The sequence below is a fragment of the Micromonospora sp. NPDC005324 genome (assembly GCF_040607155.1).
GTDB lineage: Bacteria > Actinomycetota > Actinomycetes > Mycobacteriales > Micromonosporaceae > Micromonospora > Micromonospora trifolii.
Genome location: NZ_JBEXGE010000015.1, coordinates 1 through 47,364, shown reverse-complemented (window position 1 = coordinate 47,364; position 47,364 = coordinate 1). Strand labels below are relative to the sequence as shown.

The 47,364-nt window shown below is 71.5% G+C and carries 32 protein-coding genes and 1 pseudogene; 8 read left to right on the top strand and 25 right to left on the bottom strand.

Annotation, left to right across the window (positions count from 1 at the left end; genetic code table 11):
- Positions 1-152: 152 nt before the first annotated feature.
- The 3 genes and pseudogenes from egtA to ABZS40_RS17370 form a co-directional block, all read right to left on the bottom strand.
- Positions 153-1,388: an ergothioneine biosynthesis glutamate--cysteine ligase EgtA gene (gene egtA / locus ABZS40_RS17380; protein ID WP_354944260.1), complete on the bottom strand. Its 1,236-nt coding sequence runs from the start codon at positions 1,386-1,388 to the stop codon at positions 153-155.
- Between the two features lie 158 nt (positions 1,389-1,546).
- Entirely contained in the window at positions 1,547-2,389 is an 843-nt protein-coding gene (locus ABZS40_RS17375) for a hypothetical protein (protein ID WP_354944259.1), read from the bottom strand.
- A gap of 16 nt (positions 2,390-2,405) precedes the next feature.
- Positions 2,406-3,039 (bottom strand): annotated as a pseudogene (locus ABZS40_RS17370) (RNA polymerase sigma factor).
- Positions 3,040-3,576: 537 nt separating this feature from the next.
- Here ABZS40_RS17370 and ABZS40_RS17365 point away from each other — a divergent pair.
- Together ABZS40_RS17365 and ABZS40_RS17360 are read left to right on the top strand one after the other, a co-directional pair.
- Positions 3,577-4,944: a protein kinase gene (locus ABZS40_RS17365; protein ID WP_354944258.1), complete on the top strand. Its 1,368-nt coding sequence runs from the start codon at positions 3,577-3,579 to the stop codon at positions 4,942-4,944.
- A gap of 125 nt (positions 4,945-5,069) precedes the next feature.
- Positions 5,070-6,332: a nucleotide sugar dehydrogenase gene (locus ABZS40_RS17360; protein WP_354944257.1), complete on the top strand. Its 1,263-nt coding sequence runs from the start codon at positions 5,070-5,072 to the stop codon at positions 6,330-6,332.
- A 91-nt stretch (positions 6,333-6,423) separates the two neighbouring features.
- Here ABZS40_RS17360 and ABZS40_RS17355 read toward each other — a convergent pair whose 3' ends face one another.
- The 4 genes from ABZS40_RS17355 to ABZS40_RS17340 all read right to left on the bottom strand — a co-directional run bounded on the left by ABZS40_RS17355 (position 6,424) and on the right by ABZS40_RS17340 (position 11,683).
- Positions 6,424-8,898: an ABC transporter permease gene (locus ABZS40_RS17355; protein ID WP_354944256.1), complete on the bottom strand. Its 2,475-nt coding sequence runs from the start codon at positions 8,896-8,898 to the stop codon at positions 6,424-6,426.
- A 147-nt stretch (positions 8,899-9,045) separates the two neighbouring features.
- A complete protein-coding gene (locus ABZS40_RS17350; RefSeq protein WP_354944255.1) occupies positions 9,046-9,711 on the bottom strand; it encodes a response regulator transcription factor in 666 nt (221 codons plus the stop codon).
- Positions 9,708-10,928, bottom strand: coding sequence for a histidine kinase (locus ABZS40_RS17345; protein ID WP_354944254.1), 1,221 nt, complete (start codon positions 10,926-10,928; stop codon positions 9,708-9,710). Before ABZS40_RS17345 ends, ABZS40_RS17350 begins: the two co-directional genes overlap by 4 nt.
- 47 nt (positions 10,929-10,975) lie before the next feature.
- Entirely contained in the window at positions 10,976-11,683 is a 708-nt protein-coding gene (locus ABZS40_RS17340) for a DUF305 domain-containing protein (RefSeq protein ID WP_354944253.1), read from the bottom strand.
- 138 nt (positions 11,684-11,821) lie between these two features.
- On the opposite strand from ABZS40_RS17340, the gene ABZS40_RS17335 reads away from it, so the two are divergent.
- Positions 11,822-13,267 carry a hypothetical protein gene (locus tag ABZS40_RS17335; RefSeq protein ID WP_354944252.1) on the top strand — a complete coding sequence of 482 codons (1,446 nt, stop codon included), beginning with the start codon at positions 11,822-11,824 and terminating at the stop codon, positions 13,265-13,267.
- Between the two features lie 75 nt (positions 13,268-13,342).
- On the opposite strand, the gene ABZS40_RS17330 is transcribed toward ABZS40_RS17335, so the two are convergent.
- Positions 13,343-14,344: a linear amide C-N hydrolase gene (locus ABZS40_RS17330; RefSeq protein WP_354944251.1), complete on the bottom strand. Its 1,002-nt coding sequence runs from the start codon at positions 14,342-14,344 to the stop codon at positions 13,343-13,345.
- Between the two features lie 158 nt (positions 14,345-14,502).
- On the opposite strand from ABZS40_RS17330, the gene ABZS40_RS17325 reads away from it, so the two are divergent.
- Positions 14,503-15,714: an SLC13 family permease gene (locus ABZS40_RS17325; RefSeq protein WP_354944250.1), complete on the top strand. Its 1,212-nt coding sequence runs from the start codon at positions 14,503-14,505 to the stop codon at positions 15,712-15,714.
- 9 nt (positions 15,715-15,723) lie between these two features.
- Here the strand turns inward: ABZS40_RS17325 and ABZS40_RS17320 are convergent, their stop codons facing one another.
- The 11 genes from ABZS40_RS17320 to ABZS40_RS17270 form a co-directional block, all read right to left on the bottom strand.
- Entirely contained in the window at positions 15,724-17,313 is a 1,590-nt protein-coding gene (locus tag ABZS40_RS17320) for an asparagine synthase-related protein (protein ID WP_354944249.1), read from the bottom strand.
- A gap of 4 nt (positions 17,314-17,317) precedes the next feature.
- Positions 17,318-18,286: a DUF5715 family protein gene (locus ABZS40_RS17315; RefSeq protein ID WP_354944248.1), complete on the bottom strand. Its 969-nt coding sequence runs from the start codon at positions 18,284-18,286 to the stop codon at positions 17,318-17,320.
- A gap of 427 nt (positions 18,287-18,713) precedes the next feature.
- Complete coding sequence (locus ABZS40_RS17310; protein WP_354944247.1) at positions 18,714-19,511, bottom strand: isocitrate lyase/phosphoenolpyruvate mutase family protein; 798 nt, start codon at positions 19,509-19,511, stop codon at positions 18,714-18,716.
- A complete protein-coding gene (locus ABZS40_RS17305) occupies positions 19,508-20,473 on the bottom strand; it encodes a cytochrome P450 (protein ID WP_354944246.1) in 966 nt (321 codons plus the stop codon). The genes ABZS40_RS17310 and ABZS40_RS17305 overlap by 4 nt, the downstream gene beginning before the upstream one ends.
- A gap of 71 nt (positions 20,474-20,544) precedes the next feature.
- Positions 20,545-21,288: a winged helix-turn-helix domain-containing protein gene (locus ABZS40_RS17300; protein WP_354944245.1), complete on the bottom strand. Its 744-nt coding sequence runs from the start codon at positions 21,286-21,288 to the stop codon at positions 20,545-20,547.
- Positions 21,289-21,372: 84 nt separating this feature from the next.
- Positions 21,373-23,715, bottom strand: coding sequence for a hypothetical protein (locus tag ABZS40_RS17295; RefSeq protein WP_354944244.1), 2,343 nt, complete (start codon positions 23,713-23,715; stop codon positions 21,373-21,375).
- Between the two features lie 87 nt (positions 23,716-23,802).
- Positions 23,803-24,177, bottom strand: coding sequence for a hypothetical protein (locus ABZS40_RS17290; protein WP_354944243.1), 375 nt, complete (start codon positions 24,175-24,177; stop codon positions 23,803-23,805).
- 46 nt (positions 24,178-24,223) lie between these two features.
- Positions 24,224-34,108, bottom strand: a complete 9,885-nt coding sequence (locus tag ABZS40_RS17285) for a LamG-like jellyroll fold domain-containing protein (protein ID WP_354944242.1) — start codon at positions 34,106-34,108, stop codon at positions 24,224-24,226.
- 909 nt (positions 34,109-35,017) lie between these two features.
- A complete protein-coding gene (locus ABZS40_RS17280) occupies positions 35,018-35,536 on the bottom strand; it encodes a 2'-5' RNA ligase family protein (RefSeq protein ID WP_354944241.1) in 519 nt (172 codons plus the stop codon).
- A gap of 38 nt (positions 35,537-35,574) precedes the next feature.
- Positions 35,575-36,180, bottom strand: coding sequence for a response regulator transcription factor (locus ABZS40_RS17275; protein WP_354944240.1), 606 nt, complete (start codon positions 36,178-36,180; stop codon positions 35,575-35,577).
- A complete protein-coding gene (locus ABZS40_RS17270; protein ID WP_354944239.1) occupies positions 36,177-37,331 on the bottom strand; it encodes a histidine kinase in 1,155 nt (384 codons plus the stop codon). The genes ABZS40_RS17275 and ABZS40_RS17270 overlap by 4 nt, the downstream gene beginning before the upstream one ends.
- 132 nt (positions 37,332-37,463) lie before the next feature.
- On the opposite strand from ABZS40_RS17270, the gene ABZS40_RS17265 reads away from it, so the two are divergent.
- On the top strand, positions 37,464-38,378 hold the full coding sequence (locus tag ABZS40_RS17265) for a hypothetical protein (RefSeq protein WP_354944238.1): 915 nt from the start codon (positions 37,464-37,466) through the stop codon (positions 38,376-38,378).
- A 105-nt stretch (positions 38,379-38,483) separates the two neighbouring features.
- The gene (locus ABZS40_RS17260; protein ID WP_354944237.1) at positions 38,484-40,217 is read left to right on the top strand and encodes a DEAD/DEAH box helicase; all 1,734 of its coding nucleotides are present in this window, start codon (positions 38,484-38,486) and stop codon (positions 40,215-40,217) included.
- Positions 40,218-40,311: 94 nt separating this feature from the next.
- Here the strand turns inward: ABZS40_RS17260 and ABZS40_RS17255 are convergent, their stop codons facing one another.
- The 6 genes from ABZS40_RS17255 to ABZS40_RS17230 all read right to left on the bottom strand — a co-directional run bounded on the left by ABZS40_RS17255 (position 40,312) and on the right by ABZS40_RS17230 (position 46,183).
- Positions 40,312-40,806, bottom strand: coding sequence for a right-handed parallel beta-helix repeat-containing protein (locus ABZS40_RS17255; RefSeq protein ID WP_354944340.1), 495 nt, complete (start codon positions 40,804-40,806; stop codon positions 40,312-40,314).
- A gap of 221 nt (positions 40,807-41,027) precedes the next feature.
- Complete coding sequence (locus tag ABZS40_RS17250; RefSeq protein WP_354944236.1) at positions 41,028-41,339, bottom strand: hypothetical protein; 312 nt, start codon at positions 41,337-41,339, stop codon at positions 41,028-41,030.
- Positions 41,340-41,481: 142 nt separating this feature from the next.
- A complete protein-coding gene (locus ABZS40_RS17245) occupies positions 41,482-41,880 on the bottom strand; it encodes a DoxX family protein (RefSeq protein WP_354944339.1) in 399 nt (132 codons plus the stop codon).
- A 146-nt stretch (positions 41,881-42,026) separates the two neighbouring features.
- A complete protein-coding gene (gene lon / locus ABZS40_RS17240) occupies positions 42,027-44,357 on the bottom strand; it encodes an endopeptidase La (RefSeq protein ID WP_354944235.1) in 2,331 nt (776 codons plus the stop codon).
- A gap of 141 nt (positions 44,358-44,498) precedes the next feature.
- Entirely contained in the window at positions 44,499-45,368 is an 870-nt protein-coding gene (locus ABZS40_RS17235; RefSeq protein ID WP_210784870.1) for a manganese catalase family protein, read from the bottom strand.
- An 83-nt stretch (positions 45,369-45,451) separates the two neighbouring features.
- Positions 45,452-46,183: a HAMP domain-containing sensor histidine kinase gene (locus tag ABZS40_RS17230; protein WP_354944234.1), complete on the bottom strand. Its 732-nt coding sequence runs from the start codon at positions 46,181-46,183 to the stop codon at positions 45,452-45,454.
- 98 nt (positions 46,184-46,281) lie between these two features.
- Between ABZS40_RS17230 and ABZS40_RS17225 the strand changes: the two genes are divergently transcribed.
- Together ABZS40_RS17225 and ABZS40_RS17220 are read left to right on the top strand one after the other, a co-directional pair.
- Positions 46,282-46,890 carry a response regulator transcription factor gene (locus tag ABZS40_RS17225; RefSeq protein ID WP_354944233.1) on the top strand — a complete coding sequence of 203 codons (609 nt, stop codon included), beginning with the start codon at positions 46,282-46,284 and terminating at the stop codon, positions 46,888-46,890.
- 145 nt (positions 46,891-47,035) lie between these two features.
- Positions 47,036-47,364: Lsr2 family protein (locus ABZS40_RS17220; protein ID WP_354944232.1), on the top strand; the 329-nt coding region annotated here is incomplete at its 3' end.

Below are 47,364 nucleotides of genomic sequence, written 5' to 3'. Positions count from 1 at the left end.
AGAGGCTCGCAACCCCGGCTCACTCCTCGCGCTCACCGAGCCGCCTTCCGTTCGCGACTGCGAGGCTCGCAACCCCGGCTCACTCCTCGCGCTCACCGAGCCGCCTTCCGTTCGCGACTGCGAGGCTCGCAACCCCGGCTCACTCCTCGCGCTCACTGGTCTCTCCTCTCTGCGGCGGCCAGCCGCTGGCGTACCCCTCGCTGGATCTCGTCGTGGGTGCTGGCCGGCAGCTCCAGTCGGGGCAGCGTGGTCAGGGCCAGGTCGAGCAGGGCCGCCGCGGCGGCGGCCAGGGGCGGGTCGGCCAGGCCGCGCCGGGCGGCGGCCGACCAGCGGTGCGCCACCGGCGTGGCGATCCTGTACGCCTCGCGCACGGTGCCCGGATCGTCGAACAGAGCGGTCAGCACGGCCAGTGGCAGCCGCCAGTCGCGATCGGGTTGGGCGTCCAGGTAGCGCAGCTCCAGGTAGCCGCGCGGCCGCACCGGCGGAAAGAGGGTGCTGACGTGGTAGTCGAGGTCATCGGTGGTGGGCGGTTGTGGCAGCGCGCCGTCGAGCCAGTCGGCGAAGGTCACCCCGGGCGGCGCGGCCCAGTCGGCGCCGTGCCGGCGCAGACAGAGCAGCGGCGCGGCGAGAACGTAGCTGATCCAGGCGTCGGTCGGATCATCCCCGGCCTGGGCGGGCGACCAGACCGGGCGGGTCCGGGCCGGGTCGATGGCCAGCCAGGCGGCCATCCGGGCGGAGGCCCAACCGGTGCGCCGCCCGGCGTGTCGAGCGGCGGAGGCGAACGCCGCGAGCAGTGGGGGCCCGACCGCGTGGGCCGCGGCCCAGCGGTCGGCGATCTGGTCCGACTCACCGGCGTCGAGGCAGATCTGCAGGCCGGCGGTGCTGTACATCATCGTGCGGCCGGCCGGGCCGTGGCGGTCGAAGGCTCCGCGCATCGCGCGGTAGCGGGGGGTTTCCACCACCGGGCGGGGCCGTCGGTGGGGGTCGATGCCGCTGCGGCCGAGGATCAGCCCGGCGGCGGCCAGCAGGTCGGTGACCTGGGCGATGTCGGCTTCGGTGGCGCGGATCAACGCGGCGACCGAGGGGCGGGGCGGGGTGGAGATCTCCAACTGGCCACCCGGCTCCAGGGTGACCATGCCGCCGTGTCGCAGCGGCTCGGCTGGGCTGGTGGCATCCAGCGTGGCGGGGCTGTGCCGCCCCAGCGCCTCCCGCAGCCGCGTCGCGTCGACGGGGCGAACGGGATCGGCGGCGTCGTGCACGGTCCATTCCAGTTCGACGCCGGTGTGGGTGGGTGGGCCGGTCTTGAAGCAGATCCGGGCGAGGTGTCGAACTGCGGCTGCGGACTCGCGCAGGATGGCGCTGCGGTCCAGGTCGGATGACGTTACCAAGGGTCGGGCCCCCTCTCCCGTGTGCCGGGGCCGGCACACTGTGCCACCGTAAACCCGCCCACCGACACCGTCGGGGGGCGTGCACGGCGCCACCAATCTCTGTCTAACAGAGGAATTTCCGGAGCAGGGCGGAACCAAACCGCTCAACCGCGGACCGGTCAGCCGCCGGCGGGGTGGCCCGGTCGCGAGGATGACGGTGACGCCTTCGCCGATTTGGACGGCTTGCCCTTCGCCGGCTCGGAGGGCGTGACCTTCGTCGGCTCGGACGGCTTCTTCTCGGGCACCAGCCGCTGGCAGTACGCCTCGACCTCGGCGGGGCCGCCGGCGGCTGTCACCAGCTTCTGGAAGGCCGGCGTACGGAGCGCCTTCTCCCGCTGCTCGGGCTTCTTGGCCAGCCACGCGCGGCACAGGCCGTGCACCTGACCGACGGTGGCAGGGCTGGCCGGCGGCGTGGCGGTGACGGGCGGCGGCGCGCCGGGCGACGGCGCGCCCGGCGACGGGGTGCCCGGGCCCACCGACCGACCGGGCTCGGCCGACCGGGGTGTGCCGTGGTGCGGCGAGGGTGACGGACGCGACGGTGCCGGTGCGACGGGGTCCGGCGCCCGGTCCCGGGTGACCGCGGCGAAGGCGGCACCCGCGGTGGCGGTAGCTGCCACAGCGCCGATCCAGGCAACCGCGCCGGTGGTCACCCGGCGACGGCGTGGCCGCTGCGGCACGGCCGCCGCCGGGTTGGCGCGGGCGGCCCGGAACGCGGCCACCGCGGCGTCCTCGCCGGCCAACTCGCCCGGGCGGGCGGGGGCGGCGGCGGCGGCGAGCACCGCGGCCACCGGCTCGACCGGGGGCACGTTCGGAGCGCTCAGGTGCACCTCAGGTGAGGTCGCGTCCGCCTCCGTGGGCGGCGTGGCGGACTGGCCGTGGTCCAGCGTGGCGTCCACGAGGGTGTGGGCCGAGTCGAGCAGCCGCTCGGTGTCGGCGTGGTCGGCCCGGCGGAACGGGTTCATCGGGAGTCCCCTCACGTCAGCCGTCCACCGGTTCGACGTGTGATGCCCGCAGGGCGGGGCCGCTCCCCGCACGCGGCGGTGGCACCCCCTCGACCCCGACCGACTCGGTCGGGGTCTGTCGCTCCAGCAGGACCGCGAGCCGCCGTAGGCCGCGGTGAGCGGCGGTCCGCACAGCGCCGGCCCGGCGGCCCAGCACCCGGCCGGCGGATCCCGCGTCCAGCCCGATCACGGCCCGCAGCAGGACGGCTTCGGCCTCTCGGGGCGGGAGGGTGGCGATCAGCGCGAGGGCGGTCTCGGTACCGATCGTCTCGCTGGCTCGCTCGGCGGTGTCCGCGTCGCCGGCGAGCTCGACGAGCGCCTGCACCGGGACCGGGAGCGAGGGGCGGCGGCGCATCCGACGCAGGTGGTCCATCGCGCGGTTACGGGCGATGGTGACCGCCCAGGCGCGGAACTCGCCCCCGGTGAAGCCGGGCAGGTCCCGGGAGATCTGGAGCCAGGTCTCGGAGGCGACGTCCTCGGCGTCGGCCCCGACGAGCGCGGTCAGATACCGCAGCCTCCAGCCCGGGCTGGAGGCTGCGGTAGAGGAAGCGGAACGCCTCCTCGTCTCCGGCCTGCGCGGCGCTCACCACCTTCGACAGGTCGGCGGTCATGCGCGGCCCACGCGTCGTTCGGGGCGTGTCGGCCCGACCAACCGGGCTGGCGCACGCCACGCGGCACGAGTCGTCCGCCCGATCAGCACCCGCACCGCACCGCCCTCCACCGCTTGAGATTGTGCCCGCGACCATGATTGTCGGGGCGGCGGGTCCGGGGCCAACGCCGGGGTGGTCGATCGGCGCGGTGCCCGCCGAGGTAGTCGAAGGGCGCGAGCCGCCCTAACGCTAGGAGGGGGCTCACGATGCGACAAGTCGGCGTCGTGTCACGGAAGAGTGACAATTATCAACCCGGCCCGGCGGCGCGTCGTGGTAACAGCCAGTGCGCGGCATACGCCAACCACGTCTGAAGGCGGTTTCTTGCCACCATCGGCGACCCGTACGACGGAAATATTCGCTTTTTGTGACACCATACATTCGCAGCGTCACAGAGGTTGAGCGTCCACACAGGTCAGGCCGGATCAGCCAGTCTTTACGGGCCGCCCGGCGGCCCTGCCAGGGCGCGCCGCCCCTCGCCAGCCTAGGTACGGTAATGCCGTGTTGTCATCGGAGGTCGTACTCAGCGGTCGCTACCGCCTGGACGAACGTGTCGCCACGGGCGGCATGGGCGACGTTTGGCGTGCCTCCGACCTGATCCTCGGCCGGCAGGTCGCGGTCAAGGTTCTGCTGCCGGCGCTGGTCTCCGATCCCGATTTCATCGCCCGGTTCCGCGCCGAGGCTCGGATCATGGCGGCGCTGCGGCATCCCGGCATCGTGCAGGTCTTCGACTGCGGCGCGGACGACCTCCCCACCGGCGGGCGGGCGGACTACCTCGTCATGGAGTTCGTCGCCGGCGAGCCGTTGTCCAAGCGGATCGAGGCGGCCGGGCGGCTCGACGTGGCCGAGACGATGTCGATCGTGGCCCAGGCGGCCGCGGCGCTCAACGCGGCCCATCGCGGCGGCATCGTGCACCGCGACGTGAAGCCCAGCAACCTGCTGGTGCAGGAGGACGGCACTGTCGTCCTGGTGGACTTCGGCGTGGCCCGCTCCACGGACATCACCAGCATCACCAGCACCAACGCGGTGCCGGGCACCGCCCTCTACATGGCTCCCGAGCAGGCCGCCGGTCGCCCGGTCAGCGGTGCCACCGACATCTACGCGCTGGGCGCTGTCACCTACTGCTGCCTCACCGGCAGTCCGCCGTTCACCGGCGACAATCCCCTCCAGGTCGCCGTGCGGCACCTGGACGACGAGCCGCCGGAGCTGTCGCACGACATTCCGGAGGCGGTCCGCGCCCTGGTGTCGCGGGCCCTGGCCAAGGATCCGCTGGAGCGGTTCACCAGCGGAGCGGCGATGGCCGAGGCCGCTCGGACGGCGGTCACGGGCGGAGAGCCGCCGACGGCGATGGCCGGGCCGGTAGCGCTGCGTGACGCCGGGCCGGGCACCCGCACGGACGTGCCGGCCGGCGCCGCGGTGGCGAACAGGCGTCAGCGACGGCGGGGTCCGCTGGTCGGCGCGGCGGCGGCCATGCTGGTCGCGCTGGTCGGGCTCGGCGCGGCACTGGCCGCGACGCGCCACGCCAGCGAGGATCCGGCGGTCAATCTGCCGACCACCTCGCCGACGGTCGCGCCGAGCGGCCCCGTCAACCCGCCCGCGGCGAACGACCAGATCACCAGCGTCGAGCCGGGCCGGCCGAACCGGCCGAACGCCCCCGGCAACTCCCCGTCGGCCTCGGTCTCCGCCACGCCGAGCCTGGAACCCAGCCAGACGGTCGGCCCGCCGACACCAACCGTGGACGTCACCACGGCCCCGCCGACCAGCGCGGCGCCCACGACGGGTGCGCCGCCGACGACCGGCCCGCCGCCGTCTGATCCACCTCCCACCTCCACCGCGCCGGTCGATCCGGAGGTGCCGGCGGGCGGTTGAGCCGACCGCTGTCGCCGACCTCCGGCAGTCCCACCAGCACCGATATCCCCAAAACGGACTTACAGCGCCGAAGACGCCTCTAGGCTCTCAGCAGGCCATTTCCACCATCTGCTGCGGGAGCCTGGGTGAGCGCTGAAAAGCTGGTCGTGATAGGTCAGGGGTACGTCGGACTGCCGCTGGCCATGCGGGCCGTCGAGGCGGGGCTTGACGTGGTCGGTCTCGACGTCGACGCCGACCGGGTGAAGCGTCTCGCCTCCGGCGAGTCGTTCGTCGAGGACATCCCGGCCGACCGGCTCGGCCGAGCGTTGGGCAGCGGCCGCTATCACCCCAGCACGGAGTACACCGACGCTGACGGGTTCGACATCTGCGTCATCACGGTGCCGACCCCGCTGCGCGACGGGACCCCGGACCTGAGCTTCGTCGAGCAGGCCGGCATCGGTATCGGCCCGTACGTGCGTCCGGGCTGCACGGTGATCCTGGAATCGACCACGTACCCGGGAACCACCGAGGAACTGCTGCGCCCACTGTTGGAGTCGGCCAGCGGGCTGACCAGCCCCGGCGACTTCCACCTCGGCTACAGCCCGGAGCGGATCGACCCGGGCAACCCGACCTGGCGACTGGAGAACACCCCGAAGGTGGTCTCCGGTGTGGACCCGGCGTCGCTGGTCCGGGTGGACGAGTTCTACCAGCGCCTCGTGGAACGCACCGTGCCGGTGGACTCCACCCGCGTCGCCGAGCTGACCAAGCTGATCGAGAACACCTTCCGCCAGGTCAACATCGCGCTGATCAACGAGCTGACCATGCTCTCGCACCACCTCGACATCGACGTCTGGCAGGCGATCGACGCCGCCTCGACCAAGCCGTTCGGCTTCCTGCCGTTCCGGCCCGGCCCCGGCGTCGGCGGGCACTGCCTGCCGATCGACCCGTGCTACCTGTCCTGGCAGGTCAAGCGCCGTCTCGGTCGCCAGTTCCGCTTCATCGAGCTGGCCAACGACGTCAACCACGAGATGCCCGAACACGTCACGCAGCGGATCATGGGGGGCCTGAACCGGGACGGCCGGGCCGTCAGCGGCGCCCGACTGCTGCTACTCGGTCTGGCGTACAAGAAGAACACCGGCGACATGCGCGACTCCCCCGCCGTGGACGTGGCCCGCCGGTTGCAGGCCCTCGGTGCCGAGGTGCACGCCGTCGAGCCGTACGCCGAGGCGCACCAGATCCCCGCCGGGGTCACAGTGGTCGGGCTCACCGAGCGGGAGGTGCGCGCGGCCGACGCGGTGGTGGTGGTCACCGACCACGACACCTTCGACTACGACCTCGTGGTCAAGCACGCCCGCTACGTCTTCGACACCCGCAACCGGTGCGTCGGCCCGATGGTCGAGCGCCTCTAGACCCGGCACCGCTGGCCGGTCCCGCCGCCGGGGAAGATGGCGGGACCGGCCGGCGGATGTCCGTCTACCAGCAGGGAGTGACCCGGCAGGGTCACTGGTCGGCGAGCGCCTCCACGACCGGGCGGGACAGCGCCCGGCGGGCCGGCAGCACCGAGGCGAGCAGGGCGGCCAGCACCGCGACGCCGAGGATCAGCCCGAGCTGACCGAGTGGCAGCACCACGTGGAAGTCACCGCCGAGGCGGTCCAGCAGGGCCATCGTGGACGCGCTGACTCCGGTGCCGAGCCCGACCCCGAGCACCGCGCCGACCAGCGCCATCAGCACCGCCTCGACGGCGAGCACCGCCCGCATCCGCCCTCGGGTGAGCCCGACCGCCCGCAGCACCGCGTTCTCCCTGGTCCTTTCGACCACCGACAGGCTCAGGGTGTTCGCCACGCCGACCAGGGCGATCACCACGGCCAGGCCGAGCAGCGCGGTGACGAAGGCGAGCAGCATGTCCACAGTGCCGGTGAGCATCTTCTTGTACGCGCCCTGGTCCATCAGGTTCACCGTCGGGTAGCGGCCCAGCACCGTGGTGATCGCGTCGCGGGCGCGCTCGGGGCCCACCCCGGCGGCGGGGTCGATCTCGGCCAGGTAGCCGCGGCGGGCGGGAAAGAGCGCGGCGAAGTCCTGGTCGGACAGGTCGATGACGTGGCCCGCGGGCACGTCGCGGCCGGGGGTGTCGTCGGTGACCACTGCGGCCACCCGGAACGACCTGCCCCCGACGGTGACCGGGGAGCCGACCTGCCAGCCGCGGGCCCGTGCCAACTCGCTGTGAACCAGCACCTGCCCCGGCCCGACCCGCTCGGCGTCGCCGGCCAGCACCCCGCTCAGCGTCCGGCCGACCAGCGCCGGGTGGGCCGCGCGGATCTCGACGTCGTCGACGACAGTGCTGCGCTGCTCGTGCACCACACCCAGCTCGGGGCGGGAGGCGAGTTCACCGACGAGCGCAGCCGGCAGATCCTGACCGATCCCGCTGACCACGAAGTCCGTTCCGATCTGGGCGTCCACGCTGCGCTCGATGCCGTCCTTGGTGCTGCGTGCGCCGACCATGAACGCCGAAACCAGTCCGATACCGATCACCAGCGCGGTGGCCGTCGCGGCGACCCGCCGTGGGTTGCGCACCGTGTTGCTGACCGCCAGCTCACCGATGGTGCCGAGCACGCGGCGTACCGGCCAGCCGAACACCCGGGCCAGCGCCGGGACGAGCACCGGCCCGAACAGCACGATCCCGAAGAAGGTGAGCACCCCACCGACCGCCACCAGCAGCAGCTGACCGGCGCTGGCGGCACCGGCCAGCGCGGCCACACCGACAGCGAGGACCACCGCGCCGACGCTCATCCGGACCCGACCAGCACCCCGGCTGGGCTGCACCGCGGCGTCGGTGAGCGCGGCCACCGGGGCGATCCGCGTCCCCCGCCAGGCCGGCAGCAGGGCGGCGCACACGGTGAGCCCGGTGCCCAGCAGCAGGCCGGTGAGCACTGTCGAACCGGTAACTGTCAGCCCACCGGTGACCGGCACGTCCAGTCGGGACAGCAGCAGCCGCAACCCTGCGGCGAGGGCCACCCCGAGCAGCACCCCGAGCGCCGAGGCGACCAGCCCCAGCACGGCCGACACCAGCAGTGTGGACCGGAAGACCTGCCCCCGGGTGGCGCCGATCAGGCGCAGCAGCGCGGTCCGTCGGGTGCGCTGGGCCAGCACGATCGCGAAGGTGTTGGCGATCACGAAGCCGGCCACCACAATCGCGACCCCCACGAAGATCAACAACAGCATGCGGAACTGGTCCACGTTGCGGACCGCGTCCTCCACGGCCTCGTCGAGGATCTGCTGGCGACTCTTCACTGGGGCCTCGGCGCCGGACACGGCGCGTACCCGCTCGGTCAGCGCCGCGACGTCGACGCCCGGTCGGGCCGCCACCATGATCCGGCCGTAGCCCCGCTCGTCGGTGAGGGCCAGGGCGTCCGGCCCGACCAGGCCGACGAACGGACCGCCGACGTCGCGGGCGGTGCCGGCCACGTCGACGGTGCCGACCAGTGTGTACGGGCGGGCCGCCCCGCCGGTGGCGCCGATCCGGACGGCCGTGCCGAGCCCAAAGCCCTGCTCGGCCGCCGTCGGCGCGTCGAGCACCACCTCTCCGGCCCGGTCGGGCAACCGGCCGGCCACCACGTCGTACGAGCGCAGCGCGTCCTCGGTGGGGATGGCGACGAGCATGGTGAAGCCGAGGACCGGACGACCGTCGGCGCCGACGATCCCTGCGGTGTTGGTCAGCTCACCGGAGGCGGCGGCCACCCCGTCGACCGCCCGCACCCGGTCGACCAGTGCCGGGGGCAACACCTCTCGGCCGGCCGAGTAGACCCCCAGGTCGGTGTGGCGGTCAAACGTGCCGGCCCGCTCGTACGCCCCGGAACGCATCCCGTCGACGAAGATCATCGTGCCGGCGACGAACGCGACGCCGAGCACGACGGCGAGCGCCGAGAGCAGCATGCGCAGCGCCTCGGCGCGCAGCGAACGCAGGGTCAGGCGGATCATGCGGGGCTCCCGGTGCAGGTGGCGGATCGGACCCCTCCGACGCTATGGCCGGCACCGGTCTGTCGATCTCCACCTGCGCGCTCGACCTGCGTGCGCCCCGGGACGCGGTACGCCCGCCGGCCGCTACGACCCAGGTCGTACGCGGTGTCATCCGCCGGGCGTGACCAGCCCGCTCTCGTACGCCAGGACCACCGCCTGGACCCGGTCGCGCAGCTGGAGCTTCGCCAGGATCCGCCCGACGTGGGTCTTCACCGTCGCCTCGGCCACGTGCACCCGGGCGGCGATCTCCGCGTTGGACAGCCCCTGGGCGACCAGCAGCAGCACCTCCCGTTCCCGGTCGGTGAGCTGCGCGAGTCGAGGGTCGGCGCTCGGGGCGGCGCCGAGCTGACCGGCGAACCGGTCCAGCAGGCGCCGGGTGATCGACGGAGCCACCACCGAGTCGCCCTGGGCCACCACCCGGATCGCCGCCAGCAACTCCTCCGGCGGAACGTTCTTGAGCAGGAATCCACTCGCCCCGGCCTGGAGCGCCGCGAACGCGTCCGCCTCGGTGTCGAAGGTGGTCAGCACCAGCACCCGGGGCCCGCCCGCCGGCCGCTCGGCGCAGAGTCGACGGGTCGCCTCCACCCCGTCCATGGTGGGCATTCGAATGTCCATCACGACCACGTCGGCCTCGGTGCGGGCGAGCACCCGCAGGGCGTCCGCGCCGTCGATCGCCTCCCCGACGACCTCCAGGTCGGGCTGGGATTCCAGCACCATCCGGAAGCCGGCGCGAACCAGCGCCTGGTCGTCCACGATCACTACCCGGACCGTCATGCCGCGATCACCTCCGTTGCCGGCTCTGACGGTAGCGGCAGCCGAACCTCGACCTGCCAGCCCCCGGTCAGCTGTGGGCCGGCGGTGAGGCTGCCGTCGTACACCGTCACCCGCTCCCGCATGCCGAGCAGGCCGTGACCGCCGGACGGCGCCGGGCTGACCAGCGGGCGGCCGCGACCGTCGTCGACCACCCGGACCACGACGGCCTCGGCGGTGTGCGACAGGACGACCTCGGCGCCGGCGCCGACGCCGGCGTGCTTGAGCGCGTTGGTCAGCGCCTCCTGCACCACCCGGTAGACGGTCAGCTCCAGGCCCGGCGGCAGGGCCGGTGGCACACCGGTGACGGTGCTGCGGACGTGCAGACCGGCGTCGTCGAACCGGGCCAGCAGGTCGGGCAGCTCGGCCAGCGCGAGGCGCCGGTGCTCGGGGTCGGCCGCCACCGCCAGCCCGTCGGCCCCGTCCGAGCCGGCCGGGCCGGCGTCGCGCAGTACGCCGACCAGGCGGCGCATCTCCTCCAGCGCCTGCCGGCCGGTGTCCGCGACCACCTTCACGGCGGTGCGCGCCTGGGCGGGGTCACGGTCGAGCATGAACCGGGCCCCGTCCGCCTGGACGATCATCACGGCCATGCTGTGGGCGACGACGTCGTGCAGCTCGCGGGCGATCCGGGTGCGCTCCTCGGCGACCGCCGCCCGGGACTCGGCCTCCCGCTCGCGTTCCAGGGTGGTGGCCCGCTCCTCCAGGCTGAGCACGTAGAGCCGGCGGGTCCGCACGTTCAGCGCGACCAACCACACCGCGCCGGTGACCAGCGCGTACCACAGCGCGGTCACCCACCACTGGATGACGTTGGGGGTCTGCGCGGCGGCCAGCAGCACGCCGACGGCCGCGACCGCGCCGGCCAGTACGCCGTCGCGCAACCGCCGGCCGTACTTCACCACGCTGTAGAGCGCGATCAGGACGGCCACGTCGTAGATGAGCGGGCCCCAGCGGGCGATCACCTGGATCAGGGCGAGCGCCGCGACGGCCACCGTCACCGCGCTCGGGTGGGTACGGCGGAACAACAACGCCACCGCCATCCCCACGCCGACCGCAGTGGCCGCCCAACCGCCCGGCTGGTTCACCGCGGCGGCCAGGGAGACGAGGACCACCAGCGCGGCGACGGCAACGTCGAAGGCGACGCCGCGCAGCGGGCGACCGAACACTGTGCGTCTCACGGTCACCCAGCGTACGTGCCGGGACGCTCGGCCCTCGCGCCCCGCGCCCGGGGTCAGCCGCCGAGGACCTGGCGCATGCGGTCGATCTCGACGGTCTGCTCGGTGGCGACGGAGTTGGCGAACTCGTTGAGCGTCAGGTCGGAGCCGACAGTGAGCAGGTTGGTGGCCATCTCGATGGCGCCCTGGTGGTGCTCGGTCATCATGCGGACGAAAAGCCTGTCGAAGTCCGCGCCACGGGTCGCGGCGAGTTGCCGCATCGCCTCCGGCGTCTGCATGCCGCGCATGGTGCCGTGGTCGTGCCCCTGCACCTCCGCCGGGAGGCCACGGGTCTGCAGCCAGCCGCGCATCATGCCCATCTCCGGCCCCTGGCTGGCCCGGATGCGCTCGGCGATGGCTCGGACGTCGGGGTCGGCGGCCCGGTCGGGGGCGAGCTCCGCCATCGCCAGGGCCTGCGCGTGGTGCGGGATCATCATCCGGACGAACCAGACGTCCAGCGAGTTGTGCGGGGCGGGACCGGCGTCGCGGACCTCGTGCGCCGGGCGGGTGGCCGCCGTCTCGCCCGGACGGCCGGGCGCGATGACGGTCAGGTCGGTGGGGACGGGGCTGGCAGTCGGCGACGCGGCGGAGGTGGCGGGCGCGGAGACCGGCTGCGGTGCGCTCGTACCGGTGTCGCCGTCGAGGCGGATCACCATGAACACCACCAGCGGCAACACGAGAGCCAGTGTGACGACCGTCAGGATGCGTGCGCGCCGGTTGGTCATGGGCCACTCCCTGCAGTCGAGGTCACCGCGATGTTATCCATTGAAGAACCCGCATTCATGTGATCCAGCTCACATCGACGTTCTTCGTCGGACGGTAACGTGTCAACCATCGTCTCCCCCTTGCGAAGGGCCCCGCCGATGATCAGATTCCACAAGCCACGGTTACGACAACTGCGTGTCGTGGCGCTCGCCACGACCGGCCTCCTCGTCGCCAGCGCCCTCGTCGCCCCGGCGAGCAACGCCCAGACGGTGCCGCAGGCGGCCCCGGCCCCCGCGCTCACCAACACGATCCCCGGCGTCGACCAGATCGTGAGCAGCCCCAACCTGCGCCAGATCGCCAACGTGCCCAAGGTCGCCCCACTGGACGCGACGAACAGCGACATCGCCTTCCAGGGCAAGTACGCGTTCGCCGGCAACTACAACGGCTTCGTCATCTACGACATCTCGCGGCCGAGCGCCCCGACGGTCAAGGCCCGGGTGCTCTGCCCGGGGTCGCAGAACGACATCTCCGTCCACGGTGACCTACTCTTTCTCTCCACCGACTCGTCGCGCAGCGACGACTCCTGCAACAGCACCACGCAGGGAGCGGACGTGAAGGGCTCGTGGGAGGGCATCAAGGTCTTCGACATCAAGGACAAGGCCAACCCGCGCTACATCAAGTCCGTCGAGACGGCCTGCGGCTCCCACACCCACACCCTGGTGCCGGGCAAGGACCGCAAGGCCATCTACCTGTACGTCTCGTCGTACAGCCCGCGGGCCGAATTCCCGGACTGCCAGCCGCCGCACGACTCCATCTCCATCATCAAGGTGCCGGTGAAGAAGCCGACCGACGCGGCAGTGGTCGCGACGCCGAACCTCTTCCCGGACGGCGGCTTCCCCGGCAGCCAGACCGGCTCGGCGACCACCGGTTGCCACGACATCACCGCCTACCCGTCGAAGGACCTGGCCGCCGGCGCCTGCATGGGTGACGGCATCCTGCTCGACATCAAGAACCGCGAGGCCCCCCGGGTCATCAACCGGGTCCGGGACGAGGTCAACTTCGCGTTCTGGCACTCGGCCACCTTCAACAACGCCGGCACCAAGGTGATCTTCACCGACGAGCTGGGTGGTGGCGGGGCGGCGACCTGCAACGAGACCGTCGGCCCGAACCGCGGCGCGGACGCCATCTACGACATCGCCGGCCGCGGCAACGCCCGGACGATGAGCTTCCGCAGCTACTACAAGATCCCCCGGGCGAACGCCGACACCGAGAACTGCGTGGCGCACAACGGCTCGCTGATCCCGGTGCTCGGCAAGGACATCATGGTCCAGGCGTGGTACCAGGGTGGCATCTCGGTGTTCGACTTCACCGACTCGGCCAACCCGAAGGAGATCGCCTTCTGGGAGCGCGGCCCGCTCTCGGCCGACACGTTCGTCGGCGGCGGCACCTGGTCCGCGTACTACTACAACGGCCACATCTACTCGAACGACATGGTGAAGGGCCTGGACGTCCTGGAGCTGAACGACTGGCGTACCTGGACGGCCAAGCTGACCCGCTACCAGGAGCTCAACGTGCAGACCCAGCCCAGCTACCTGAGCTGGTAGGCACCCTGCGCCACACCGGGCCCGGTCCCCGATCGTCGGGGGCCGGGCCCGGCCACGTCCGGGAGAGCCGACCCGTCAGCTCATCGGCAGTCGGTAGCGCCGCTCGCCCGCACCGGTCACGGTGACCAGCCGGACCTCGCCGCTGCGCAGGCCGTACGTAACGGACCAGCGGGTGTGCCCCTGACGGACGGCAGCGAGCAGCCGGTGCGCCGCGGCGACGTCCAGCACCCCGCCGGCGTCGGTCAGCGCGGCGGCGATCTGCCCGTACCGGCGGTCCGCACGCCGCCGCTGCTCGGGCACCCCGACGACCGGCACGTTCGTCAGCGCCTGCCAGCCGCCCGCGCCCCGTTCCACCCGCAGCTCACCATCGACGAACTCGATCACCGCTGACGCTCCGGTCGCGTCGGCCAGCAGGTAGTGCAGTGGCGGCCCGCCGTCGAAGTCGAGGTTGTGCCCGGTGAAGACGGCGATCGCCTCGTCGACGGTGGCGGCCCGGTCCAGCACTAGCCGCAGGATCCGGACCGAGCCGACGGTGGGCTTGCCCGGCACGGGGCGAGCCGTGGCCGCGTCGTCGGCGGCCAGCCCCACCGCGAGGCCCCGCTCGTTCATCCCGTCGAAGGGCAACAGCGGCGCGTTGAGCAGCCGACGGTCACCGGCCGGATCCGCACCGACCCCGAGGTAGGAAATGTCGACAAGCGAGAGGGACGCGTACCCGTCCGGCGGGTCGGTCCGCAGCACCAGCGCCGGGTTGGCGTCCCAGTCGAAGTTGCGGGCGAACACCGGCCGGTCGGGGTCGCCCGCGGCGACGAACAGCGAGCACCCGAACGGGCTGGGTGGCGGCGCGTCGGTGCCCACCGTCGGGTCGTACGCCCCGACGTAGGTCATCTCGTACAGCGGCAGGTCGTCCACCCGCCGCAGGCTGGCCATGGTCCGCTCGACCTGCTCCGGGTCCTGGCGGGAGGCGGCCGGGGTGGCCGGCCGCGGGCCGACGCGCGACGGCTCCGGCGGCTCCGACGGGGCACAGGAGGTCAGGGCAAGCAGGAGGGCCGTCGCGGCGGCCGGCAGGGTCTTGCGCATATCAATAGGACGCGATGGGGCCGATCGATGGTTGCTCGCCTGCGCCGCCCGGTGCGGCTGGTGGCGTCACCTGCGTTCTCGGGCGGGCACGGTGGGGCCCGTCACCAGGACGGGGGTTGCGAACCGGCTGGCCAGACGCTGTGCCAACGTGAACAGATGTGACAGTTGCCGCCCCGCCCGAACCGACCACGCGCTGGCGACCCCACCCGCTGGACCTGGTGGCGGCCGTCCTCGCCGTGGTCGGGGCGGCCTGCGCGCTGAGCGGGCTGCTCCCCCGCGCGGAGACCACCGCCACCCTGCACCGGATCCTGCCGCTGCTGCTGTTCCTCGGCACCGTCATCGTGCTCGCCGAGCTGACCGCCGTGGCCGGTGTCTTCGACGTGCTGGCCAGCCGACTGGCCATCGCCTCCCGGGGCAGTTGGGCGGTGCTGTTCCTGCTCTGCGGTGCTCTCGCCACGCTGACCACCCTCGTGCTCAACCTCGACACCACAGCCGTGCTGCTCACCCCGGTGCTGCTCGCGCTGGCCCGGAACCTGCGGATCCCCGCCGCCCCGCTCGCCGTCACCACTGTCTGGCTGGCGAACACCGCGAGCCTGCTGCTGCCGGTGTCCAACCTGACCAACCTGCTCGCCGCCGACCGGGTCGGGCTGGCACCCCTGGCGTACGCGGCTCGGATGGCGTTGCCGCAGCTCGCCGCCGTGGCGGTCACGATGGCAGTGCTCTGGTTCGGGTGGTGGCGGAGGGACCGGCCCCTCGGTGGGCGTTTCGTCCCGCCGACCCGGCACGTGCCGGCCGACCCGGTGCTGCACCGTACGGCGCTCGCGGGTTGCCTGATCTTCGTCGCCGGCATCCTCGCCGGCGTGGAGATCGAGATCGCCTCCACCGTCGGGCTCGCGCTGGTACTGGTCGGGTTCGTGGTCCGCTCCCCCGCCACGCTGCGCCCGGGGCTGGTCCCGGTGCGGCTGCTGTTCTTCGTCACCGGCCTGTTCCTGGTGGTGCAGACCCTCGGCCGGCACGGGCTGGACGACCTGGTCGCCGACCTGGTCGGCACCGACGGTGGCGCGCTGGGCGCCCTGCGCGCCGGTGGCACCGGAGCACTGCTCGCCAACGCTGTGAACAACCTGCCCGCCTACCTGGCCGGTGAGTCGGTGCTGCCGACCGGTGACCACACCCGCCTGCTGGCCCTGCTGATCGGCACCAACGTCGGCCCGCTGGCCGCCCCCTGGGCGTCACTGGCCACCCTGCTGTGGTTCGAGCGCTGCCGGGCGGCCGGGGTGGCGGTGCCGCTGACCCGGTTCGTGCTGACCAGCACCCTGCTCGCGGTCACCGCCACGCTCGCCGCGGTCGGTGCGCTGCTGCTGGTGAGCTGACCGCCCCCGTCAGTGGCGGGCCGGGCGTGGGCCGACCAGCCGGCGGACCATCGGAGCGGCGTTCCACTTGGCCGCGCCGACGAGGTCGCGGGCGTGCTCCAGGACCGTGTAGTCGGGTCGGCTCAGCCCGTCGGCGATGGCCCGGTCCAGGTCGTTGCCGCAGCGGCTGAGCACGGTGTCGAAGTCCCGACGGACCGGCTCCTGCAGGTCGTAGCCGAACGAGCGGTGCACCCGGGCGAAGAGCGGCTTGTAGAGCCGGACCCGCTCGTGCAACCCCGTCGAGTACGACATCGGGTTCTTCGGACGGCGGAGGATGTAGTCGGGCAGCACGTCGGCGAACGCCCGCCGGACGATCCACTTCTCCTGCCCGTGGCGCAGCTTCAGATCCACCGGCAACCGCATCGCCAGCTCCACCACGCTGAGGTCGAGGAACGGCACCCGGGCCTCCACGCCGTGAGCCATGGCGGCCCGGTCGACCCGCTGCAACTCGGTACGGCACAGGTTGCGGATCCGGTGCAGGAACAGTCGGCGGGCCGCCGCCGGGGCGACCTGGTGGTACATCGGGTACCCGCCGAACAGCTCGTCGGACCCGTCGCCGGTCAGCACCACCTTGATGCCCAGGTCGCGGAGCCGCCGGAAGATCGGCACCGAGACGACCGCGTTGATGATGTCGCCGTACTCGGTCAGCTCGGAGATCCGAATGGCCTCCCGGACGTCGGCGAGCCGGATGTCGCGCGGTCGCAGCTCGACCACCACGTGCGGCACGTCGAGGTCGGCGGCGAGCCGCCGCGCGTACGCCACGTCGGGGCTGTCCGCCACGCCGACGGTCACCGCGACGCAGTCCGGGTGGATGTCCCGCACCTGCCGCAGGGTCAACGAGCTGTCCAGCCCACCGGAGAGCACCACCCCGACGGTCAGGTCGGTCTCCACCCGCATCCGGATCGCGTCGCTGAGCGCGGCGCGGACCAGCAGCGCGGCCTCGTCCGGGTCGTCGATGACCGGCAGGCCGTCGCCGATGGTGAGCAGGTCGACGTACGGGCCCAGTCGCACGTGCCCGTCCGCCTCCGCCCAGCCGTGGTGCCCGGGCGGCACCTCGGCGATCGGGGCGCCGTGCCCGACGAGCGCCTTGACCTCGGAGGCGAGGTGCAGGCAGCCGGGCCGACGGGACCAGTACAGCGGCTTGACGCCGAGCGGGTCGCGGGCCAGATATGCCCGGCCGGTGGCCCGTTCGACGACCACGAAGGCGTACTCACCGCGCAGCCGGGTCACTGCCGCCTCGCCCCACTGCTGGAACGCGGCGAGCAGCACCTCGGTGTCGCTCTCGGTGCGGAAGGCCTGTCCCAGGCGGGTCAGCTGTGCCCGCAACTCCCGGTAGTTGAAGATCTCGCCGTTGAAGCAGAGCAGCCAACGCTCGTCGGTCGACGTCCACGGTTGCACCGCCCGGTCCCGGTCGACGACCCGCAGCCGACGGGTGCCGGCGAGCAGCCCGCTCTCGGAGCGGGTCTCGGTGACCTCGCCGCGTGGGGCCAGGGCGGCGAGCATCCGCCGGAACGTCGCCGGGTCGGCCTCGGGGCCGATGCTCAACGCGATGCCGCACACCGGCTCAGACCCCCATCTCGGCCTCGTACGCCCGGCGTAGGCGACGCCGGGCGGTGGGCGCGAGACACAGGTGCCAGGCCTGCCCCTCGTCGATCACGTTCAGCTCACCGGCCTCCTGCCGGCTCAGCAGCAGCTCAGCCAGGGCGTCCCGGGCGCCGAAACGCTCGAACCAGGCCAGCTCGACGTCGGCCGAGTAGCCGAGGCAGTGCCCGCTGGGCAGCATCGCCGCGTAGCCCAGGCGGCGCAGCCGGTACTGGTGCTCGGCGCTGCGGACCAGGCTGGTCACCCAGAGCGGCGGGGTGGCCGGGGGCGCGATGGCGGTGAACTCCCGTCCGATGTCGTTGAGCAGGGCCACCACCTCGCGTCGGGCGCGGCGGAACAGCAACCCCGCGGTGCGCGGGGTGGCGTCGGGTCGCAGCCGGCGACGCAGCCCGCGGGCGGCCCGGCCCAGCATGGAGGCGGGCTGCTCCTGGTAGCGGAAGCGCAGCAGGTCGCGGCGGCGCAGCCACTCCAGGTCGACCAGATCGGCGCTGCCGTTGACCTGGTCGTCGGTGACGAAGGTCGGCGCGTCCTGCCACCACAGCACGTCGATGCGGGAGAGCAGGTAGATCCGGACCAGTGCGCTGAGGTCAGCCGCCGAGGTGCGGGCGTTCGGTTGGTAGCGGGCCATCTCCAGCAGCAGCGTCTCGCGCGCGCCGATCAGCCCCTGCGGGGTGGCGTCGAGGACGGCGGCGAGCGCAGGCTCCCGCAGCCGCTCGTCGATGAGCACCTGCCGGGCCCGGGTGCTCGCCGCGTCGGCCAGAGCGCCGACCTCGACCAGCAGTTCGGCGACGGCGGCCCGGTAGGCGGGCAGGTCGGGGGCGGGGGCGGGGACGCGGCGGGGGGTCGCGCCGGAGGGTCGACGGCGCGCCGGAGCGGTGGGCGACGGAGGCGAACCGGGCTGCTGTCCCGGGCTACGGCTGGGCACTCGCATGACGGGTCCCTCTCTCCGGTCACGGCACTGGGTGGTTCGCCCTGAAACACACCGTAATCATCGGGACCGGAACGGACCGAACATTCCTCCTATCTCCCCCCGAACGGAGCGTGGACGACGCACCCGCCCGGGAGGTTCCCCTTGGTTGTGGGGGCTTTGGAGCTGATGTCGCCAACGAACCACCGCCGCCGGCCCCCTTTCCCGGGGCGGCCCGCCTGGGGAGACCACACCCGAGCGCGAGCCCGGATCCCGGAGCGAGCGGGCCCGTGATGTCACAAACGATTCAGCTCCAAAGGCACCGACCAACACACCACCCACCACCCACCGGGCCGTCCCGCGCGAGCCCGAGCACGGCCCCGCCGACGGGCCGCAGAGCATGAGCCCAGCCCAGCCCGCCACTCACCGCCGAGCGCCCGGCCCACGACCGTCAGTCGCCGTCCGCCGGCACCAGGGCCTGCACCTCGGCGTACGACGGCAGCCCTCGCGGCGCGGTGAGCCCGCCGTCGCGCACCCCGTCGGCGGCGGCGACCACGGCGGCCAGCGCGGCCCGGAACAGCAGCGAGCCGGTGCTGACCCGGGCGACACCGGCCCTGCCCAACTCGGTCAGCCCCGGCCCACCCGGCTGGTACAGCGCGTTCACCGGAGCGTCGATCTGCTCGGTGAGGACGCGCAGGGTGGCCAGGTCGACAGTCCCGGGCACGAAGATCCCGTCGGCACCGGCCACCCGGTAGGCACGAGCGCGAGCGAGGGTCTGCGGCAGTGGGTCGTCCACCCCGAGCCACCAGGTGTCGGTGCGGGCGTTGACGAACAGCTCCGGCACCGCCGCCTTCACCGCCGCGACCTTGGCAGCGGCGACCTCGGTGTCGGCGAGGGTGCCGTCGGCGCGCCCGTCCTCCAGGTTGATGCCTACCACGCCGAGTCCGGCCAACTCCGCCACGTACTCGGCGACCTCCGCCGGGTCGTCGCTGAACCCGGCCTCCACGTCCACGGTGAGCAGCACCGGCAGCCGGGCCAGCCGGCGGGCCAGGGCGAGAGTCTCCGTCGCGGTGGCCGCAGCGCCGTCGGGAAGGCCGGCGGTCGCGGCGACCCCGAGGCTGGTGGTGCCGATGGCCGGATGTCCACGCGCGGCGAGCGCCGCCGCCGAGGCGTGGTCCCACGCGTTGGGCAACAGCAGGGGACGCCCGGCGCGGTGCAGGGCGTGGAACGCGGCACGACGGTCGATCATCGGACGCTCAAGCGTTCCCGCAGCACGTCGAGGACCCCGGTGGCCAGCGCCAGGGCGTGCCGGTCGCCGGGGCAACCCCGCTCCCCCGTCCCGAAGGTCAGCAGCTCGGCTCCGGGCCGACCGGGCTGGAACGCCGCGGGTTCGGTGAACGCCTGCGGGTCACGGTTGGCCGCGTCGAAGCGCAGCAGCACAAGGCTGCCCGCCGGCAGTTCCCGCCCGCCCAGCCGTACCCCGTCGACGGTGACCCGTCGGGTGGCCCGGACCGGCGGGTCGAGGCGCAGCACCTCGGCCAGCAGGTCGGCGGTCCGGGCCGTGGACGCCGTTCGCGGGACGGCCGGGGGCAGCAGGTGATGGGCGGCGGCACCGATCAGGCCGGCGGTCGCGTCGCACGCCTGGACCAGCAGACCGATCAGGTTCGCCAGTACCTCCGGCGGACCCTGCGGCGCTTGCGCCAGCAGCGCCGCCACCGCCCGGTCGGCCCGCGCGGTCAACGCCGGGTCCACCCCCGGGTGGTACGCCGTCGCGACGACCGCGACCGCCGTCCCGGCGGCTGCCGGATCAGCGAAACCGAGGCGATCGGCCAACACCCGCAGCGGCACCGGCCGGGCCAGTTCCCGCATCACGTCGACGCGGTCGCCGATGCGGTCGAGAACGGCCCGGGTCAGCCGCGCCGCGTCGTGGCGCAGGTCGTCCGGGTTCAGCGGGGCCAGCGCGGTCACTGCGACCGCCCGACGGTCGGCGTGCCGTCGTGGTGGGCTGAACCGGCTGACAGTGGCGCGCAGCCAGGCGAGGGTGCCGGGCGGACCGGTGTCGACGGCCGGCACCTGGAACGCCGGGTCGGTCAGCGCCGCCCGCACGTCGGCGTGCCGGGTCACCCACCACCCGCGTTCCGGTTCGAAGGAGGGTGGCCCACACGCCGGTGTTCCCGGGGCGGGCGCAATGTGTGGCCAGTTTTCAGTCACCGCCCGACCGTAGGGCGCGAATCGTTCGGCCCACACCGAAGGATCCCGGCGCGGTCACCTGGGGTCGCCCGTCAGGCGCGGCCGCTCGTGGGCGGCGGGGCTGCCGGCGGGTCGAGGGTGTGGTCGGGGATGGCCAGGGCTGCGGCCAGGCCCTGTCGGCCGGTGGGAGTGAGACGGACGGCGCGGCCGATCCCCTGGTTGATCCAGCCCAGGTCCGTGAAGCGGCGGCAGAGCGCCGCGCCGAGCGCTCCGGCCAGGTGCGGGCGGCGTTCGGTCCAGTCCAGGCAGTCGCGGACCACCGGGCGGCGGGCGGCGCGCAGCACGTCCACGGGTACGCCCAACCCGGCCGCCCAGGCCCACCCGTCGGGTGTGAGCGCCAACCCGCTGGACCGGTCGAGCCGCCGCTCGGCCAGCAGTGCGTCGTACATCAGCACGCCCAGCCGCCCGGCGAGGTGGTCGTAGCAGGTCCTGGCGTACGCCAGGGAGGCGGTGGCGGTCGTCGCGCGCAGCGACCCGGTCGGGGTGGGCGTGGCCGGGGCGTGCCCGGCCAGGTCCTCGATCAGCTGAGCCACCGACGGCCCGGCCAGCCGCAGGTAGCGGTGCCGGCCCTGCCGTTCCTCGACGAGCAGGCCACCGCGGACGAGTCGGGTGAGGTGGTCGCTGGCCGTCGACGGGGCGACACCGGCGCGCCGGGCCAGCTCACCGGCGGTCCACGCACGCCCGTCGAGCAGCGCCAGGCACATCCCGGCGCGGGTGCCGTCGGCCAGCAGGGCCGCCAGATCGGCCATCCCCCGGCCGTCGGTGCCAACGCTCATCGGCCCAGTCTAGGTACCGGTGAACAGCGACCTGGGGGCCTCCGTCACGTGGACGGCGGCCCCCAGGGCTGGTGGTGCCGAGGTTCAGCCCTTCGGCGTCGGGATCAGGTGCGCGGCGAAGCTGACCGCCGACGGACTCACCTTCGCTGCCGCCATCCCGCCGGGGGCGGCGAACCGCCGGTCCAGCGCGATGGTGGTGTTGTTCCGGTTGCGGTAAACCACCACGAAGCCGGTTCCGCCGGAGTTCTGGATCGGCGCGATGGTGGGATCGGTGGCGGCGGTGGCGGCGGTCGGGTCGCCCGGGTTCTCGTACAGGCGCAGCCACTCACCCCAGGTGCCCGAGCCCTGCTCGGTCTCGTACACCCGGTACATCTCGTTGTCGGGCCCGCGGGCGACGACAGCGATCCGGCCCAATGCCGGGTCGAGGATCGCGGCCGGGGACCCGGCCGCGGTGAACGTGCCCACCGTCTGCCAGGTGGTCGGCCAGGCCCCGCCCAGTTCCTGCTTCTTCATGACCAGCGAACCGTCGGCGGCACGGGCCACCACGCCGGTGCGGTAGCCCTGGTTGAGGAAGGCGGCCGGCACACCGGTCACGTTCCCGCCCAGGTCGACCCAAACGCTGAGGGTGCCGTCGGTGGAGTAGACCGCTGTCGTGATGGTGCCGGTCATGGTGGTGGCAACCAGCCGAACACCGGTGTCAACCTTCACCAGAGTGACGCCGCCGGAAAGGTCGACGTCACCGAGGCTCTTCCACGACGCACCCGTCCCGGTCTGGCGGTAGTGCCACAGGCGACCGTCGACGTCCACGGCGAAGATCACGCTGGTGCCGTCGGCGAGGGTGACAGTGGCGGGCCGGCCCACCATGGTGCCGCCCAGGTTCCCGGTCGTCGCCCAGGTCGCCGCGTTCGCCGCCGTCTGGGCACCCGTCCACACGGTGCCGGTGGTGTGCAGGGCGCTGATCTGCACCTGCTTGCTGCCGCTCTGCACGTTCAACGCGGGCTGCCCGGTGAACGCCTCCGCACCGAACTGGGGGATGTGCTGGACGCTGCTGAAATCGTCCGGGTTCTGCTGGTGGACGACCCGCACCTGACCGGTGTTGTCGGTGTGCGCGTAGACGATGACCCCGAGTGAGCTGCCGTCGCTCGGCTCTCCCTGCAACGCCGTCGAACGGGAGAAGGACTCGGTCGGCAGGAACGGAAGCGGGTCGGCGAACCAGCCCTGCAGGTCGACGACGATGTGCACCGTACCGCCGCTGCTGTTCTTGATCCGGACCTTGCCCTCGGTGCCCAGCTTGGTCACCACGAGGCTGGACCGGGCGATGTGCGGCGCCGGGAAGTTGGCCGTGGAGGCGGTGTTGGGGGTGCCGTCCAACGGCGTGACGGTGAGGAACCCGGCGACCGTCGGGCTGACCGCGTGGACGTTGAGGACGGCAGCGGCGATGCCGCGGGTCGGCAGGCCGCGGGTGCCGGCGACGGCGACGTCAACGCTGCCGTTGGCGGGCACCGGCTGGGCGCCGGTGGGGAAACGGCTGTCGTACAGGGTGGTCGCCGTCAGCGGCCGCAGGCCGGCGCCGGCGGTCGGGCTACCGGTCCAGTAACCCTGGACCGTGATGGCGACGTGCACGGCCGAGCCGCGGTTGTCCAACGTCACAGCGCCGCTGCCGTTGAGCTTGACGACCATGCCCATCGAGGTGCTGCCCTTGACGTAGTCGATGCCGGTCTCCGCGACCGCGCTCGACCCCACAGTCATCCAACCGTTGCCGGTGGACCCGGTCACCACGACGTCGAGCATGACTGCCGTCGCGGTGCTGGGCACCAGCCCGCCACCGGAGATGTTGGCGGTACGCATGCCACTGGTGGGCAGGGTGCCGGTGGCAATCCCCTGCCCCGCACGGCTGTCGACCACCCGGGTGTGGTTCACCGGCACGAAGCCGGATCCGACGGTGCCGGTGGCGGTGGTGAAGTAGCCCACCACATCCACTCTGATGTGGACGTTGCCACCCGCGTTGTGCACCGCCAGCTTGCCGTTCGTACCGGGCTTGACCATCGCCGAGTTGGTGATGACCTCACCGATCGAGGCGTTCATGGCCGAAGCGCCCCGGTCCGTCAGGTCCGGGTAGATCGACAAGAACGTGTTGGCGGTGGGGTAGATCGCCGTCACGTCGACCATCAACGCGCTGACCCCGCTGGCCGGGATACCGCCGACGCCGACGGCGTTGAACGTGGTGACGGACTTGCCGCCCCGAACGCCGGTAGTGCCGCCGGTCCCGTCACGGGTGTCCAGCAGGGCGATGCTGTCGATCGGTACGTAGTCACCACCCCTGCCGGCAGCGTCCGCACTGGCTGCTGTCGGCGCACCAGCGATCAGTCCGACAGACAGCACCGCAACGAGTAGCGCCGCGAGCGTCTTCTGAGGTAGCAACAACACTCGGATTCGTTGGATCAAAGCTTTCATCCTCATCTCGGATTGAATGAGACGACATCTTCGGCCACGCGGCCTTTACTGCGTAATTCGTCAGGCATAAAAAATCTGATCCGGAACCCCGGCATCCTCTCGCTCCTGCAGCAACGGTGAAGGTTCAGTCGGCGAGACATCAAACTCAGCCCAATAGACTCGGCCGGCCACGACGTAATCGGCGGTCCGTTCGCTAGAGAGCAAATACATTAACGCGCGTGGCCACCGTGTGCCTAGGCGCTCCTCTTCGGCCGCCTTCTGCTCAGGAGTTGCCAACCGCAGCTCGAATTGGCGATACAGGTCCGAAACGCAGATTCGCGAAACATCATGGAACACCACGTCTAGGACCTGAAGATTTTCGTCACCCTCGGGATCGCCTATGAGGCCTCGTAGGTGCAGCCGGCTGTGGCTGACCGCAATGGCCCACGGCTGCACTGTCCCCTCAATCCGTAAGGGCAGATCCCCTCGAACAATCCGCTGCCTAGCCAACTTTCCTCCAGTCATCAAATCGCCGGTTGAATCGGAAGAAGTCAACCTTGTCCATAATCCCCGCGGCGTCGACCTGAAGCAACTCCCACTGGGTGTGCAGTCGTTGCGATTCTGGAGTAGCCCGCGCCCTCGCTAGCACCTTGGCGGCGCCTCCGTTGGCTCCTGGCAGGCCGTCGAGCATAAAGGAGATTTGCCCCTCCCCGCGCGAGGTTCGACCAATCGCGCCAATCACTTCGTTGCGCCAGTTGGCATCTGTCGCACCCAACAGATTGCGCGCGCCTAGTTGATCGGTGAAGTCGCCAAGCCGGCCACGCATTCCGAGAGCCACATGGTCCAGAGGGCCGATAAAGTCATCGCAATTGTGAACGAGAAGATCGGCACCCTCGGCGTTCACATGATATGTGTGAATTTCGTCGATCGTCAGGTTGTGGACTACCTGGCGCTCAATCCACTTTCGGACGGCAACTACGGAGGCGGGACGATGGTCAGCGGTCTCAAATACGTAGCCGACCTTCAATTGGCCTGCCGTCACCCAGCGGCCCATCGACGCAACCCAGAACGGGTGACCCTCGGTGGCGGTAACCTTCCCGGTCGCGCCTTCCTGCGTCCCACCGGTTCCGACGGTGATCTCAACCAATTTTTTGTTGCCGGCACCCACGATCAGCGCCGTCACCGCTCGTTGCTCGGTACGCCCGGTCGTGGGGTCGGTCGCGAGCACCCTGTCCCCGACCCGCACTCGGTCGATGCGCTTGTGGCTACCGTCCGCCATCAGCACCCGGGTCTCGCCCGTGAAACTGTTGCCGGGGCATTTGCCGAGCAGGCCTCGACCAATGCTGCGGGCCTCGCCCATGCCCGCGTTGAGCGCCTTGCTGCCGGCCGACCGGAGCCCGCCACCCAGCCCACGAATGCCCGCACCCAATGCCTGGCCGCCCATGGAGCCGAGCGCACCTCCGCCGGCACCGAACAGGCCGCCCATGGCGGTGGCCCCGGCGAGGTCCCAGCCGCGCTTGCCGTCCATGTAGCCGGTTACCGCAGAGCCGACCGCCCCGGCTAGCGCCCCGCAGGCCACCGCGCCGACACCGGTCCAGCCGATGGCCACGCCGCAGCCCAGACCGACGACCGCACCCACGGCGAATCCGACGATCTCAGCGGAGTGTTCGTCAACGAACTGGGTCGTCTTGTCCCAGATCTTGTCGGCAGTCTCGACCAACGGTGCCAGCCGCTGCGTCGCCGCCAAGAGCAGGTTTTCTTGGAACTTCTTCGGGTCCTTGATGGCCGTGGTGACCAGCGCTACGACGCTTGCCGGCGCCTTGAACCCGGTCGACACCACCTCCTTCAGTTTCAGCAATGGCTTGGTGAGGGCCTGGACCACCGGCAGCTTGGTGAACTGGACGGCCTTCTTGATGGCGCTCTTCGCGGCGGCGGTCACCGCGACCTTGGCCTGATAGATCTGTTGGGCTACCACCCTCGCCTGTTGCTTCGCCCAGTCCTTGGCGCGGCCCATCTGATCACCGGCGGATTTCAGCGCGTTGCCGACGTAATTGATGGCGCCCTTCGCCTTGTTGATGACCAGGTTCGCGGCGCTGGAGAGGACATTCCCCACCACCCTGACGGCGGACTTGGCGAAGTTCCAGGTAGCGGCGGCCCAACTCTTGGTCGTGTTCCACGCCGCCACGCCCCAGCCGGAGACGGTGCTGACGGCACTGGAGGCGACATTCTTCACGAAGTTCCCAGCGCGCTTCATCCAGCGCGGCAGGTGCCCGTCCGGGTCGTCGAAGTCCAGCGGGGCGCCAGCACCGTAGGTGTAGCGGTTGGCCAGGATCGAGTCGCCGGTGGTGTAGTCGAGGCTGTCCCGCGAGGTGAACGTGCCCGTGCCGGGCTGGTACCAGCGAGCGCCCATGTCGACCTGCCCGGTGGCCGGGTCGGTCCAGTCCCCCTGGAAGCCCAGCCGGCCTGTGCTGCCGGTGCTGGTCACCTTCTTGCCGAACGGGTCGTACGCCGTGGAGTCGTTCAGGGTGGACAGTTGGGTGTCGGCCGGGTTGATGGCCGCCACCACGTCGCCGTGGGCGTCGGTCAGCGACAGCCGCTTGTCGGCGCCCTGGGCGGTGGCAAGTAACTCGTCGCTCGGGCCGCGGCCGTAGTACTCGAACCCGTCGTGCACCACCTCGTCGCCCAGACCGGCGTAGACGAACGAGTTCCCGGTGCGAGACGCCACCCGGTCCAGGCCGTCGTAGGTGTAGGTCTGGTCCTGCGCCCCGGTGAGCCGGTCGAAGGCGTCGAAGGAGAACTGTTCGGCCAGACCGGAGCTGGTGCGGGTCCGCAGGGTGCCGCGCGGGGTGTACGCGTAGGTGTAGTCGCCGTCGGCGAGCAGTCGGTTGCGTTCGTCGAAGGTCGCGGACTTGGACCCGGCCCGAACCCGGTTGCCGCTGGCGTCCCAGGCGTACGTGACGGTCCCGGCCGGGCTGGTCCAGGAGATCAGCCGGCCGGCCTTGTCGTAGCCGTAGGTGTTGTTGCCGGCCCCGGCGGTGCCGGTCGTGTTCTTGCTGGTGAGGTGGCCGTTGAGGTCGAAGCCGTAGGCGACCGAGGCCACCGACTGACCACCCGCGTTGCGCAGCACATCGCTGGCGATCCGCCCGTAGTCGTCGTACCCGAAGGTGCGGACACGGCCGGCGCCGTAGTCGACGGTCTTGACGTCACCGGCGGCGTTGTAGTCCAGCTTCTGCTGCTGGCCGGTGATGCCGTCGGTGAGCGTGTCGAGGCGACCCTTGAGGTAGCCGAAGGTGGCCGTGCCGGTCAGGTCGGTGCGGCTGGTCACCTGGCCGTCGTCGTTGTAGTCGAAGCTCGCCGTGCCGGACGGGCCGGCGGTGGACAGCAGCCCACCCCTGTCGTTCCAGCTGTACGTGTTACTGCCACCGGGGGCGTTGACGCTGGTCAACCGACCGCCCTGGTCGTAGTCCAGGGTCCGTGTCGCGGTCGCGGTGTCACCCCCGGAACCGGTCTCCACTGTCAGTCGGCCGGCCGCGTCGAACGTCCGCGTGCGGCTCACCCCACCCGGGGCGCTGAGTCGCACCGCGTTGCCGTCGGCGTCGTACGCGGCCGTCCAGGTGCGGTCCACGGCGGTCGGGTGGCTCGCCGTGGACGGCTCGATCGCCGACTCCGGCAGGCCCAACGTGTTGTAGGTGTAGATGGTGGAGTTGTCACGGCCGTCGGTGTAGCGGGTCCGGTTACCGGCCGCGTCGTACCCGAAGGTGGTGGTGATCGGGTCGGCGTCGGTCGGCTCGACCTGCTTGACGAGCTGGTCCGCCGCGTCGTACTCGTAGGTGGTGATGGTGTTGTAGGGGTCCTTCGACGAGATCATGTTGCCGGCCACGTCGTAGCCGTAACTCTGGGTGCGCAGGACCGTGCCGTCGGCCTTGAGGTTCAGGGTGTTGACCCGGTTGCCGAACTGGTCGTACCCGACCCGGGTGGTGCGGCCGAGTCCGTCGGAGACCCGGACCTGGCGGCCGGCGAAGTCGTACCCGAAGATCGTGGCCTCGCCGGTCGGCGCGGTGCTGCGGGTGAGGTCGCCGGCCCCGTTGAAGGTGTTGACAGTGGTCGCCCCGGTCGGGGAGGACGACGAGGTCAGGTTGCCCGCGTCGTCGTAGGCGAGCTTGCTGACCAGGTTGCGGGTGGTCGGGCGGCGTTCGACGACGGTCTGGGTGACCTGCCGGTCGAGGTCGTCGTAGGTCGACTCGACCCGGGCGCCGGTCGGGCCGGTGACCGAGAGGACCTCACCGGTGCGGGTGTAGGTGTAGCGGGTGAGCGCCCGGTCGGCATTGGTCTTCGACGGTTCGTCCCGGACGGTCAGCCGGTTGAGCTGGTCGTACGTGTAGTTGGTGGTGCCGGCCGGGTCGGTCTCCTCCAGCACGTTGCCCAGGGCGTCGTAGCGGAGCTTGTGCTCCGGGGTGACCGTCTGGGACACCCCGGGAGCCTGGTACGTCGGCGCGAGGCTGCGCACCGCCCGACCGAGCTTGTCGTACTCGGAGGTGGAGACCCGCCCGAGTGGGTCCTTGACCGCGACCTGCTCGCCGAAGGTGTTGTAGCCGACCGAACTGGTCGGGTTGGTAGTGACGGCCGCGTTGCCGTTGCTCTCGGCCAGGACGGTCGGGCCGCTCTGCCCGATCTGGCGGCCGAGTTCGTCGTAGCGGATCGTGCTGGTGTACTTCGCCTTGTCGGCGCCGGAGACGTTGCCGCGCGGGTCGGTGACCGAGGTGCGCAGGCCGCGCTGGTCGTACGTGTAGCTGGTCACCCTGGTCTCGCTGCCGGCGGTGACCTTCTCGGTCGTCACGTTGCCGGCGTCGTCGTAGGCGTAGTCGACGACCTCGGAGGTGGCCAGCACCTCCCAGGTCAGGTTCGACGCGTTACCGGTGCGGACGACCTGCTTGACGTTGCCGTTGAAGTCGTAGGTGAAGGTGTTGGTGCGCCGCACCCCGCTGGGGTCGAGCACGGTGCTCTTCACCTTGCCGGTCCTGTCCGGCGTGTGGTCGGTGATCTGGGTGCCGTTGGCGCCGACCTTGCGGGTCACGTTGCCGGCCCCGTCGTAGGTGTTCAATTCCACGACGTAGTCCCGCTTGGAGCCGTCGGGGTTACGGAAGTCCTTGAGGGTGATTTTCTCCAGCAGGTCGTCGCGGTAGTACCTGTACTCCAGTCGCCGGCCCATGGCGTCGGTGTCGCTGGCCAGCCGCCCGGCGAAGTCGTACGAGTAGGAGTGCAGGACCAGGTAGTCGCCGGTGCCCGTGCCGGGGGTGCCGGCCGGGTCGCTGCGCCAGTCCCGCAGCCGCACCTCGGCCACCTTGTTCTGCGCGGTGTACGCCCAGTCGTAGCGGTTGCCGTTGGCGTCGGTCATGGTCGTCTTGTTGCCGAACCGGTCGTAGCCGTAGCTGGTCTCGTTGCCCTCGGGGTCGACGACCCGGACCGGCCGGCCCTCGTCGTCGTACTCGGTGCTGGTGACCCGCTCGGGGTCACCACCGAGCAGGTCGGAGACGGTGACCTTGGTGGGGCTGCCGTCGGCGTCGTACTCGTTGACGGTCCGACTCTGGTGCTGCTTGCCGGTGACGGCGTCGGTGGTGACCGGACCGGTGACGGTGGCGACCCGGGAGTGCCCGTCGTAGGTGATCGTGGTGGTGACACCCGCGGGATAGGTGTCGGACGTGACCTTCTCGGTGATCCGCCGGCCGAGCGCGTCGTAGGTGTACTCGGTCACCAGCCCGGACGGCTCGGTCACCTTGTGCAGGTCACCGTTGGCGTAGTACGCGTAGGCGGTGGGCTTGGTCTGCGCGTTGGTGATGCTCCTGGCCAGCATCCCGGGCGGGATGATGCCGTTGATGCCGACTTCGCCGCCGCTGGTGTAGGCGTGGGTGACGAGGCTGCCGTCCGGGTTGGTCTGGGTGAGGAGCTGACCGCTGGGGTGATACGCGAAGGCGGTCAGGAAGTTGTTGTCGGTCGGGCCGGTGGATCGGCCGTCGCGCTGCGCCACGGCGAGGTCGATGCGCGGGTCGAGCGGGTTCGTGATGTCGGTCGAGTAGGTGTAGTAGTTCGTGAAGCACTGGGTGGGCGTACGGCAGCTCTTGCGGGTGGCGAGACGCCCCCGGCTGTCGTAGGTCATCTCGACCGTGTCGCCGTTCTCGTTGGTGACCTTGCTCTGCTGGCCGTCCTCGTTGTAGGAGAACGAGCGGATGGCCATGCCGTCCAACGGGTGGCGCACGAAGATCGGCCCACCGGCGTCGCCGGGAATCACGGTGCAGAAGGCGGGATCGTTCGGGTCGGGCTGGGTGCAGACCTCGGTCGGTGGTGGGCTCGGCGGCGGGCTGGTCTGCCCGGGCCGGTCCTCCTCCCGGGTCTCCAGTCCGAGCGGGGTGCCGGAGCGCAGCAGACGACCGGCGAGTGCGTCGTACTCGTACAGGTAGGGGCGGTTGGCCGGGTCGAGGACCTGGACGCTGCGCCGCAGATCCGTGTCGCCGCCGTAGACGGTGGGCTGGCCCACCTTCCAGGTGCCGCCGTTGTCGTCGGTGTACTCCTTGACCCGGTCGGTGGCAGTGTCGTACTCGACCTCGGTGGCGACCCGGCCGCTGGGCAGGGTGACCCGGGTCAGCTGTTGGGCAGCCGGCTTGGCATACCGGAAGTGCGCCCTGGCCGTGTCCGGGCCGATCGGGTGGGAGTAGACGGCGACCTCGTCGATGGTGCCGGCGAAGTAACGCTGTGCGGTGCTGCCCCAGCCCGGCCACGACGTGGGTGAGGTCGCAGAGGCGAGGCCGACCTGGTTGAAGGTCAGCAGCGAGTGCTCGATCGGCTGCCCGGTCTGCCCGGCCGGCGGGATCACCTTCTCACCGTCGAGGTACATGGTCTGGGTGTTGGCCATCGCGGACAGCACCACGTGGTGCCACTTGTTGTCGTTGACGGTGCTGGCCGAGGTGATCGGTGCGATCGTGCCGTTGGCGAACTGGCCGCGCAGCTTGCCGTCGGTGCCGGTGTAGAGCAGGGGCGCGCCGCTGGTCGCGGCGGTGCCGACGGCCCTGTCCTGGTAGCCGATGAGCGGGCCACCGGTCTGGGTCAGGCCGATCTTGAACCACAGCTCGACGGAGACGTCGCGGCTCTTTTTCACCAGCCCCTTGGGCAGTTCCAGGTAGGCCGAGGTGCCGTTGAAGGCAGCGGCGGTGCCGGTGGTGCCTTCAACAACACCGGGCTGCCCCAGGGTGACGTTGTTGCGGTACGTGCCGGCGTCCTTGCCCAGGTTGATCGCCACGTCGCTGGCCGCGCCGGTGCCCTCGGCCTCGCCGAGGTGGTAGTACGAGTCGGGCTTGGCGTCGAGTACTGCGGTGCGGTAGTGCGATCCGGCCGCGTAGGCGTAGTTGGTGCAGGCGGACTCCGGCCCGCAGACAGTGGTCAGCAGGTCACCGTTGTAGGTGTACCTCCAGGTCAGTGTCGCGCCGTTGACCTTGTCGGTGCTGACCGTCTCGATGTGGTTGCCGTTCCACGTGAAGGTCAGCGACCGTCCGGCGGTGTTGCTCTGGCTGTTGGAGACCTGGGCCCGAGCTAGTTTGCCGGTCATCGGGTCGAGGACCAGATTCACCGCGCGGCCGGAAATGTCAGTGATCTTCTGGAGCTTGTAGAGCAGCGAGAACTGGTAGGTGCTGCCGGATCGGTCGACCAGCTTCCAGTTGCTGCTGTCGACACTGAGCTTCGCGACCCGGCCCGGCGGCGCGGCGTACGTGCCGTCGGGGTTCTTGCCGAACCGCACCTCCTGGCCGTCCGGGTAGCGGACCACCACGTTGCCGGTGCCGTCGTTGTCGGGGACCAGCGTCATGTCGTACCGGCTCGACCAGCCGGCGCCGAAGACACCGGACGTGCGGGGGTCGAGGCTGTTGTAGGTGCGGACCAGGTTCAGCTCCGGCCCGACGGTCACCACAGTGGCGTCCACCGCGGAGGTGGCGAAGTTGCCGGTCTGCGCGTCGAACTCGCGGCCCTGCTCGGCGTTGGGCGAGGTGGCGATCCGGGACAGCAGGTCGGGTTGCGGCACCGAGCTGATCATCGTGGAGTACGGCGAGATGACCTCGTTGGCGCTGTCCTTGACGAAGGACCGCCACAGGTAGCTCTTGCCCCAGACCATTCGGCCTGCGGGCACCACCCAGGACTGCTTGGCCTGGTAGCCGGAGTTGGTGCAGTTGGTCGCCGCGCCGGCGTCGGTGCGGTCGCAGATCTCGAACTTGAACGACAGGGTGGCGCCGGGTGCGGCGTCGGTGTCCACCGCCCGGGCCCAGAGCAACGGGGTGAGCGTGGGTGCCTGGTAGCCGTTTTCCGGGTAGAGCTCCTGCACCACCGGGGGCACGTCGAACACCTGGAGCACGATCCGACCGGGTGGCACCTGGTGGTCGGTGAAGACCGCTCCACCGGTACGCACCATGGTGAAGTCGAGGAAGTAGGAGCCGGGCTCCAACCGCTTGACTGTCGCGTCGAGGGTGACCTTCGCGCCACGGGCCAACGTGGTGGGCAGGTTCGCCGCCCGCTGCTGGGTCACCGCGGTGCCGGTCTGCGCGTTGTAGACCCGGTAGGCGAGGTAGTAGTTGGCCGGCGTCCAGGCCTCGGCGCCGAGGTTGGTGACGGTCACCTTCACCTTGCCGTCCTGGTTACGCAGGACGGCCGGCTCCGGGGTGGGCTTCGGGATCGCGTACCCGGCGTTGTACGGGCTGTGCGTGACGTAGAGCGCCGGGGGGTTGGCCGTGCCGGTACCGGCAAACTTCTTCCATGCCGAGGTGTCGGTGGTGGACGCCCGCAGCGAGAGACCATTGTTGGCCTGCTGGCCGTTGACCCAGCGTTGCACCAGGTTACGGCCGCCGGCGCCGAGGTCGAACATCTCCCCGGCCGCCGGGCAGGCGGACTGCGACTGGCCGAGAGCGACGTACCCGTGGGCGAACGAGCGGCTGACCAGCGCGCCACCCACCGACGGGCCCGGGTACGAGTAGCCGGTGCCGGCCGACCACGACCCGGTGACCGGGTGGACGGTGACTGCCCGCGCCTTGCAGGAGCCCGCGTCGAAGTTGACAGCGGAGAGCGCCGCACCGTGGATGGTGTGGTTCTGGAGTCGGCTCACAAGGTTGCCGAACTTGAGGTAGGCCGCGGCGTTGTCATTAGCGGAGCGACCGACGAGCAACTCGTCCTTACCCTCGATGGAGCGGTCGCCGTGCACGTACATGCTGCTGTCGGCGTTGACCGCGTCGACCGGGGGGCCGACGGTCGGGTCGACCTCGACCGGGTACCGCCGGGCCGGGTCGGTCAGCCAGGCCCGGTCGGGGGTCACCTTCAGCGCGGTCTGCCCACCCGTGGTGACCAGCTCGTACGCGACCTTGGTGGAGGTGGCGGGACCGGCCGTGCTGGAGCCTGCGTCCACCATGTAACCCGCCGGGATGACCCCGCGCTGGCGCCCGTCCCGGTCACTGAGGACGACCTGACCGTCGACCAGCTTCGCGGTGAGGTTGCGCAGATTCAACGGGAACACGTACGACGCAGGCGCCTTGGCCGAGTGCAGGACCAGGGTTTCCTTCACGCCACCGGCCCGGGGCTCCAGACGCAGGTCGACGTCGGGGCGTACGCCGGGGTAGGTGACGGCGTTGCCGTCCACCCGGCCTGGCGCGTTGGTCGCCTCGGCCAGACCGAAGCCGAACTCGGTGTCACCGTCGAAGCTCACCCGGGCCACCTGGCTCGCGGCGCCGTTCCCGGCGAGGTGCAGCCCGACCGAGTCCGCGGTGGTCCCCCACCCGTGGGCGGCGGGCACCAGGGTGTGGTCGATGGGCGCCCAGGTGCCGTCCGCCTTGCGGTAGTTGATGGGTGCGGAGGAAAATTCGGTGGTCTGGGTGCCGTCGGCGTTGTCGAAGACCCGCTGGTCGACACCGCGCTCGGCCGGTCGTTCCCGGCTGGTGCGCTTGTCGAAGCCTCGGGTGTCGTCGACGGGTGCGGTGGCCACCGACGCCTTGTTGCGTCCGGGGGCGGGCTTGTCGGCGAGCTTGTGCGGTGGGTACTGCCCGCGCAGCGACGTCGGGAGGTCACGGTTGGGCCGTCCGGACGTCACGTGCGCCTTGCCCGCCGACGAGCCCCATGCCTGCGTCGGCTTCGCGCCGCCACCCCGACCGGTGGAGGCGACACCGTCCCGGTCCCGGGTGCCGCCCGCCGGCAGCGCGGTCACCCCGCTGCCACCCAGGTTGAGCATCAGCACACCGGCCAGGGCGGCCGCCAGGACGGACCGGTTGGTGCCGGAGCCGAACACCGAGCGTTGCCGGAGTGGCCGACCACGCAGATCGTTCAGCCGACCGCGCGGGTCGGGCAGACGCCGAATGCTGAAGGACATGGATGGTCACCCCTGGATCGAGGACGGGCTGAGAGGCGGAGACAGGCATGCGTGGGCCGCGAGACCTGCGAGGGCCCCACGAAGCCGGGTGTGCGATCGCCGTTACCCCCTTTACGGGCACGGCGGTACGGCGTCGACTCATCCGTCGACGAAAATCTCAGGAGATACGAAGAGGCAGATCGGGTGGACGGATTTCACGCCGGAGCGGGTCGCCCAACAACACAAATATCGCCTCGGCACGGCAGAATGCCGCAAGGTCAGCGGTCACAGCTTCACACCCCCGTGTGCTGCTACTCATCGATATGCCGCTGTAGGTTGCAGCACGGTCAATCGGCTGTCAAGCCACGGCGGCGAAGCGCGCGCCGATCAGCGCTGCGACCTGGGACGATTACTTTCCGTCAAGGCGCAGGGTCTTTGATCGCTTAGGTCCGTTCACTGCTCGCTCCGATCCGCCCCGGCCGTCCATCGTGGACGCCGTCGGGCTTCACCAGCCGGACCGAACCTCCGTCCGTCGACCCGCCCTCGGCAGGCGATCCACGGCCGTGCATGACGGCCCCGTCCACGGCGGGTGAATGCACGCGCCGAACAGGGTGCGCAGTTTGCGGACCAGCCGGGAATCGCTATTGAAAAAACTATCGCGGTCAATTTGTGTGTTACCGATGGCGGTTACGCGAACGGGACGAGCCGCATCGGCCCGCCTACTGCTCTTTGGGGGGCGGCAACTGAGGCCCGGTCAAGGGCGTGCCGAGCCCGGTACTCGGCCGGCATCGACACCTTCCGGTCCTCTGACGCGACTCGCTCGACCCAGCCGCCCCCGAGCACGTGCGGCGTGAGCACCTGATCCGCGCTGTCCACGTCCTCAAGGAGCTTCGGCAGGTCGATCCGGTCCTGTTGACCGCGGCGCTGACCCTAGCGGAGCCGGGTCAGCGCGGTCACCGACCGGTCCGTGCCGTCGTAGCTGCGCGCGGCGTCGAAGTCACCCGTCGGGCGCTGCCCACCGGCGACGGCACGAGCCAACCGCAGGTCCGCGTTGCGGAACCGCAGGGCCAGGCTCAGGTGCGGGACCCATACGTCGGGGGCATGCCACGGGCGGTGTCCGTCGGCCTCGGCGAGAACGTCCCAGACGGCGGCGTGCAACGCGGTCAGCGCCGAAGAGGGCCGGACCAGCCAGACCAGTGGGGCGCTGCCGTCGAGGACGACGACCCGGTCGAGCGTCACCGGCACCGGCAGCGCGGCGTCGAACAGCTCGGCCAGGCGGTGCTGGACGACCGGCGGGATCTCGTCGACGGCGGCGAGGGTGAGGTGCGGCCGGTTGGTCGAGTGGATGTTGCGGGCCAGGCTGGGCAACCCGGCGGCGGCCAGACGACCCCAGACCGCCCGGACCGCGACCTCCAGGCCGGGCGAGCAGACCAGTTCCACAGTACGCACGCGCCCACGCTAGCCGACGGACGCGCTGGTGAAGGTGGTCAGAGCCAGCCGTTGTCCCGGGCGGTGCGCACCGCCTCGGCCCGGTCGGCCGCGCCGAGCTTCTGCACGGCGGCGGAGAGGTGGTTGCGCACGGTTCCGGTGGACAGGTGCACCCGACGGGCGATCACCGCGACCGGGGCACCGACCTCCACCAGCCGTAGCGTCTCCAGTTCCCGAGAGGTCAGCGGGCACGGGGGCAGGGTCAACGCGTCGGCGGCCAGCGAAGGGTCGACGTAACGACCTCCGGCGTGCACCCGGCGGATCACGTCGGCGAGCGCCCCACCCGGCGATCCCTTGGGCAGGAACCCCCGGGCGCCGGCGGTCAACGCCTGGCGCAGGTGCCCGGGACGACCGTGCCCGGTCAGCACGACCACCGCGCAGTCGGGTCGAACCCGGGTCAGCTCGGCGGCTACCGCGATGCCGTCCAGGCCGGGCATCTCCAGGTCCACCACTGCCACGTCCGGGCGGTGCGCCAACGCCGCGGTGACGGCTGACTTTCCATCGGCGGCGTGAGCCACCACCTCGATGTCCGGTTCCAGGCCGAGCAGCGCGGCGACGGCGACCCGGATCAGGTCCTCGTCGTCGGCGAGCAGGACGCGGATCACGACGGCGCCGGCACTGTGGCTTCGAGGGTGAAGATCGCGTCCTCCCGGCGTACCCGCAACTCGCCCCCGGCGGCGGCGAGCCGGTCGGCCAGCCCGCGCAGGCCGTGGCTGTGCGCGTCCGGGCCACTGTCGTCGGCGCCGTCGTTGGCCACCGTCATCCTGGCCACGTCATCCTCCCGATCGATGTGGATCCGGCACCAGTCGGCCCGGCTGTGCCGCAGGACGTTGGTGCTCGCCTCGCGCAGCACCGCCGCCAGCTCGATGGCGGCGCGCTGCGGCAGGTCCGCCGGCAGTGGCAGGACCGTGCACCGCACCCCGCAGGAGCGCAGCACCCCCACCACAGCGGCGAGCTGTTCGTCGAGGTCGACGGCCCGATAGCCGTGCACGGTCTCCCGTACCTCGCTCAGCGCGGAGGCGGCCAACCGTTGCACCTCGGCGGCTTCGCGCCCGGCCCGTTCCGGGTCGACCGGGGCGAGTCGGGCGGCGAGTTCGGCCTTCAACGCGATCACCGTGAGGCGGTGCCCCAGCACGTCGTGCACGTCGCGGGCGAAGCGCAACCGCTCCTCGGCGGCGGCCAGCCGCGCCTGGGCGGCCTGGCCCTGCCGCGCCTCCACGAGCAGGTCCCAGAACCAGACCTGGAACCCGTTGACGGCGGCCACGGCCACGCCGATCCCACCGGTCACGGCGAGGTGGCGCGGGACGGAACCGCCGGTCCACCAGGCCACCCCGACCGCCACCGCCAGGACGCCGACCGCGACCGCCAGCGCGGCTCGCCAGCGCACCAGCAGCGGCGTCATGCCGATCAACGCCGCACCGAGCCAGGCCCAGGTCGGCCACCTGCCGGCCGCCACCGGGCCCACCAGCGGAACGGTCAGCACCGCCACCCCGCCCAGGCTCAGCTCGGCCCGACGCCGCCAGCGAGGGTCGAGCCACGGCGTCACGGCCGCGTACAGGACGACGGTCTGGGCGATCACGAAGGCGAGGATGCCGACCGCGCCGAGCGTCACCCGGCCCTCGTCGGGCTCGCGGGTCAGGCCGACCGCCGGTAGCAGGACGCTCGCCCACACGCCGGTGGCCAGCGACACCAGCGTCGCCCGCCGGGCGCGCCGCAGCCGACGGTCCGCCCGGGGAGTCACCGCCTCGCTCGCCACGCCCCGATCCTAGGGCCGGCCGGCGCACGGTCCACCCATGCGAAGTGTCACGGTCGGGCCGTGCGGTCCGCACGATTTTCCCGTGACGAACGGGTCTGCCGGCCACGCCGGGGACACCGGCAGGGTCGAGGCATGGAGAACAACCAGATGTACGCGGACAGCCTCACCGCCGTACCGTCGCCCGCGCCCCTGCCCACCGACGAGCCGGCACCCTCGGCCCCGACACCGGCCGCTGCGGCACCGGCCAGCAGCAGACGGCGGCTGCTGTGGCATCTGGGCGAGATGGCCCTGGCGATGGTCGCCGGGATGCTGCTGCTCGGGCCGTTGTGGGAGCTGGCCGGCGCCGCGCTGGGCGTCGGCGACGCGCTGGCCCGGCCGGAGATCGCCGCACTGGTGATGGCCACGAACATGACCGTCGGGATGACTGTGGGGATGCGCTACCGGGCGCACCGCTGGCACGCGGTCGGTGAGATGGCCGCCGCGATGTACGCCCCGTTCCTGCTGCTGTTAGTGCCGTTTCGGGCCGGCCTGATCGACGCCGACGCGCTGCTGCTCGGCGGTCACCTGCTGATGATTCCCGCGATGGTGCTGGTGGCGGTCCGACACCGACACGAGGCGTCCGCGCCGGTACGTCGACACCGGGTGGTGGTGGCGCTCGCCCACCGCTGGCCGACCGGACTGGCGCTGTTGATGACCGTGGACATGTGGGTCGACCCGAGTGTGCTCAGCCCGTGGACGATGCTGGTGCTGCCCGGCGGCTACCTGGTGATCGGCGCGGCCCGCCGCACGCTGGGCGGGCGGGGCGTGCTCGCCATTCAGCTCGCCGGTCTGGCTGTCTGGGTCGCCCTGACGCTGGTGGCGGTCGGGGCCGGCGGGCGGACCGCCGACTGGCTGGTGGCGTTCGGGTGGTTGGCACACGCCGGCTGGGACCTGGCGCACCACCGCAACCGCCGGGTGGTGCCACGCGGCTACGCCGAGTTCTGCGCGGTGCTCGACGTGGCGCTCGCCGCGGTGATGGTGCTGGCCATCCTGACCACCGACGCCTGACCGAGGCCGCCGCCGGGGTCATGGAACAGCCGCAGCACGAGCCCGGAGACAGCTCTTGTGGCGGTCGCCGCAACGGCCCGGACGGCGTGATGAAAGGCTTGGCGCATGAGTTCCGCACCTGCACAGCACGACGCACCGACTGACGCCACCCCCGACGGCACCGACGAGGTGAGCGCCTTCACCGAGCTCGGGCTCCGCGCCGAGCTGCTGCGCGCGCTCGCCGCCCTCGGGTACGAGGAGCCGACGCCCATCCAGCGGGAGGCTATCCCACCGCTGCTGGAGGGTCGCGACCTGCTGGGTCAGGCGGCCACCGGCACCGGCAAGACGGCTGCGTTCGCGCTGCCACTGCTGAACCTCATGACGGCACACCGCCAGGGCGGCGACCCGGTGGCGCTGGTGCTGGTGCCGACCCGGGAGCTGGCGGTGCAGGTCTCCGAGGCGTTCCACCGCTACGGCAAGGACCTGGGTGCGCGGGTGCTGCCGATCTACGGCGGGCAGCCGATCGGGCGGCAGCTGCGGGCACTCGACAGCGGTGTCGATGTGGTGGTGGCCACCCCGGGGCGGGCCCTCGATCACATCGCCCGGGGCACCCTGCGCCTCGGTGGGCTGACCACGGTGGTGCTCGACGAGGCCGACGAGATGCTCGACATGGGCTTCGCCGAGGATATCGAGGCGATCCTGGAGCACGCTCCGGCGCAGCGTCAGACTGTGCTCTTCTCGGCCACCATGCCGTCGCGCATCGACGGGATGGCCCGCCAGCACCTGCGGGAACCGGTGCGGATCGAGATCGGCCGCGAGCAGACGGTCGCGGGTGAGGCGCCCCGGGTGCGGCAGAGCGCGTACATCGTGACCCGGGCGCACAAGCCGGCCGCGCTGGGTCGGGTGTTGGACGTGGAGTCCCCGACCGCGGCGATCGTCTTCTGCCGCAGCCGGGAAGAGGTCGACCGGTTGACCGAGACGATGAACGGTCGGGGCTACCGCTCCGAGGCACTGCACGGCGGCATGAGCCAGGAGCAGCGCGACCGGGTCATGGGCCGGCTGCGGGCGGGCACCGCCGACCTGCTGGTCGCCACCGACGTGGCGGCCCGTGGGCTGGACATCGAGCAGCTGAGCCACGTGGTCAACTACGACGTGCCGTCCGCCCCCGAGTCGTACGTGCACCGGATCGGTCGGGTGGGCCGGGCCGGCCGCGAGGGCGTGGCGATCACCCTCGCCGAGCCGCGTGAGCACCGGATGCTCAAGACCATCGAGCGGGTGACCGGCCAGCGGATCACCATCGACAAGATCCCCACCGTGGCCGACATGCGTACCCGGCGGCTGGAGCTGACCCAGGCGGCCCTGCGGGAGAGCCTGCTGGAGGACGACCTGGACCCGTTCCGGGTGATCGTGGAGACCCTGACCGACGAGTTCGACCTGATGGAGGTCGCCCTCGCCGCCGTGAAGCTGGCTCACGAGGTGACGTCGCCGGGCTCCGACGACGAGGAGGAGATCCCGCAGGTTCCGGTCCGTGGGCCGCGCGAGGGTCGGCCGGAGACCGGCGGCCGTGGCGGCGACCGCCGGGGCGGGGGCCGGCCGCGCTCCGCCGGCGGCAACACCGTCCAGGTCTTCGTCGGCCTGGGTCGACGCGCCGGGGTACGCCCGCAGGATCTGGTCGGCGCGATCACCGGGGAGACCGGCATCCGCGGCCGGGACATCGGCACGATCGAGATCGCCGACCGGTTCTCCCTGGTCGAGGTGCCGCAGGGGGTCGCCGACGAGGTGATCTCCGGGCTGCGGCAGAGCACCATCAAGGGCCGCAAGGCCACGGTGCGCCGCGACCGCGGCGGCGACGAGCGCTGAGCACGCCGTCGGCGACCGCCGGAGTACGACGGTCGCCGACGGCGCGGGACAGGAGTGCGAACGGTGGGGCGGTGACCGCACCGCCCCAACGGTTCTACTCGATGTTGCCGGTGACCACGTTCTTGCCGCCCCCCAGCGACGCGCCGCCGGACGCGTGGTCGAAGGCGCGCATCACGTTGTTGCTGATGATCCAGTTGTCGCTCGTACCGACAGTGACGATCGGCCGGTCCTGCCGGCGGGTGGTCGTCGAATCGGAGTAGATCTGGTTGCCGATCACCTGGCACAGGCCGGAGTCGCCGCCACGGATCCCACTCTCACCGTTCTCGTGGATCTCCAGACCCATGATTCGGGTACGCCCGGACGAGAAGACGCCGATGCCGTTCGAGGCGTTAGGCCACAGGCGGCCACCGATGAACTGGTTGCCCCAGACCTCCCAGAGGTCGACTCCGTTCCCGGTGCCGCCGGTGCCGTTCGACTCGAGGTAGACGTTCTGGAACGTGTTCCGATGGCCGCTGTTGCGCAGTTCGACGCCGTTGCCGACGCATCCCCAGACGTGCAGGTTGTCGAAGAAACAGGCACCGTCGTGCAGTCGTAGGCCGGTCTTGCACTCACCGATCCAGACATTGAGGAACTCGTTGTCGTAGGCCCAGGCGTTTACGAAGATGCCGATGCCGACGCAGTCCTCGACGTTGATGTCGGTGATCTTGTTCGCGTGGGCGCTCGACCGGTGTAACCCGGAGCCGGCTGGATGATCGCCGCGCCGATGTTCTCCCCGGTCCAGGTCAGGCTGGTCGGGAAGGTGACCTCCGATCAGAGGCCGAGTCGGCCCACCGGCTGGAAGATCTCCCCACCCTCCGGCGGCAGCAGACTCAACGCGACCGCGACCTTCGCCCCCTCGTCACTGCCGTCGAGCAGGCAGCCGACCCGGGGGTCACGCAGACTGAGAGCGCCCTCCCGTACCGTCGTCGGCTCGGCTCTGGCCGGGGCGGCCAGAGCGGCCGCGGCCGCAGCCCCGGCTCCGCCGGCGAACAGAGCCCGCCGTCCCAGCCCTCGGCCGGCTGGTCCCGGCCGATGCGGCACCGTCGGCGGCAGGACACCGGGCGTGTTGTCGTTCGCTTCCATGCGTCTCCCCCGTGATCAACACTGTGCGGAAGCCGACCCTATTACCGATCAGCGGCCCGCAGGGGGCACGGGTGCGGCCGCCGACGAGCGCGGAAAACGCCGCCGGCGACCGTCCGGGGAGGACGGTCGCCGGCGCTGCGGGTCAGAGGGAGTACGGCCCGAAGCGGCCCCAGGCCACCAGTGCGGCGAGGGCGAGCAGCACCACGCACGTCACGATCCCCTGGATCTCCACCGTTCGTCGCTCGGGCGCGGTGGCCCTCCGCGCGCCGTTCAGGTGCACCACGATGCCGCCGATCATGATGATGACGAGCCCGAGCGCGGCGAGCGGGGTGAGCACGGTGGCGATGCCGGTGAGGGCGGGCAGCAACAGCCCGATGCCGGCGAGCAGTTCCAGGGCGCCGATGGCCTTGACCTGGATCGGCGTGGCGGCCTTCGTCCAACCCATCGTCTCGTGCAGCTTCTCCTTGGGTTGGGTCAGCTTGACCACGCCGATGCCGCCGAAGATGGCGGCGAGCAGGATCTGAACGATCCACAGCACCATGTTCACAGGGGTTTTCTCCGGGGGTACCGCCGCACGGCGGGAGAGGTAGTTGAGTTTTCAAGCAGGACAGTACGGTCCGGCGGAACAGGGGCACAGCGGCAGGCCCCCGCCGTCTCGTGGACGGCGGGGGCCCGCCAGGTCGTCCGTCAGACTGCGAAGAGCGCCGGACCGTCCAGCGTCTTCACGTCGGCCGGGCGCAGCGCCAGGGCGAGCACGTCGGCCACGTCGGCCAGTGTGTGCACTGTCAACGCCTCGCGCACCTCGGTCGGCAGGTCGTCCAGGTCGGGCTCGTTGCGCGCCGGGATGATGACCTCGGTGAGGCCGGCCCGGTGCGCGGCGAGCAGCTTCTGCTTCACCCCACCGATCGGCAGCACCCGACCGGAGAGCGTCACCTCACCGGTCATCCCGAACTCGGGGCGGACCGGGCGACCCGTGACCAGCGATGCCAGGGCCGTGACCATGGTGATGCCGGCGCTCGGACCGTCCTTGGGCACCGCGCCCGCCGGGAAGTGGACGTGGATCCGGCGTCCCGCGAGGACGTTCGGGTCGATGCCGAACCGCCGCCCGTTGGAGCGCAGGTAGGAGAGCGCGATCTGCGCCGACTCCTTCATCACGTCACCGAGCTGACCGGTCAGGGTCAGCCCCGGCTCGCCCTCCATGCTGGTCGCCTCGATGAAGAGCACGTCCCCACCGGCGCCCGTGACGGCCAGGCCGGTGGCCACGCCGGGCACCGCGGTGCGCTCGGCCGATTCCGGGGTGAACTTCGGCCGGCCCAGGTAGCCGGTGAGGTTGTCGGTGCCCACGCGTGCCGGCGTCGGGTCCGTCGCCAACGTCACCGCCACCTTGCGCAGGATCTTGGCCAGGGCCCGCTCGAGCTGCCGGACGCCGGCCTCCCGGGTGTACTCCCCCGCGATCAGCGCGAGAGCCTCGTCGGCGACGCTGACCTCGTCGACGGTCAGCCCGGCCCGCTCCCGCTGCCGGGGCAGCAGGTGGTCGCGGGCGATGGCGACCTTCTCGTCCTCGGTGTACCCGTCCAGGGTGACCAGCTCCATCCGGTCCAGCAGGGGGCCGGGGATGGACTCCACCACGTTGGCGGTGGCCAGGAAGAGCACGTCGGACAGGTCGAGGTCGACCTCCAGGTAGTGGTCCCGGAAGGTGTGGTTCTGAGCCGGGTCGAGCACCTCCAGCAGGGCGGCTGCCGGGTCACCGGCGTAGCCGGCGGCCAGCTTGTCCACCTCGTCGAGGAGTACGACCGGGTTCATCGAACCGGCCTCCCGCAACGCGCGGACGATCCGACCGGGCAGCGCCCCCACGTAGGTGCGCCGGTGCCCGCGGATCTCCGCCTCGTCGCGGACGCCGCCGAGCGAGACCCGGACGAAGTTACGCCCGAGCGCCCGCGCCACGGACTCGCCGAGGCTGGTCTTACCCACCCCGGGAGGACCGGCGAGGGCGAGCACCGCGCCGGAGCCGCGACCGCCGACCAGACCAAGGTTGCGCTCGGCACGCCGGTTGCGCACCGCCAGGTACTCCAGGATGCGGTCCTTCACGTCGGCCAGGCCGGCGTGGTCGGCGTCGAGCACCGCCCGGGCCGCGGCCAGGTCCGTGTTGTCCTCGGTACGCGTGCCCCACGGCATCTCGAGCACGGTGTCCAGCCAGGTACGGATCCAGCCAGCCTCCGGGGAGGCGTCGCTGGCCCGCTCCAGCTTGCCGACCTCGCGCATGGCCGCCTCGCGAACCTTGTCCGGCAACTCGGCGGACTCGACGCGGGACCGGTAGTCGGCGGAGCCGTCCGGCTCGTCCTCGCCCAGTTCCTTGCGGATCGCGGCCAACTGCTGGCGCAGCAGGAACTCGCGCTGGGACTTCTCCAGCCCCTCGCGGACGTCACTGTTGATCTGCTCGGTGACCTCCTGCTCGGCCAGGTAGTCCTTCACCCAACCGACCAGCAGCTCCAGCCGGGCGGTGACGTCCGGCGCGGCGAGCAGCTCGTTCTTCTGCTCCAGCGTCAGCCAGGGCGCGTAACCGGCCGAGTCGGCCAGCTCGGAGAGGTCGGTCATCCGCTCCACAGCGTCGATGACCTGCCAGGCGCCCCGCTGCTGGAGCACGGAGGTCACCAGGGCGCGGTACTCGCGGGCGAGTTCCCGGGCCCGACCGGCGTAGGCGGGTTCGTCGAGTTCGGTCGCCTCGACCCAGAGGGCGGCGCCGGGGCCGGGCACGCCGGAGCCGATCCGGGCCCGGGACAGTCCACGGATGACGGCGGCGGGCTCACCCTCGGGCAGCCGGCCGACCTTCTCGATGGTGGCGACCACGCCCACCGGGCCGTACTCGCCGTCGATGCGCGGCACGGCCAGCAGCTTGCGGTCGCCGGTCGCCCGCGCCGCGTCGATCGCGGCCTGGGTGGTGGGGTCGAGGGTCACCGGGATGACCATGCCGGGCAGCAGCACGGCGTCGGTCAGGGGAAGTACCGGAAGAGTTGCCATCGAACACCTGCTATCGCGTTGAGTTGAGCGTGTCTCACTCAAGTAACAAAGCGTTCCCCTTGTTCCGGCCTGTGACCCAGACCACTCTTGCGCCCGGTCCGTCGGGTCGCCCGGGACCGGCGGGCGACCCGACGAGGCACATCAGGTGAGCTTGCTCTTCACCGTGTTCACCACCGAGCCGGCCACCCCCGGGTTGGTGCCGTACAACCGAGGGTCACCCGGAGGCAGCACCGGTTCCGGCGCGTTCGCCCGCGGGTTGTCGTCGTACCGGAACTCGCCCTTGCCGTCCGGCGAGGGCCCGGACGCCCAGCGACCCTGGGCGGCGTCGGTGCCCGAGGAGAAACCCAGGTAGGTGTAGCCGTACTCCTCAGTGAACTCACCCGAGTCCGGGAACGCCTCCGGCACCGGCATCTCCTCCAGCCCGTCCTCCTTGAGCTGCTCGATCGCCGCCAGCCACATGTTCTGGTGCATCGTGTCGCGGGCCAGCAGGAAGCGCAGCATCTGCTTGACGCCCGGGTCGTCGGTCATGTGGAACAACCGGGCGACCTGGAGCCGACCCTGCGCCTCGGCGGTGACGTTGAGCTGGAAATCGGCCAACAGATTCCCGCTGGCGGTGATGAACGCGCCGTTCCACGGCACCCCGTTGGAGTCGGTGGGCAGGGCCCCACCTCCGCCGTGGATGAAGTGCGCCGGGTTCTCACCGGCGTAGGTCGCGGCACCTCCGGGGTCCTCCGCGATCCCCTCGGTCAGCGACAGCGGCGCGTTGTCCAACAGCCGGGTGATCATCGTGACGATCATCTCGACGTGGCCCATCTCCTCCGTGCCGACGTCGAGCAGCAGGTCCTTGTACTTGCCGGGCAGTCGGCAGTTCCACCCCTGGAAGAGATACTGGTTGGCAACCGTCATCTCGCCCCACTTGCCGCCCAACACCTCCTGCAAACGGCGGGCGAACGCCGCGTCCGGGCCGTCCGGCTTGGCTTCGAACTGCAGATCCTTGACGTGGCTGAACATCCAACCTCCTCGGTACCGGAAACAGGTAGCGAGGCCGTTCCCGCCCCGATGACCCGGGCGGGCCAACCGGTGTCCCGCCCGGGTCAGCGCACCGGGCGAGCCATCGGCAGCAGCACCTCCAGCGCCACTCCCCGGGGCCGTAGCCGGTGCGCCCGCACCGCTCCCCCGTCCGTCGCGACGAGCTGTCGCGCGATCCACAGGCCCAGACCGGACATCCCGACGGCCGGTGCCGGACGCCGCAGCGCGACCAGCAGCGCATCGTCGACCCGACCCTCGTCGGTGACCAGGATGCTCAGGCTGGGGCCGCGCACTGTGGCATAGAGCCCGACCTGCCCGTCCGGCGGCCCGTGCCGCAACGCGTTCTGCACCAGGTTGACCAGTACCTGTCGGGTTCGTCCGGCCGGCACCGGGCAGCAGGCCGCCCGCCGGGTGGCCCGCGCCCGCCTACGGCCGACCGGCACCAACGCGGCGGCCTCCCGCAGGATGCCCGCGAGCGCGACGGCCGGCTCCGGCTGCGGAGTCGGCGTCAGCACGCCGGTGCCGGCGGTCGCGTCACGCAGCAGGCTCTGGAGGTGGGCGGCCTGGTCGCGGGCCAGCTCACTGAGCGCCCGCCGGTCGTCCCCGGTCAGCTCGCGACGCTCGTCGGCCAGCGCGCGGGTCAGCGAGGTCAGGGTGCTGATCGGCGTCCGGAACTCGTGGCACAACACCCGCAGCAGCAACTCCGAATCGGCCGCCGGCGGTCGCGTCTCGCCCGGTGTCGGCTCAATGGGGCGCAACCCTCGCAGCAGGTCCCGCAAACCGTGCCGTACGCGCATGCACCCGACTCCTCTCGTTCGGTGCGAACCCGCATGATCGGTACCCGCTGGGGAACGGCGCAGACATGCCGGGAGCCTCCACCTTGCGACTCGTCGTCGTGGACGATCACCCCCTCTTCGTCCGCGGCCTCGAGTTGCTGCTCCCGATCACCACCGACGGTCGCGCCGAGGTGGTCGCCTCGACCGGCGACGCCGCCGCGGCGGCGGCCCTGGTCAGCAACTGCCGCCCCGACCTGGCCCTGGTCGACCTGCACATGCCGCCGCCCGGCGGCATCCGGGCGGTCGCCGCGATCCGGCGGACCACCCCGCGGGTACGGGTGGTCGCGATGTTCGGTTCCGCCGACCCCGGGCCAGCGGTGGAGGCGCTGCGGGCCGGCGCCGAGGGATTCCTGCCCAAGACCAGCGAACCGGAGGAACTGCTGCCCCCGCTGCTGGCCATCCTCGACGGCTGGGCGGTGCTGCCGGCCGAACTGCTGCGCGCCATGCTGCGGCCCACGCGCCCCGCGCCCGTGGACCTGGACGGCGAGGAACGGCGGCTGCTGCGGGCGATCGCCGCCGGCCGCAGCACCGTCGACGTCGCCGAAGAACTGCACGTCTCCGAACGGACTGTGAAACGGATGACCGCCGCGTTGCTGCGCAAGTTGCGGGTCTCGAACCGGGCCGAGGCGGCTGCCATCGCCGGTCACAGCGGCATCCTCGGGGAATGAGGCCTCGCCATCGGAGCCGATTCACGGTTTTGCTCGGTAACGGAATCGCGACGCGCCGAATGAATGGAAGGCATATTGTTGCGGATTACCGGGGTGATAGGTCAGACTTTGGACACATCCCGCCGCACACAGGGAGTAATCGGCAATGGCGAGAAAAGTAATCACGGTCCTGACCGACGACCTCGACGGTGGGAAGGCCGACCGGACGGTTGAGTTCAGTCTCGACGGCGTGGCCTACACGATCGATGTCTCCGACGAGAATGCCGGCGTCCTGCGCAAGACGCTCGATCCGTACATCAATGCGGGTCGGCGGATCGGGCGCGGCCCGGTGGAGAGCGCCCGTTCAGTCCGGCGGCCGGGGCGACCCGCCGGCGCGGGACGTCGCTGCTGGCCGAAGCCTCGGCATCAGTGGCCGAGCGTGCTCCGCCGTCCGCGGTCGCCGCCCTGGCCCATTTCCGATGCCGATCGCTCCGA

Excerpts from the sequence above, each read along its gene's own strand:
- ABZS40_RS17375 (WP_354944259.1), bottom strand. The coding sequence starts at position 2,389 with ATGAACCCGTTCCGCCGGGCCGACCACGCCGACACCGAGCGGCTGCTC.
- ABZS40_RS17245 (WP_354944339.1), bottom strand. The coding sequence starts at position 41,880 with ATGGTGCTGTGGATCGTTCAGATCCTGCTCGCCGCCATCTTCGGCGGC.
- ABZS40_RS17230 (WP_354944234.1), bottom strand. The coding sequence starts at position 46,183 with ATGCGCGTACGGCACGGTTTGCGGGACCTGCTGCGAGGGTTGCGCCCC.
- ABZS40_RS17340 (WP_354944253.1), bottom strand. The coding sequence starts at position 11,683 with ATGACCAACCGGCGCGCACGCATCCTGACGGTCGTCACACTGGCTCTC.
- ABZS40_RS17260 (WP_354944237.1), top strand. The coding sequence starts at position 38,484 with ATGAGTTCCGCACCTGCACAGCACGACGCACCGACTGACGCCACCCCC.
- ABZS40_RS17335 (WP_354944252.1), top strand. The coding sequence starts at position 11,822 with ATGATCAGATTCCACAAGCCACGGTTACGACAACTGCGTGTCGTGGCG.
- ABZS40_RS17235 (WP_210784870.1), bottom strand. The coding sequence starts at position 45,368 with ATGTTCAGCCACGTCAAGGATCTGCAGTTCGAAGCCAAGCCGGACGGC.
- ABZS40_RS17355 (WP_354944256.1), bottom strand. The coding sequence starts at position 8,898 with ATGATCCGCCTGACCCTGCGTTCGCTGCGCGCCGAGGCGCTGCGCATG.
- ABZS40_RS17350 (WP_354944255.1), bottom strand. The coding sequence starts at position 9,711 with ATGACGGTCCGGGTAGTGATCGTGGACGACCAGGCGCTGGTTCGCGCC.
- ABZS40_RS17265 (WP_354944238.1), top strand. The coding sequence starts at position 37,464 with ATGGAGAACAACCAGATGTACGCGGACAGCCTCACCGCCGTACCGTCG.
- ABZS40_RS17330 (WP_354944251.1), bottom strand. The coding sequence starts at position 14,344 with ATGCGCAAGACCCTGCCGGCCGCCGCGACGGCCCTCCTGCTTGCCCTG.
- ABZS40_RS17315 (WP_354944248.1), bottom strand. The coding sequence starts at position 18,286 with ATGCGAGTGCCCAGCCGTAGCCCGGGACAGCAGCCCGGTTCGCCTCCG.
- lon (WP_354944235.1), bottom strand. The coding sequence starts at position 44,357 with ATGGCAACTCTTCCGGTACTTCCCCTGACCGACGCCGTGCTGCTGCCC.
- ABZS40_RS17310 (WP_354944247.1), bottom strand. The coding sequence starts at position 19,511 with ATGATCGACCGTCGTGCCGCGTTCCACGCCCTGCACCGCGCCGGGCGT.
- ABZS40_RS17285 (WP_354944242.1), bottom strand. The coding sequence starts at position 34,108 with ATGTCCTTCAGCATTCGGCGTCTGCCCGACCCGCGCGGTCGGCTGAAC.
- ABZS40_RS17250 (WP_354944236.1), bottom strand. The coding sequence starts at position 41,339 with ATGGAAGCGAACGACAACACGCCCGGTGTCCTGCCGCCGACGGTGCCG.
- ABZS40_RS17300 (WP_354944245.1), bottom strand. The coding sequence starts at position 21,288 with ATGAGCGTTGGCACCGACGGCCGGGGGATGGCCGATCTGGCGGCCCTG.